Below are 54,420 nucleotides of genomic sequence, written 5' to 3'. Positions count from 1 at the left end.
CTCGCCCTTGGCCAGCACATGCCCCTTCATCGCCGCCAGCACCTGGTCGCGGTCGGCGCCGAATGGCACGTCGAGCATCGTGTCCAGTGCATAGACCTGGAAGTGGTAGCGGTGCGCCGCCTCGCCGGCCGGTGGCTTCGGGCCATAGTAGCCGGGCGCGCCGCGCGTGGTGCGGCCCTGCAGCACGCCGTCCGGGTCGGACAGGCGGGGCTGCTCCTGCACGCCTTCCGGCACGCTGGTGATGGTGGCCGGGATGTTCCACATCACCCAGTGCACGAAGGGCGTGACCGGCCTGGCGTCCGGGTCTTCCATGATGACCGCGTACGACTTCGCGCCGGCCACGGCTTTCCAGGACAAAGCCGGCGAAACGCCGTCCGCGTACTCGGTGTAGCGCTCGTGCATCATGGCGTTGGCGCCAAAGCTCGACGAGGTCACGCTCAGCTGGCCCTTTGCCTCGGTCTCGGGGCGCTGGTTCGCCAGCGGGACCTTGTTGCCTTTATTGACCTGCTGCTCCATGGGGCCGGCCGGCGCCTTCGGCGGCGTGGCGGCGGCTGCCTTGCCGCCGGTGTAGGCGACGCGGTAGATCACGCCATTGGCGTCGTCCGCCATCAGCAGCGAACCATCCTTGGCCAGCGCGAGGCCGACCGGGCGCGCGATATGGGTCTTGCCGCCATCCGTCAGGAAGCCGGTGACGAAAGGCTCGACCGAGGTCGCCTGGCCGTTTTGATAGCGTACGCGCACGATCTCGTAGCCCGACGCCGGCACCCGGTTCCACGAACCGCGCATGGTGACGAAAGCGTCGCCCTGGTATTCCGCCGGGAAGGCGCTGCCGGCGCCCCATACCCACTGCATCGGCGCCGCATGGGCGGTATAGCCCAGCACCATCGGTGTGCTGCGCGCCTTCCATTGTTCCTTGGTGATCTCGCCCTGCGGCGTGCTTTGCGGGTAGATATCGCCGGCGCCATACACATGCGGCCAGCCGTATTGCTTGCCCAGCTCGATCTTGTTGATCTCTTCGGGCTGGACGTCGTCGCCCAAAAAGTCGATGCCGTGGTCGAAGCCCCACAGCTCGCCCGTAGCCGGATGCCAGCCGAAGCCGATCAGGTTGCGCAGGCCGCTGGCGAAGATGGTGCGGCTCTTGCCGTCGGGGGACACGCGCAGCAGGGTGGCGTTCTCCACATTGCTCTCGTTGCAGGTATTGCAGGTGCTGCCGACGCTCAGGTACAGCATGCCGTCCGGGCCGAAGGCCATGGTGCGGTTGGGGTGCTGGCCCGAATCGGGCAGGTCGCCTATCAGCATCTTGAGTTCGCCCAGCCGACCGTCGGGCTTGATGTCGGCCACGAACAACTCCTTGACGGTGACCAGGTACAGCTTGTTGTCGCGGATCGCCAGGCCGTGGGCGCCGGCGCGGTTGGCCACCGTGACCGGCGCGCCGTCGGCGCGGCCGTCGCCGTCGGCGTCGCGCAGCAGCAGCACGTCGCCCTGGTCGCGCCGGCTGAGGTAGACGTCGCCGTTCGGCGCCACTGCGATGATGCGCGCATTCTTGAGTCCGGTCGCAAAGGCGCTGACGGTGAAGCCTTGCGGGGCCTTCAACGCCGCGATGCGCTCGGGGGTAGCCTCTACCTTATTGGGTTTCCAGACGTTGATCCTGGTGGAGAACATGGTGCCGTCGCCCTGCTGGGCGGTGGCCGAACCGAATATCATGCACAGCGCGGCTGCGAGGGATGCGCGTTTCATTGGGGGCTTGCCTTTCTTGGTCGTTGTTGGTGGGAGCCTTGCGCCGTTGATCCTGCCAGTGATTCCGAACGCGGTATGTTGGGCAACGTACGTTGTCTGATTGATGACCCGTTATGCGTGACGCTTAATTGCGTCCGATAAATGCTTTCGGTCTTGCAAGTGGGGAATCGTGCCCCGATGTTGGGCTGGCACCCGGCGCCGCCGGTTCTTCCTCCAGGACAAGCCTTGTCATTGCTCGACCGCATGCAAGACCTGTTGCGCAGCCTCGCGCTCGCCCCACCCGCTCCGCCGCCGCGCCATTTCTTCATCCCGGACGAAGTCGAGCGCCTGTACCGCCTCGATGGCATTGCCGGCATCGACGACCAGACCTGGAGCGACTTGCTGCTCGAATCGTATGAAGAGAAATTGGCGCCCCGGGCCAGCATCTTTGCGCGCCAGGTGCTGCACCGGCGCCTGCGGGCCGGCATCGACGACGCGGCATGCATCGCGCAGCGCGCGCGCCTTCAGGCGCTGATGGACGACCCGGCGCGGCTGGATGCGATCGACGCCAGCCTGTCTACCTTGCGCCATGCCGATGCCGAGGTGGCCGGCCTGCTGTTCCAGGATACGGCCCCGGCCATCCCGTGGTGGCCGCGCTGGCTGTGGCTGCTGCCGCTCGCGCTGCTGTTGTCGCTGGCCGCCCTGGCGACCCTGCCGCTGGGCTGGATGCTGACGCTGGCGGCGCTGGCTCCCCTGATGGCGCTGCAGATGCGTCTTCACCGTCCGCTCGAGCAATGGGCCGCCACCATCCGCGCGCTGCATGCGCTGCTGCGCGCGACCAGCCTGCTGGGTGGGCAGGGCGGGCCGCTGCTGGAGCCTTTCGTGGAGATGCGCTTCAAAGCCGAGCGCCTGCACCTGCGCCTGGCGCGCTCGCTGAGCCTGCGCATGATCCCGGGCGCGATCCAGTACGCCGACTGGTTCGCGGCGGCCAACGTGGCCTTCTACTTCAAGACGCTGCGCACCGTGCACGCCGAGCGTGACTTGCTGCGCGAGTGCTACCTCGCTTGCGCCAACCTCGAGGGCGACGTGGCGCTGGCGCGCCACCTGGCGTCGAGGGAGCGCTGGTGCTGGGCCGAGCGCGGCGATGCGCGCACGCTGGTGCTGGATGGCGGCATCCATCCCCTGATGACGCAGCCGGTCGCCCTGTCGGTGGCGCTGGAAGGAAAGGGCGCCTTCGTCTCGGGCCAGAACGCCTCGGGCAAGAGCACCTTCCTGCGCATGGTGGGCCTGAACGCGATCGCGGCGCGCGCGTTCGGCTTCTGCTACGCCACGCGGGCCTGCCTGCCGGCGCTGCCGGTGCGCGCCAGCATGCAGAACGAGGATTCCCTGCTGGGCGGCGAGAGCCTGTACATGGCGGAACTGCGGCGGGCGAAGGAATTGCTGGATGCCGCCGGCCAGCCGCCGGGCATCTGCCTGATCGATGAAGTCTTCCGCGGCACCAACCACCTGGAATCGGTGTCGGCCGCCTGCGCCGTGCTGGAACAGCTGGCCGGGCGCGACCTGGTGCTGGTGTCCTCGCACAACCTGGTGCTGGCGCCGCTGCTGCGCGAACGGTTCGCGTCATTCTTCATCGACACCGCCAGCGGCCAGCCGGTGCTGGCGCCGGGCGTGCTACGCAATCCGAACGGCATCGCGCTGCTGGCGAGCCAGGGGTTCGGATCGGAGATCGAAGAGCGGGCGGCCGAAGTGGCGCGCTGGTTGAGCAGCCACCTCGTGGAACCCGAACCGTCTCACTGTTCCAGCTTCAAGGCCTTGGAGACGTCGTCCCAGGCCACCGCCTTGTAGTTCTGGGCACCGTCCGGCATGCGCTTGAAGCCGTCGTGCACCACCAGCATGCCGCGCGCGTACGGGCCGCCGAAGTTGGCCGAGCTCACTTCCAGGCCGTCGGTCTCGGACGCGCCGTCGATGCCGGCCACCGGATCCATGCCGATCCGGAACGCGCCGCGCACCTTGAACGGCGGCGCCGCGTCGAACACCACGTAGCTGCTGTTGCCCTGGCTCGACACCACCAGGTAGCTCTGCTTTTTGCCGTGGTAGATGCCCATGCCTTCGATGTCGTCGTGCAGCCATTCGCCCACCGGCATCACCATCTTGAGCGTGGCCGGCTGGTCGGCCCTAGCCGACGTGACCCACAGCGCCTTGTCTTCCTCGCCCACGAACAAGAGGCCGCTGCGGTCGTCCGCCACGCAGCCTTCGGGTTGCGTGGCGAGCCTGAACTGGCGCGCCAGCTTCGCGCCGAACTTGCCGCCGCTGCGGGTGATCTGCCAGTGCTCGTAGCGGCCGTCCTTGTCGTTGACGAAGGCATCCAGGCCGCCCTCGGCGGTGCGGTAGGTGCAGGTGCCGTAGATGTCGTTCAATCCGGTCGGCAGGCGCGCCGCTTCCGCCAGCATGCCCCTGGCGTCGATCGTGAACAGCACCATCGCATTCTCGTCGCGCTGGGTGGCCAGGGCCAGGTCGAAGCGCTCGCCGCCGAAGCGCAGGTCCTGGCGCACGTCGACGTTGTTCAGACGGCCCGCCGGCAGGAACTGGGTTTCCTTGCCCTGCAGGTCGTACACCAGCATGCCCTGCTTCTTGTTGGTGCCGAGGATGCGCGACTGGCTCGCATCCTTCGGGTTGACCCAGATCGCCGGATCGTCGGCGGCGTCGCCCAGTTGCGCCACCGGCGCGGTCTGCATGCGCGGCATCACGATCGGCAGCGCGCGCGGCGGTGCGGTGCCGGCCTTCCACGCCAGCGCCGGCGCCTGCCAGCCCTTTTTCGTCTGCACCAGCAGCGAGGCGCCGCCCAGCGCCACCAGCTGCTTGCCGCCCAGCGCGCGTGCCGGCAGCGCGGTCCAGGCCGCGCCGGCGCGGCGCCAGCTCAGCAGGTCGCCTTTGTCGTCCAGGGCGGCGACGCCGCCCGGCAGCACGGCCAGGCCCTCGATCTCGCCGGCCAGCTTGCCGTAGGGCGCGCGCAGCGCCACCGGCACGCGCGCCGACGGACCTTCGGCATCGGCGCCATAGGCCCACAGGCCCATGCCTTCCTCGGCCACGAACAGCGTGGCGTGGGCATCGTCGACGCGGCAATGGGTGACCGCGGTCGGCAGCGCCAGGCGGCGCACCAGGCGATAGCCGCCTTGCCCTTCGCCGCCCAGCAGCCACTGCTGCGCCTGGCCGTCCGGTCCCACCATGAATACATGGTCCAGGCCTTGGGCGTCGCGGTACATGCAGGCCGCTTCCAGGCCGAAGCCGGCTTCCGGCATCGGCGGCAAGGCTTTCAGGGCGCCGGCCGCGAGGTCGACCCGCACCGGCTGCACGCGCTCGGTGTTGGAATCCATGACGATCGCCAGCACGCCGCCTTCGACCGGGCGCAGGTCGAGCTGCTCGGCGCGCACCGCCAGGCTGGCGCGTTCGCTGCCGTCGGCGCCGACCAGGCGCAGGGCCTTCTTGTCGAGCGCCAGCCAGGCGCCGCCCGGCAGCGCGGCCAGGGCTTCGGTCTTGGCCAGCGAAGCCGGCACTTGCGGCGCGGCGGCGGCCGCCGCGTGCAGGGTGGCGAGGAGAACCAGGGAAACGATTTTTTTCATTAGAAGATGCTCGCTTTCAGGCCGATCTTGAAGGTGCGGCCATATTGTTCATGTTGCGCGTTGCGGGACTTGTCGCCCATGTAGACGTAGTATTTTTCGTTGTTCAGGTTGCTGGCGTCGAAGGTCAGCTGCCAGCGCTTGTCGAGCTTGAGCGACATCGAGAGGTCCAGCTGCTTCTGGGTGTCGACGTAGCGGTCCTGGCGCGCGTCGAGCACGTCCTCGCCCAGTTCGAGCAGGTAGGGCGACTTGTAGTTCATCGCCAGGCGGGCGCTGAACGGACCGGACTCGTAGCCGACCATCAGGTTGCCGATGCGGTTTGACTGGCCCGGCATGCGGATCGCGCGCGCGCCGATCCCACCGTCGCCGTCGGCGCTGTCGATGTCGGCGCGCGAATGGGTGATGGCGCCGTTGATGCCGATCAGCAGGCCGTTGAACGGCGCCGGCAGCATGCGCAGCGGCTGCTGCCAGGCCAGTTCGATGCCGCGCACGCGGGCCTTTTCGCCGTTCTTGTACGAGATCGCGCTGGAGAAGTCGGCCCAGTCGCCGCGGCCGGCCAGGTCGGTGGCGTAGGTGAAGTCGCGGATAGCCTTGGTGAACACATAGGCCGACACCACGCCGTCGCCGCCGATGGTGCGCTCGATGCCGAGGTCCAGGTTGTGCGAGCGCAGCGGATCCAGGTCCGGATTGCCGATGGTGGCTTCGTCGTCGCCATCCAGGCTGACGCCCGGCGCCAGCTGGGCGAAGTTGGCGCGCACCACCGAGTTGCTCCATGCCGCGCGCAGGCTGGTGTGCTGGTCGAGGTCGTAGCGCAGGTGCATGCCCGGCAACCAGTTGGTATAGGAGCGCGAAGCGTTGCGCGGCGTGATCTCTTCTTCGTCCGTCACCTGCGAGCCGTCGGCCTTGAAGCGGGTGCGCTCGGCGCGCACGCCGGCCAGCAGCGTCCAGGCGCCGCTGCGCAGGCTGGCCTGCACGTAGGCGGCGTCGATGTCTTCCTGCAGCTTGAAGTCGTCCAGCGCCGAGTCGACGATGGCGCGGGCGCCATCGCGGTTCAGGCCGGCCAGGCGGGCACGGACCAGGTTCGGGTCGATCGCGTAACCGAGGTTGCCGAACGGGTAGTCGAGGCGCTTGCCATTGACGAAGGCCGTCATCGAGGTCGGGCCGGCGCCCCAGTAGTCGCCATCGCCGGGATCGTCGCTGCCGAATTCCCAGGCGTCGGTGTCGGTGCGCTTGTCGCGGCGGGTGGCCTTGGCGCCGAACTTGAACGCGCCGCTCCAGTCGCCGGCATCGAATTCGCGCTGCAGGTCGAGGCGCAGCTGGTGGCTGGTGTCCTTGGCATAGGCGCGCTCGATCGCGAACGAATCGAGTTCGTAGTTTGCCGCGTCGGCCACGCCGGCCGGGGCGATCAGGTGCGGGGCGCGGGTGTTGGTGAAGCCGACGCCCTCGAAGCTCTCGACGTTGGTGAAGCGCGCGTCGCTGATCGCGTTCGGGGTCTTGTCGGTGGCGCGGCTGGTGGCGGCCTCCAGCCGCATCTTCCAGGCGTCGCCGAAGCGGCGGTCCATCGAACCGGTGAGCGAGCGGATCTCTTGCGTGTACTTGCGCTGGCGCAGGCGGCGTTCGATGGTGGCGGGAGCGAGTTCGCCTTCGACCACGCTTTCGTCGTCGTTCTCGAAGTCGCCCACGGTCATGCGGTCGCGCGACTCTTCGTCCGAGAAGCGGCTGAGGAAGCCGCGCAGGGCATAGCTGGTGGCCGCGTCCGGGCGGTAGTCGAGGTTGAAGGCGCCGGCGCGGCGTTCGCGCGTGGGCAGGTAGTCGCGCAGCTCGAAGCCTTTCAGGCGATCGCCGTCCCAATCGCCGCCCGTTTCCACGTTGTCCGAGCCGAACTTGCGCTTCTCGCCCGACAGGCCGGCGGCGATGCCCAGCTTGCCGTCCATGAAGCGCTGGGCCCACAGCAGGCTGGCGCTCGGGCTGTTCTGGTCGGTATTGGTGTCGTGGCTGGCGGCCACGCCGACGCTGAGCAGCTTGCCCGGCAGGTCGAAGGCCGACAGGGTCTTGACCTCGACCGTGCCGCCCAGCGAACTGGCGTCCTGGTCGGGCGTGGCCGACTTGGTCACTTCCAGCGAGCGCACCAGGCCGGCCGGCAGCACGTCCAGCGCCACCGCGCGGCGCGTCGCTTCCGGCGAGGGCACCATGGCGCCATTGATGGTCACGCTGTTGTAGTCGGCGTCCAGGCCGCGCACCACCACGTAGCGGCCTTCGCCCTGGTCGCGCTGGACCGAGATCCCCGGCACGCGCGCCAGCGCCTCGGCGGCATTCTTGTCCGGCAGGTGGCCGATGTCGTCGCTGCTGATGACGCTGACGATGTTGTCGGCCTGTTCCTGGGCGGCGATGGCGCGCGCCAGGCTGGCGCGCTGGCCGGTGACGACCACGCTGGATTCGACGGCCGGCGCCGGAGCAGGGGCAGCGTGGACGCCGGCAGCGGCCAGCAGGCTGGCAGTGATGGCGGGGAGGGCGAGATAGCGCATGGGGGCAAGGAATAGTTGGAGTGGGGCGGATTCTGGTTCCCGAATGTGACGAAACGGTGACGACTTCCGGTCGATCAGGCGTCACGGACCCCTTGGCGGCGCAGGATGAGCCGAATTGACCCGGCGCCGGCCATGGGCGGCCTGCGGCGGGCACGGCTGCGCATGGGGCGTGGCCGGATCGGTTGAGCCGTTCGGACCCTGTGCCGCGACGCGACGGTTTGCCATCCTGTCATCCTGCGGTCATCTGGCTGCGCTATGTTCCGGCGATCCACCCTTGAATCCTGCCCGTATGTCCAACGTGATCCGCCATGCCTTGCTGATCGGCGCGCTGCTCGGCGCCTTCGCCTTCCTGTTCGTCGGCACCGGGACCACCATCCCGATGGCCGAATGGGACTGGGTCGACATCGCGAGCGAGGGAGGCACCTCGCTGCTGGCGGCGCTGTGGTGCCTGATCGTGCTGTCCAGCCGGCCGGACGGGCTGGTCACGCGGCTGCTGGCCGGCGGCCTGGCCTGCATCATGCTCGGCTCCTGGGCCGATTGCCTGGACGAGGTGGTCGACATCGACAAGGCGGCGCTGTGGGACAACGCGCTGGAGTCGCTCCTGCCGCTCGGGATGCTGATCCTTACCGTCGGCATGTATTACTGGAAGCTCGAGCAGGCCACGCTGTCCGATCACATGCGCAAGCGCGAGCGGCTGTTTCGCAACCATCGCCCGTTCGACCGCATTACCCAGCTGGCCGACGCCGCCTACCTGCGCGAGCAGCTGCGCCTGGAGAGCCGTCGTAATGAAGGCGATGGCGCCAGCGCGCTGGTGCTGTTCGACATCGACGAATTCCACCGCATCAACCGCGAACACGGCCAGCTGGAAGGCGACCGCGTGCTGCAGGCGGTCGCGCACATGCTGCTCCTGAACCTGCGCAATGAAGACCTGCTGTGCCGCTATGCCGGCGACCGCTTCGCGGTGCTGATGCCGGGACTGACGGAGCCTGACGCGCGCGACGCCGCCCAGCACCTGTGCCGCATGGTGTCCTCGATGCGCCACCATGCGCCCAAGGGACGGGTGCGGATCTCCCTGCGCCATGGCTGCGCGCCCACCCAGGGCGCACCGGATGCGCTGCTGGCCACCTTGTGCCGGCAGATGGACGCCGTGTGATCGCCTGGCAACCTGCCGGGGAACCGTCGATCCCGGCGCGGCAGCAGCCCGCGCTGGCGCTGGAATACGGCCGCTCGCGCGATGCGGACGACGCCGACCTGCTGTGTGACACGGGGCTGGTGGCCGGTCTGAGTCCCGATGGACTGGTCGCGCCGGCGCAATACCTGCAGCAGCTGTCGAACACCCTGCGCACCCTGGACGGCGCCGACACCAGCTTCATGCTGGGCCAGTTGCTGCTGCCCGGCCACGACGGCGCCGCGAGCCACGCGCTGGTGCAGGCGCCGAACCTGCGCGCGCTGCTGCAGACCCTGTGCCGTTTCCATGCGCGCCTGACGCCGCTGTTGCGGCCGCGCTTCGAGACCTGGGGCGACGTGGCGCTGCTGTACTGGATCGACGCCTATGGCGCGCCCGGCATCCGGCCGGCCCTGGTCGAGATGCACATGACGGCGGTGGTGGCGCTGTGCCGCTGGTTGGGCGGCGAGCGCCTGCCGTGGCGCTTCTGCTTCAACCGCGGCGCGCCGCGCCACGTCGAACAGCACCACGTCCACCTGGGCACCGAGTTGCGCTTCGGTTGCCAGCTCGACGCGATGCTGCTGCCCGCCGCCTGGCTCGACCGGCCGTGGCCGCGCGCCAGCGAGATGGCGGCGCGCCTGGCCCAGCAGGCGGCCGAGCAGGAAGAATCGCGCGCGCCGGGCATCCTGGCCGCGCTCTACGACTACCTTCTGGAAAATGTGCGCATGGCGCCGACGCTGGAGCGCACGGCGGCCGATTTCGGCGTCAGCCCGGCGACCTTCAAGCGCCAGCTGCTGCGCCACCACACCCATTTCCAGGGTGAGCTGGACGGGGTACGCACCCATGTGGCGCTGTGGCTGTTCCAGGTCGAGCGGGCCGACAACGAGGAAGTCGCTCGCTACCTGGGCTTTCATGACGCCGCCAATTTCCGGCGCTCGTTCAAGCGCTGGACCGGCCTCACGCCGGGACCGATCCGGGCCGCGCTGGACGGGGAACTGGGCTGGTTCACGGGTGCGCTGGAGCCAGGGATATAGAGGCTGGAGATAATTCGCGCATCTTCCATTCTTCGAGAAGTGGTATCTTTCACAACCAAGAGCGTTTTCGAAGAAGAGGAATGAGCGCCAGCCTGGTCCTGCATATCGTCTGTCCAACCCAGAAGCGTGGCTTTGCCGCGTGCATGTCCTTTTGCTTCGTCTGCCTGCTGGCCTATGGCCTGGCGAGCGGCGCGCGACGCGACCTGTCTGCCGGCGTGATCATGTTTACCGCCTGCGCGCTGGCCATCGTCAGCGTGGCCGCCTGGGCGCTGTATCGCAACTTCGTGTTCCGCGATGAGCTGTACATCGCCCAGGCGGGCGAGCTGCCGCCGATCGAGCTGGCCTTCCGGCCCGATGAGATCCGCGCGGTGCGGCTGCTGCCGGCGCCGGAAGCCTGGACGCCCGAGGCAAAATGGGACGCCCTCGGTTTCGGCCATGGCCGGATCGAGATCGAGACCGCGACCCATCGCTACCATTTCGGGGCGGGGCTGGACCAGCATGAAGCCGAGGCAGTGCTGGAACGGATCCAGGGCTTCTGCCTGGCGCAGCGCGGCCTGCCTGTCGCGGCGTGAATGATATTGAAAGAGGAATGCTATGTCCGAGCTTGAAAAGAAGTGGTGGTTTTCCCTGCCCGTGAGCATGCTCACGGTGATGTCGACGATCCTGTTGCTGCACGCGGCCGGGCTCCCGCCCTTCGAATACGGGGCCGCGCAGTGGGCCGTCTGGTTCCTGTGTTTCATGGGTTTGCAGCGCTGCTTTGCCTTCCTGGGCTGGCTGACGGTCCTGGTGGTGTCGCCCAAGACGATCACCGCGGGGCGCGCATGAAGTCCGCCACCGGCTTCATTGCCACCCTGCTGCTGTTCCTGGCCGCCGGCATCGCCTCGGCACAAACGAGCGAAGAACACATCAACCTCGACACGCCGACCGGCCGCATCGCCGGCACCCTGCAATTGCCGGCCGCCCTCGAGGGCAAGCCCCGTGTCGCCTTGATCATCGCCGGTTCCGGCCCGACCGACCGCGATGGCAACAATCCCCTGATACCGGGCCGCAACGACAGCCTCAGGATGCTGGCCGTGGCGCTGGCCGGGGAGGGCATCGCCTCGCTGCGCTACGATAAGCGCGGCGTGGCAGCCAGCCTGCCGGCCGGGCCGACCGAATCCGAGCTGCGCTTCGAGAACTATGTGGAAGACGCCGCGGCCTGGATCGCCAGGCTGAAGGCCGACCCGCGCTTCGGTTCGGTGGCCGTGATCGGCCACAGCGAAGGCTCCCTGATCGGCATGCTGGCGGCGCAGCAGGGCGGCGCCGCGGCCTTCGTCTCGATCGCCGGGATCGCCGATGGTCCGTCCACCGTCCTGCGCAAGCAGCTGGCCGGCAAGCTGCCGCCGGAATTGAACAAGGAAAGCGAACGCATCCTGACGGCGCTCGAAAGTGGGACCACCGTCGACGACGTGCCGCCGGCCCTGAACACCCTCTACCGCCCGAGCGTCCAGCCCTACATGATCTCGTGGTTCAAGTACGTGCCCGCGCAGCGCATCGCCGCCTTGACCATGCCGGTGCTGATCGTCCAGGGCAATACCGACATCCAGGTGGAAGTCGCCCAGGCCAACGCCCTGTACCGCGCCAAGCCGGATGCGACCCTGGCAATCATCCCGGGCATGAACCATATCTTCAAGCACGTGCGGGCCGACCCGGCGCTGCAGGCCGCGGCCTACAGCGACCCGTCGCTGCCGGTGTCGCCGCTGCTGGTGAAGGCGGTCGGCGACTTCCTGAAAAAGGCCGATTAAGCGGGTCAGGCGGCGCGCAAGGTGTGCGCCGCCGCCACCATATTGCGCAGCGCCGGCAGCACTTCTTCCCAGTTGCGGGTCTTGAGGCCGCAGTCCGGATTGATCCACAGGCGCTCGGCCGGGATGCGGGTGGCGGCCTTGCGCATCAGGTCCACGATGTGGTCCTGGCTCGGGATGTTCGGCGAATGGATGTCGTAGACGCCCGGCCCGATCTCGTTCGGATACTGGAAGTCGTCGAAGGCGTCCAGCAGTTCCATATCCGAGCGCGAGGTCTCGATCGTGATCACGTCGGCATCCATGGCGGCGATCGCGGCGATGATGTCGTTGAACTCCGAATAGCACATATGGGTGTGGATCTGGGTCTCGTCCGCCACGCCGTTGGCCGTGATGCGGAACGATTCGACCGCCCAGTCCAAATAGTCCTTCCACTCCGCACGGCGCAGCGGCAAGCCTTCGCGCAGGGCTGCCTCGTCGATCTGGATCACGCGCACGCCGGCGCGCTCCAGGTCCAGCACCTCCTCGCGGATGGCCAGCGCCAGCTGGCGGCAGCTCACTGACCTCGGCTGGTCGTCGCGCACGAACGACCAGTTCAGGATCGTCACCGGGCCGGTCAGCATGCCCTTCATCGGTTTGTCGGTCAGCGATTGCGCATAGGTGGTCCACTTGACCGTCATCGCCTGCGGCCGGCGCACGTCGCCGAACAGGATCGGCGGCTTCACGCAGCGCGAACCATAGGATTGCACCCAGCCGTTCTGACTGAAGGCATAGCCGTCGAGTTGTTCGCCGAAGTATTCGACCATGTCGTTGCGTTCGGCCTCGCCGTGCACGAACACGTCCAGCCCCAGCGCTTCCTGCTCGCGCACGCAGCGCGCGATCTCGCCGCGCATCGCTTCTTCGTATGCCGCCGCATCCAGTTCGCCCTTTTTATGGGCATTGCGCGCCTGGCGGATCGCCGCCGTCTGCGGGAAGGAGCCGATGGTGGTAGTCGGGAAGCTCGGCAGCTGGAGCAGGGCGGCCTGCTTCAGGCTGCGTTCGGCGTGGCTGCTGGCGCGCTGGCCCAGCTCGGGCGTGATCGCGGCCAGGGCCTGCGCCACTTCCGGGTTCGACACGCGTTTCGAGGCGCGCCGGCGGTCGATCGCGGCGGCGTTTTCCACCAGTTCGAGCTGCACCTGCGAGCGGCCATGGTCGAGCGCATGGGCCAGGATGCGCAATTCTTCCAGCTTCTGCACGGCGAACGCCAGCCAGGAGCGGATCTCGGGGTCAAACGCGGTCTCGTTCTGCAGGTCGACCGGCACGTGCAGCAGCGAGCACGATGGCGCGATCCACAGGCGCTGGCCCAACTGGCGCTGCACCGGCTCGAGCCATTCCAACGTGGCGTGCAGGTCGGTCTTCCAGATGTTGCGGCCGTCGATCACGCCCAGCGACAGCACCTTGTCCTGGCCCAGGGCGTCGATGACCGGCGCGATCTCGGCGCGGGCATTGATCGCATCCAGGTGCAGGCCGTCGACCGGCAGCGCGCAGGCCAGCGCCAGGTTGTCCTCCAGGCGGCCGAAATAGGTCGCCAGCAGCAGTTTCACGCCGCCGTGTTGCAGCGTGTCGTAGGCGCTCGCATAGGCGGCCTGCCAGCGCGCATCGAGTTCGGTGACCAGCGCCGGCTCGTCGACCTGCACCCATTCGATGCCCTGCGTGACGAACCAGGCCAGCAGCTCGGCATACACCGGCAGCAGGCGGGGCAGCAGGTCGAGCCGGTCGCTGCCGTCCTTGGCCTTGCCCAGCCAGAGATAGGTGAGCGGCCCGATGATGACCGGCTTGGCCTTCACCCCCAGCGTGCGCGCCTGGGCCAGTTGTTCGTCGAGGCGCGCGGTGTCGAGCCTGAAACTGGTGTCGGCGCCGAATTCAGGGACGATGTAGTGGTAGTTGGTGTCGAACCACTTGGTCATCTCGCCGGCATGGACGCCGCCGCAGGCATGGTCGTGGTCGCCCTGGCTGCGGCCGCGCGCGACGCGGAAATAAGCATCGAGCGCATCGCCATGGTGGCTATGAGCGCGTTCCGGCACGTTCCCGAGGGTGAAGCTCATGTCCAGCACCTGGTCATAGAGTGAAAAATCGCCGACCGGGGCGAAGTCGAGCCTGGCCTGCTGTTGCCAGTGGCGCTGGCGCAGCCCCGCGGCCTGGGCGCCGAGCTCCTGGGCCGTGGCTTCGCCCTTCCAGAAGCGTTCGAGGGCGAATTTCAGTTCGCGGCGCGCGCCGATGCGCGGAAAGCCGAGGGTGTGGGTAGTCGTCATGATGAAGTCAGCCTGATAAGAATGGATGAGTTCATCATAGGCCGCTCCATCCATGAATAAAATTGGTATGATTTCATCCATCCATTAATTCTGTTCATGTGACATGATCGAACGCATCCACCTGTCCCTGATCCGCGAGGTCGACCGGCGCGGCTCGCTGACCGCCGCCGCCGACGTGCTGTGCCTGACGCAGTCGGCCCTGAGCCACACGGTGAAGAAGCTCGAGCAGCAGCTCGGCACGCCGGTCTGGACGCGCGAGGGCCGCTCGTTGCGCCTGACCCAGGCCGGGCGCTCTCTATTGGCGCTCGCCGAAAGGGTGCTGCCGCAGCTCGAGCATGCCGAGCGCCTGATGCATGAATACGCGCGCGGCGAGCGCGGCACCCTGCGCATCGGGATGGAGTGCCATCCCTGCTACCAGTGGCTGTTGAAAGTGGTGGATCCTTACCTGGCCGCGTGGCCCGAGGTCGACGTCGACGTCAAGCAGCGCTTCCAGTTCGGCGGCCTGAAGGCCCTGCACGGCTACGAGATCGACCTGCTGGTCACGCCCGACCCGCTGTTCAAGCCGGGGCTGCGCTTCGTGCCGGTGTTCGACTACGAGCAGGTGCTGGTGGTGGGCAGCAGCCATCCGCTGGCCGGGCGTACCCACGCCGAGCCGGCCGCTTTGCCCGACGACGTGTTGATCACCTATCCGGTCGACCTCGAGCGGCTCGACATCTATAACCAGTTCTTCCTGCCGGCGGGTTGCGCGCCGCGCCAGCGCAAGACGATCGAGACCACCGACATCATGCTGCAGATGGTGGCCAGCGGCCGCGGCGTGGCGGCGCTGCCGCGCTGGCTGGTGGAGGAATACGCGGGGAGGATGGCGGTGACGCCGGTGCGGCTGGGAGAAGAGGGCGTGTTCAAGCAGATCTTCCTGGGCACGCGCGAAGTCGATGCGGGAACGGCCTACCTGGAAGCCTTCGTCGAGATCGCGCGCAACACCTAAGCCGCAAGCGCCGCTTCGCGCGCATACCTGGCCGGCGGCATGCCGACGTGGCGGGCAAAAGCGACGCTGAAGGTGCTCGCCGAGCTGTATCCGACCTGTTCCGCCACCTCGGCGATGCTGGAGGTGCCGCGCCGCAGCGCGTCGCTCGCCAGCGCCATGCGCCAGCCCAGCAGGTATTCCATCGGCGCCTTGCCCACCGCGCGGCTGAAGCGCTCGAAGAAGGCGGAGCGCGACAGCGCCGCCTCCTGCGCCAGCTCGGCCATGGTCCAGGCGCGCGCCGGCGATTCGTGCATCCGGCGCAGCGCCGCGGCCAGGCGCGCATCCGCCATCCCGCGCACCAGTCCAGTCGAGGCCGCGCTGTCGCCAGTCGAACGCAGCGCCTCGATCAGCAGCACCTCGAGCAGGCGCGTCATCACGCTCGCGCGCGCCGGGCGCTGCTCGCGCGACTCGTCGCCCACCAGCTGCGCCAGCATGGCCAGGCGCGGCTCGCCGCGCACGTGCACATAGCGCGGCAACAATGACACCAGCAGCGCCGCATCGGGCGAAGCGAATACGCAGTGGCCGATGATGTAGCGGCCGTCCGGCGGGCCATCGGGGTCGCCGAGCCGGAATTCTCCCGGTCGCAGCATCACCGGCATCCGGTCGAAGGCCTGCGGATCGGGCGCCTGCATGCTCGACATCGTGAAATTCCAGGTCGCGGGGATGAGCACGAAGTCGCCCGGCACGAGCAGCAGCTCGGGGCTGTCTTCGATGGCCAGCCGGCAGCGGCCTTCGAGCACGATGCAGTACGACGGCTGGCCGGTCTCGGCGCGCCGCACGCCCCAGCGTCCGGCGCCGCCGACCACCTTGGTCATGCGCACGCCGGGCTGCAGCAGGTCGACCACCTCGGCCAATGGATCGGTCATCTCCGGACTCTCGCAAATGAATTGTGGACTGTCGATTGTAGCGCGTCCTGGCGGGCGCGCATATCGTACTGCCACCGCAACCATTCACAGGAGTTCACCATGAAAACCGTCCTGATCACCGGCTGCTCGTCCGGCTTCGGCCTCGAGATCGCCCGCCATTTCCTCGAGCGCGACTGGAACGTCGTGGCCACCATGCGCAACCCCGGCGCCAGCGTCCTGCCGCCGTCCGAACGGCTGCGCGTGCTGGCGCTCGACGTCACGGACGACGCCAGCATCCGGGCCGCGCTCGACGCCGCCGGTCCCATCGATGCGCTGGTCAACAACGCCGGCATCGGCGTGCTGTACCCGCTGGAAGGCATCCCGGTCGCCACCGCGCGCAGCGTGTTCGAGACCAATACGCTCGGCACGATCGCGCTGACGCACGCCGTGCTGCCGGCGTTGCGCGCCAGGGGCGAGGGCGTGATCGTCAACGTCACCTCGTCGGTCACGCTCAAGTCGCTGCCGCTGCTGTCGGTCTATACCGCCAGCAAGGCGGCCGTGAACGCCTTCACCGAATCGCTGGCGCTCGAGCTCGAACCGCTCGGGATCCGCCTGCGCCTGGTGCTGCCGGGGCGCTCGCCGGAAACGCAGTTCGGCGCCAACGCACGCGAGCGCATGGGCGGCGCGATGCCGGACGCCTACGCGCCCTTGCTGGACGCCGTGGTGGCCAATGCGCGCGTGCCGGGGCCGGTCACCCATGCCCAGGATGTCGCGCAAGCCGTGTGGCGCGCGGTGACCGATCCGGCCACGCCGATGCGGATGCCGGCAGGCCTTGATGCCGAGGCACTGGCGGCGGCGTAGGTATACATGGGGTATGCCCCGGCTGGTTGTCGCGGTGATGCCACATTCACCACGGTTTACCGGCCCATGAGCCCTTCTGGCCTTGACGAGGCGGCAAACTGGTTGACCCACCGTCACATTCAGCGTATATTCGCGAGTTCTCGTTTTTATTCTGCACATCGTATACGCATTCGCAGCCGCTCCTTTTGTCGAGTGGCTATCGTCGCCTCCGCTGTCAGTTCTTACGGGACTAGGTTTTAGTCCCCGGGCCAGCCTGTTTGCCGTCCCGGGTCGTCAACGTAGCAGCAATTTAGTTGGATTAGGAACGATGCCAACCATCAATCAATTGATTCGCAAGCCGCGTGAAGCCGCGGTTGTGAAGAGCAAGTCGCCGGCACTGGAAAACTGCCCGCAAAAACGTGGCGTGTGCACCCGTGTGTACACCACCACCCCGAAGAAGCCAAACTCGGCACTTCGTAAAGTCGCCAAAGTGCGTCTGACCAACGGTTTCGAAGTCATTTCGTACATCGGCGGTGAAGGCCACAACCTGCAAGAACACAGTGTCGTGCTGCTGCGCGGCGGTCGTGTGAAAGACTTGCCAGGTGTGCGTTACCACATGGTTCGCGGTGCACTGGATACCCAGGGCGTCAAAGACCGTAAGCAAGCGCGCTCGAAGTACGGCGCCAAGCGTGCCAAGGCTGCGAAGAAGTAATCTTCGAGGTGCGTGTCACAGACACGTCACATTAATTAGATAAGTTGAGCCGGCCGCGAGGCCGAGTAAGTGAAGGGTCATGAGGGCCTTTCGCGAGTGTGGTCACCACACTCAACTGAAGACAGGAAGGAATTGAAATGCCACGTCGTCGTGAAGTACCCAAGCGCGAAATCCTGCCGGATCCAAAATTCGGCAACACCGATGTCGCCAAATTCGTCAACGTTCTGATGCTGTCCGGCAAGAAGTCGGTTGCAGAAAACATCATCTACGGTGCATTCGAACACATTCAATCCAAGTCGGGCAAAGACCCGCTGGAAGTGTTCACGACCGCGATCAACAACGCCAAGCCGCTGGTGGAAGTCAAATCCCGCCGTGTCGGTGGCGCCAACTACCAGGTGCCAGTGGAAGTTCGTCCGGTTCGTCGTATGGCGCTGTCCATGCGTTGGTTGCGCGAAGCCGCAAACAAGCGCAGCGAAAAATCCATGCCGCAACGTCTGGGTGGTGAACTGATGGAAGCGGCTGAAGGCCGCGGCGGCGCGATGAAGCGTCGTGACGAAGTGCACCGCATGGCAGAAGCGAACAAGGCGTTCTCGCACTTCCGCTTCTAAGCATCAGGACTTGGCTTGGGGCTTTTTGCCCCAATCTAGTGTCGCTGCAGTATCTGTTGTTCAGGCCGAGCTCATTTTGATCGTCAAGATGTTGCTCGGTTTTGTCCATTCAAAGATTTAGGAAAAATTATGGCACGCAAGACCCCCATCGAGCGCTACCGCAATATCGGTATTTCGGCTCACATCGATGCTGGTAAAACCACCACCACCGAACGCGTCCTGTTCTACACGGGCGTCAACCACAAGATCGGCGAAGTGCACGATGGCGCAGCGACGATGGACTGGATGGAGCAGGAGCAAGAGCGCGGCATTACCATTACCTCGGCAGCGACGACCTGCTTCTGGAAAGGTATGGCCGGTAACTTCGAGCCTCACCACATCAACATCATCGACACCCCGGGCCACGTTGACTTCACCATTGAAGTCGAACGCTCGATGCGCGTGCTCGACGGCGCCTGCATGGTTTACTGCGCAGTCGGCGGCGTGCAGCCACAGTCGGAAACCGTGTGGCGTCAGGCTAACAAGTACAAAGTTCCACGTCTGGCTTTCGTCAACAAGATGGACCGTACCGGCGCGAACTTCTTCAAGGTCTACGAGCAGATGCGCGCTCGCCTGAAGGCGAACCCGATCCCTCTGCAGATCCCGATCGGCGCGGAAGAGAACTTCCTGGGCGTGGTCGACCTGGTCAAGATGAAAGCAATCATCTGGGACGACGCTTCGCAAGGCATGAAGTTCGACTACCGCGACATCCCTGCGGAACTGGTCGATCAAGCCAACGAATGGCGCGAGAAGCTGGTCGAGACCGCTGCTGAAGCCAGCGAAGAGCTGATGAACAAGTACCTGGAAGAAGGCGATCTGTCGGAAGCCGAGATCAAGGCTGCCCTGCGCCAGCGCACCATCGCTTCGGAAATCGTTCCGATGATGTGCGGTACCGCGTTCAAGAACAAGGGTGTGCAGGCAATGCTGGACGCCGTCATCGAATACCTGCCGTCGCCAGTGGACATCCCACCAGTCGCCGGTACCGATGAAGACGACCAGCCGGTCACCCGTAAGGCTGACGACAACGAGAAGTTCTCGGCGCTGGCATTCAAGATCATGACCGACCCGTTCGTGGGCCAGCTGATCTTCTTCCGCGTCTACTCGGGCATGGTCAATTCGGGCGACACCGTCTACAACCCGGTCAAGGGCAAGAAAGAACGCCTGGGTCGTATTCTGCAGATGCACGCCAACCAGCGCGAAGAAATCAAGGAAGTGCGCGCCGGCGACATCGCCGCTGCGGTCGGCCTGAAAGAAGCGACCACGGGCGAAACCCTGTGCGATCCTTCGGCTGTCATCACCCTGGAAAAGATGGTCTTCCCTGAGCCTGTGATTCAACAGGCAGTCGAGCCGAAAACCAAGGCCGACCAGGAAAAAATGGGCCTGGCGCTGAACCGCCTGGCACAAGAAGATCCATCGTTCCGCGTGCGTACCGACGAAGAATCGGGCCAGACCATCATCGGTGGTATGGGCGAGCTGCACCTGGAAATTATCGTTGACCGCATGAAGCGTGAGTTCAACGTGGAAGCAACCGTCGGCAAGCCACAGGTTGCATACCGCGAAACCATCCGCAAGGCAGTCACCGACGTCGAAGGCAAGTTCGTCAAGCAGTCGGGCGGTCGTGGTCAGTACGGTCACGCAGTCCTGTCGATCGAGCCGCAAGAGCCAGGTAAAGGCTTCGAGTTCGTCGACGCGATCAAGGGCGGTGTGGTTCCACGCGAATACATCCCTGCAGTCGAAAAAGGTGTGCGCGAAACCCTGACCACCGGCGTGCTGGCTGGTTACCCAGTGGTCGACGTCAAAGTCACCCTGACCTTCGGTTCGTACCACGACGTCGACTCGAACGAAAACGCGTTCCGCATGGCGGGCTCGATGGCGTTCAAGGACGGCTGCCGTAAAGCGAATCCGGTCATCCTCGAGCCGATGATGGCCGTGGAAGTGGAAACGCCTGAAGACTACGCTGGCTCGGTGATGGGTGACCTGTCGTCGCGTCGCGGTATGGTCCAGGGCATGGACGAAATCCCGGGCGGCGGCGGCAAGATCATCAAGGCCGAAGTTCCGCTGTCGGAAATGTTCGGTTACTCGACCTCGCTGCGTTCGGCGACCCAGGGCCGCGCGACCTACACGATGGAATTCAAGCACTATTCGGAAGCTCCGAAGCACGTGATTGACGCCATCGTCACCGCGAAGTCCAAGTAATAGATAATGGAGGGATGGGACGTCCCATCCCTCCAGTTAAACAAATATATCGTTTCTCTTAAAGGAATTAGGAAATGGCAAAAGGTAAATTCGAACGGACCAAGCCGCACGTCAACGTCGGCACCATCGGTCACGTTGACCACGGCAAAACCACCCTGACGGCTGCAATCGCTACCGTCCTGTCGAAGAAATTCGGCGGCGAAGCCAAGGCCTACGACCAGATCGACGCGGCTCCGGAAGAAAAAGCACGCGGCATTACCATCAACACCGCGCACGTCGAGTACGAAACCGAAAACCGTCACTACGCTCACGTTGACTGCCCAGGCCACGCCGACTACATCAAGAACATGATTACCGGTGCTGCGCAGATGGACGGCGCGATCCTGGTGTGCTCGGCCGCCGACGGCCCAATGCCACAGACCCGCGAGCACATCCTGCTGGCGCGTCAGGTTGGCGTTCCATACATCATCGTGTTCCTGAACAAGTGCGACCTGGTCGACGACGCAGAACTGCTGGAACTGGTCGAAATGGAAGTCCGCGAACTCCTGTCGAAGTACGAGTTCCCAGGCGACGACCTGCCAATCATCAAGGGTTCGGCACGTATGGCGCTGGAAGGCCAGCCAGGCGAAATGGGCGAAGAGTGCATCACCCGCCTGGCAGAAGCCCTGGACACCTACATCCCAACCCCGGAACGTGCCGTTGACGGCGCCTTCCTGATGCCAGTCGAAGACGTGTTCTCGATCTCGGGCCGCGGCACCGTCGTGACCGGTCGTGTCGAGCGCGGCGTGATCAAAGTCGGCGAAGAAATCGAAATCGTCGGCATCATCGACACCGTCAAGACCACCTGCACCGGCGTGGAAATGTTCCGCAAGCTGCTGGACCAGGGTCAAGCTGGCGACAACGTCGGCCTGCTGCTGCGCGGCACCAAGCGTGAAGACGTGCAACGTGGTCAAGTTCTGGCGAAGCCAGGCTCGATCAAGCCGCACAGCAACTTCACCGGTGAGATCTACGTCCTGTCGAAAGACGAAGGCGGCCGTCACACCCCGTTCTTCAACAACTATCGTCCTCAGTTCTACTTCCGTACGACTGACGTGACCGGTTCGATCGAACTGCCAGCAGACAAAGAAATGGTCATGCCAGGCGACAACGTCTCGATCACCGTCAAGCTGATCGCTCCGATCGCGATGGAAGAAGGTCTGCGCTTCGCAATCCGCGAAGGCGGCCGTACCGTCGGCGCCGGCGTGGTTGCCAAGATCATCGCCTAATTCATCAGGCCATTGATCGCAGGTAGGACGCCTTCGGGCGTCTTGCCGGCACAACGATGGGGACAGACTTTTTGGTCTGTCCCCATCTGTTTGAGCGGGAACGATGATATACTCCCGCCTCTTGAGCAGTACCGAAGTACCTTTACCACATTGCCGGCAGCAAGCCGGAACGTTCTTTTAAAGGAATTAGCATGTCCGCTCCAAACCAGAAAATCCGTATCCGCCTGAAAGCGTTCGACTACAAGCTGATCGACCAGTCCGCACTGGAAATCGTCGACACCGCCAAGCGCACCGGCGCCGTCGTCAAGGGCCCAGTCCCGCTGCCGACCCGCATCCAGCGTTTCGACGTGCTGCGTTCCCCGCACGTGAACAAGACCTCGCGCGACCAGTTCGAAATCCGTACGCACCAGCGTCTGATGGACATCGTGGACCCGACCGACAAGACCGTTGACGCACTGATGAAGCTGGACCTGCCAGCTGGCGTCGACGTCGAAATCAAGCTGCAGTAATATTTTTTCATCTGGCGGAGTCTTCCGCCGATGGACATGGGGCCGGTATCGCTTAGCGAACCGGCCTTGTTTTTTGATGCGAAGAACACGCATCGCCGGATGCATTCGTTTTTCACTTATGGCATAGTCAAGACATGAAAGCCCTGAAAAGTCAGCTCGCGTCTGAACTCCTTGCTGATCCGCAAGCTCGGGAACAGTTGCGCCAGTTCATGACCAGCAAACGAAGCCTCCCACAAACGGCACGTCAGGCTGCTGCAGGCGAGTTCAAGATTCGCCGTGACGATGGTCAGTCAGTTCGCGTTACTATCGTACCCAAGGCCGCATAAAGCCACGTTCTCTTGAACGTCGCGTTGCCTGCGCTGATCGTTTTTTTCCTGCTCCTCCCAGGCTTCGTCTTCCGCACCAATCTCAAGCGCGCAGAGCGCACATCCCTGGATTTCTCACCTTTCGGGCAAGTCGTTGCCGAAGGGATTCTGTGGGCATCGCTTCTGCATCTCTTCTGGTTGAGCCTGTCGCATATCGTATTCCAGCGTGACTTCGACCCCGTAACACTGATGCAGCTGCTCTCTTCGGCGCCATTACCACAGGCCCAAGCGAGCGAAGCTGTTGGCAGTCAATTCAACTGGATTGCGACATATTTCGTAACGCTCATCGTCGCCTCATTCGCTGTCCCGCAGATCATTCGTTTCATCATCTCGCGCTGCCGCCTCGACCGCGCTGATGCATTTCTCAGCCCGATATTCAGATTTCATCAGGCACCCTGGTACTACCTGCTTACGGGGGCGGATTTCAAGTCCGGAGAGGAACCGGACCTGATCTTTGTATCGGCGATCGTCGAGGTAGGGAAGGACGCTGTACTGTACGTAGGTGTCCTCGACGAGTTTGATGTCGATGCGGAAGGGCAGCTCGACCGTCTCGTCCTCCAGAATGTCGCCCGGCGACCGATCGAAGCCGACAAGTCGCGCCCGGCAAATGACACACCTACTGTTGAAAATCGCTTCTATGACGTCGATGGCGATTCTTTTGTGCTCCGCTACAGCGAGGCGATCACACTTAACATCCAATATGCACGATTAGGGCCAGAAGAATCCGACCAGTAGAGTTCCTCGTGCGGTCCCGAACCGGCGCCGGCCGACTACATCGAGCTCGCCTTCATCGCGGCGCCAAGGATGCCAATGCCTGCCACCGTTGCCGCCGAACCACCACCGGCCGTCGCGCCACGCTCGCCAGCACGATGTCCAGCGGCAACGGTACCCGTCGAATCGGCGCTCGTCACCGTGCCGGTCCTGACCACTGAGGAAACTCGCGCAGCCGAGGCGCCGGCAGCGAGGGCGCAGCCGGGAAAGATCGCTATGGAGTCGTTGCGCGCGGTCGCGCGCCAGGTGGATAGCGAGTATGGGCCGGTCGGGCTGGCGCCGCTGCGCTCCCGCGACGACAGCGACCTGTCGCGCGCGGTGCAAAGGGCGAAACGCCCCGATTGCCAGACCAAGTATGCCGGCGGCACGGAAGCCAACATACTGCTGTTGATCCCGCTCGCCATCGAGACGATCACCGACCAGGGCTGCAAATGGTAGCAGCCCTGGTCCGAGCAAGCGCTTATTTGCTGCCCGTCTTCCAGCGCATGCCGAAGCCGTAGTGCCGGTCCATCAGCTCGTGCGCGCTGGTCATGCCCTGCTGCTGGAAGTATTCGGCCAGCTTGGTGATCACGAGGTTGCCGCCGCGGTTCTCGATCAGCGCGATCGCGCACATGATCTGGCGGTCGCCGCCGTCGAGTCTCACCTCGACCGGCGCCTGGCCCGGCGCCGTCACCGTCACCACGCCATTGGTCACGCCCCAGTTGGCCGCGCCTTCGTAGATGAAGGAGAAGATCACGGCGCGCTTGATCTTGTCGAAGCGTTCGCCGTTAATGAACAGGTTCTCGCCATTGGCGGCGGCGCCGGTGCGGTCGTCGGCATCCAGCTGGATGAAGGGTTCGCGCTCGTAGTCGCCGAAGGTGTTGCCCAGCGCCTGCACCAGGCCGCGGCGGCCGTCGGCCAGCTCGTACATGCAGCCCAGGTCGAGGTCGATGCCGCTGCGGCCCTTGCGCGCCGCGCCGGCCTTGTTGGCCATCTCGCCGGCCTTGTTCGCGAGGTCGCCCGCCATGCTGGTGAGGCGGTCCAGGAAACCGCCGCCGCGCGCGGCCGAGGAGGGCGGCGGCGGCGAGGCCGGCGGCGGTGCGATGGCGGCCTGGTTCCAGTTCAGGTTGACGTGGATGCGGCCGTAGCCTCCGCCGGGGCGCTTGTCGAGCGAGACCTTGTCGCCGCGCTTGTCGAGCGTGACCTTGGACAGCGACACCGCCGGCTTGGGTGCCGGTGCCGGTGCCGGCGCGGCCGGCGCCGGCGAACCCGCCTCGGTCCCGCCGAAGTTGGCCAGCAGCGCCGACAGGCCGCCATTGAAACCCTGGCCGACGGCGCCGAAGCGCCACAGACCGTCGCGGCGGTAGAGTTCGGCCACGATCAGGGCCTTCTCGTCGCCGAAATCGGCGCCCGACCACGGGAAGCGCACGGCGCTGCCCAGCGACAGGGAGCTGGCGCCCAGGGTGCGCATGGTGGCCGCGCCGTCGATCGCGGCCACGAACACGAGCTTCGCGATCGAGGCCGGCAACTGATCGAGGTTGACGGCGAAGCGCGCGCGTCCCCCGCCCAGGTCGAGGCGCACCGCGCCTTCGGGGCTGGCGAGCTGGTTGTAGAACACCATGTAGCGGTCGTCCGACAGCTTGTCGTTGGCGTCCAGGCCGAAGCAGGAGACATCGACCGACGCGCCGTTGGCGGCGATCTCGACGTCGACATCGAAGGCGTGGCCGGCGCCGAGATCGGTCAGCTTGCCCTTCTGTCCGCGTCCAAACTGAGTAGTCATGAGGGTTCTCCTTCCAGGAATGGTTTGTGGTCCAGTCCGGCCGCGTGCGAGCCGAACAGGCGCGATTGTTCGAGGGTGCGCTCGGCCCAGGCGCGGTGGGTGGCGACTTCCTGCATCGCGTCGTCCATGCGGAACACCGCCGGGCTCGAGGCGTCGAGGATGGCGCGCGCCACCGCCAGGTCTTGCGGCGTCACCTTGAAGTGCTGCTCGATCGGCGCGATCTGGGTCGGGTGGATCGCGGTCTTGCCGACCATGCCGTGGGCCAGGTCTTCGATCACTTCCTGGTCCAGCAGTTCGGGCAGGTCGAGGTATTCGAACACCGGCGCGGTCAGCATGAAGCCGTAGGGACGGAAGGTCGTCACCAGGCGCGAGATCACCGGGCCGAGCGGCGTGCGGTACAGGGTCATGCCGCGCGGGCGGCGCAGGCCGAGCAGGGCCAGCAGGTCGTTGCCGCCGATGCGCAGCGCCAGGATGCGGTGGCGCACGCCGGGCGCTTCCAGCGCGGCGCGCAGGCCCTGCATCTCGCCGTCGTCGAAAGCCTCGGCCGTCTCCAGCGTCGGCATCAGGACGTGTTCGGTGTGGCGCACCAGCTTGAAATAGCTGTCGAAGTTGTGGCGCGTGATCTTGGGCAGCACGAAGCCGGTCAGCTTCTCGGCGCCCGGCATGGCCAGCACGCGCGCCAGCACTTCGGGATTGCGCACACGCACGAAGCGGTCGGCCGCCACGTCCAGGCGCATGTTCGCCAGCACCACCGACAGGTTGAACAGCGACCAGGACAGTTCCCGGTCGGCGATCGCATCCTCGGTGCAGAAGATCAGCGAGCGCGCGTGCGGCAGGCGGTCGCCGTTGGCGATCGCGGTCAGGTTCTTGTGATTGGCCGGCACGTACAACGACGCGCCCAGTGATTTAGCCATCCGATGCACTCCTGATCAGGGATGCTGCATGATAGGGCAGGTGCGGGTCGATCTCGACCGGCACCCGTTTTTCTTCGGCCAGCACGGCCAGGTGCGCCACTTCGGTGGCGCCAGGGTCGCGCAGCACGACCAGGCGCGGCACGCGGCGCAGCAGCACGCGCGTGGCTTCGCCGATGCCGGGCTTGACCAGGTTGACGTCGGCGATGCCGTAGCGCCGCATCGCCGCGCCGATATAGGTCTGCGAGCGTTCGCGCGCCGCCGCGGCGTCGATCGGTTCCGCGCGCGGCAGTGTGCCGGATTGCGCCAGCGCCAGCGCCACCAGTTCGTCGGCGAACGCTTGCGAGCGGTCCACGTCCGCGAACTGCTCATAGAATACGCAGCCGTGGAAGTCGTCGGCGCGCATGTCGTCGCCCATCACGGTGCGGCTTACCAGGCCCGACACCGTGGCGTTGAGGATGCTCGACGGGATCAGGTAGTCGTCGCAGGAGGCCGCGCAGGCGCTAGCGCCGGCCAGGTCGGACAGCACGTGCAGACCGGCGTCGATATGGGTGCCGTGGCGCACGTTGAAGGTCTCGATCGAGCCGGCCAATTCGCGCGCGATCACGCCCTTGCCGGTCCAGCCGTCGAGGAAGACGATGCCGTCGGCCTGGTGTCCGTGCGCCAGGATGTGGCGCAGGGCGGCGGCGTCGATGCCGCGGTCGCGCACGATCGACACCGAGTAGTGCACGGCGTCGCGTCCGAACAGCTCGCGCAGCAGGCGGGCCACCACCACGCCGACCGGGGTGCCGGCGCGCGCCAGCGACACCAGCGCCAGCCGGTGCAGCGGACGCGCGGCAATCAATTGGGCCAGGCGCAGGCAATCGCGCGCCATGCGCGCATTGTTGGCGCGGCAGGCCTCGTCGAACAATGCCATGTAACGCGCCGACGGCTTCGACTCGGGCGACAGCATCTGGCTGTAGTGGCGCCGGCCGCTCTGGATCAGCGCTTCCTTCTCGGCCACGTCGACGAAGCCTTCCTGCGGCAGGCGGCGCAGCAGGAAGCTGACCTCGCCCTTGCGGTAGCTGCCGGAGAAGTCTTCCCAGCCGCTCACAGCGCCCCCACGGTGATGCCGGCGAGCTGGGTGCCGCGCGGGATGATGGCGTAGTCGCAGGCGGCCATGAAGCGCGCGTCCGAGCGGCTGTCGCCCATGCCGAAGGTGACGATCTCGCCGAATTCGCGCGTCAGGCGTTCGGTGATGTGGGCCACCGCGTTGGCCTTGTTCAGCGCCTTCGGCAGGATGGCGAGATTGTTGCCGTTGCGATGGATGAAATAGTCGCGGTCGCCGTCGGCGATCCAGGGCCGTACCACGTCTTCCTCGAGCGGCGCCAGGCGCTCGGCCTGCTTGTCCGGATCCTTCACCACCAAGAAGAACGGGGTGGCGAAATCCTCGATCATGCGCGCGCGGCCGCCATAGCCGGTGCGCACGCCGTAATCGTCGATGTGGTCGGCCAGCGCCAAGAGGCCGGGCAGGGCGGCGTGCATCGCCGTGCGCATGCCGTCCAGCCAGGGCTGGTCGACCGCGCCGCCCGGCTCGAGCACCACGCCGCCGTAGTTGATGACGGCGTAGCTGTCGAACGGCAGGGACACGCGGCGCAGGCCGTCGAGATCGCGCGCGGTGGTCGGGATCATCGTCATCCCGTCCTGCAGCAGGGCCAGGAAGGAACGCTGGGCCGGCGTCGTGTACGAGCAGATGCTGCCGTCCTTGTAATAGGCGGCCGGCTCAAGGGCGCCCGGATTGTCCCGGTGCGCGCCGCATTTGCCGAAGGTCTGGAACAGCGTATCGTCCAGGTCAGCGAACAGGAACTTCTTCAACGTGGTCCTCGGACTGGAAGTGGAATAGCCGCGCGTTCAGCTGGCCGGCGAGCTGGAACAGCGCCGGGCCGGGCGCGGTCTCGTGGCAGACCAGCACGTGGTCGTAATGGCCGGGCGCGACGTTGTACAGGTAGTTGGCAATGCCTTCGCCGTAGTTGTCGGGGAAGGTCAAGGCATGGTCCACCGCGCCCCAGGTGAGGATCGGCGAGCGCGTGGTCGACTGCACCGCCACGTCGACGCCATGGCGCTGCAGGGCGGCGCCGAACAGGGTCGAGACGTGCATGAATTCGCCGGTGCCCAGCACCAGCACCCGGCTGCCGGGCGCGAATTCGCCGGCCAGGCGCGCCGCCAGTTGCTCCGGCGCCCGCAATGCCCGCCCCGCGCCGAGGCGGCCGAAGGCGGCGCTGGCGCCGCGGTCGGCATCTTCTTCATAGCGCTGCGCCACGCCCTGGTCGGGCGGCAAGGGGCCTTGCGCGAAGCTGAACTCTCCCTCGACCAGCGCGCCGCAGGTAGTCGGCATGCCGAAGCGGGTGTCCAGCAGCCCGGTCGCCGCGCGGCCCATGAAATTGGTGATGGTGGCCAGGTGCACCCGCTCCAGGCCCGGATTCAGGCGGCGGCAGGCGGCGGCCAGGTTGACGAAGGTATTGCCGGTGCTGGCCTCGTCGTCGACCAGCACCAGGGTGCGCGCGGCCAGCAGCAGATCTCGAAGCGCCGGCTCCAGCGGCGCGTGCAGGAACTGGCGCGGCGCGTGGCTGTGCGCTTCCTCGAATTCGATCAGCGGGCCAGCGCCGACTCGGTAGCGGGTGGTGTGCAGGAACAGCGCCTCTTGGTGCGGATGGGCGCGCAGCCAGGCCTCGAACACGCCCTGGCCCAGCCCGATCGCGGTCTCCGCCATGGCGATGAACACCACCGGGCCTTGCACCGCGCCCTTGAGCTGCGGCACGGTCGCGGCCAGGCGCTCGTGCACCGTCAGCATGTCGCTTGGCCGCGCCGGCCAGTGCTTGCCCAGTACCTTGCTGAGGAACAGGAAGCCGCGCTTGGCGTTGGCGCGCGCGGCAAAGCCGAGCAGGGCGTCGAGTTCGGACGCGCCGCTGTCGATGCGCAAGTCGAGCGTGCCCGTTGGTAGCTCAAGCTGTAGCGCGATACGTTGAACGGGAATCGGGTGCGGGGCGTTCATGCCAGCTCCGTCGCGACGCTGACTTCGGCCACGCGCATGCCGTGGCGCGGCGCGGGAATCGCGAGACCCTCATAGCCTTCGGCGAAGCCGCGCAACGCGATGTAGGGCAGGTTGGGGCCGGCCAGGCAGGCCATGCCGATCCCGCCCGACATGCGCGGATTGATCTCGAGCAGGCGCGGTCGTCCGCCGCCTTCGCGAAACTGGGCGTTGAACACGCCATTGAGCTGGTAATCAGTGCACAGGCGCGCGGTGGCGTCCAGGATGTCCTGGCGCATGTCGATCAGCTGGCCGCTGCCGGCTTGCGGCAGCTTGCGGCGCACCACGGCCGCCACCAGGCGGCCATGGTCGCCCACGCAGTCGACGCTGTATTCGGGGCCGTCCAGGAATTCCATCAGCAGCATGGTCTTGAAGGATTCCAGTTCGCCCAGCCCGCGGCGCAGGTCCTGGTAGCCGATGTGGTACTCCACGCCGCCAAGCAGCAGCGCGGCGCTGCTGCGCTCTTCGTCGACGATGGCGAAGCCCAGGCCATAGATACCGTGCGCCGGCTTGACGCACAGCTTCGCATGCCGCGGGCGCAGTTCGGCATAGGCGGCGTCGAACTGTTCCAGCGTCTCGAAGGGGCGGAAGGCCGCCACCGGCGCGTCCGGCAGCACCGTCGCGGCATAGAAATCGGCCTTGTCGTGGATGCGTTTGAGCTGCGCCGGCGGGGCGGCGCTGAGCACCCGCGTCTTGATGTCGGCGAAGCGCGCATGTTCGGCGGCCAGCACGGTGGCTTCGCGGCCCGGCACGAAGATGTCGATTTTCTGGTCGCGGCAGAACGCGAGGCACCAGTCGACATAGGCGTCGCCCTTCAGGCCAGTGGGCTCGACGTGGAATTCATGGGCCAGGCGCGCGGCTGGCGCATGGCGGTTGGCGTTGCTGTGGATGATGGTGAAACGGCCTTCGGTATCGGCCTCGCGGATCAGCTTGATCGCCGCATTCACGGACGAAAACGTCCTGTTGTACCAGACGCGCATGTGGGCTCTCTTGATGGATGATCGGCCACTGGCGTGGCGTTGCAGGCCCACGCCGGACGGCGCGGACCCTCAGGGGATGGAAGCTCCCTGTGAAACTCTTAGACGTTGACGCCGAACGAGCGTGCCAGCGGACCGAGGCCGCCCTTGAAGCCCTGGCCGACGGCGCGGAACTTCCATTCGCTGCCGGCGCGGTACAGCTCACCGAAGATCATCGCGGTTTCGGTAGAGCTGTCCTCGGACAGGTCGTAGCGCGCGATCTCGGCTTCGCCGGCGGCGTTCAGGCAGCGGATATAGGCCTTGCCCACCTGGCCGAAGTTCTGGCGGCGCGCATCGGCATCGTGGATGGTGACGCAGAACGAGACCTTGTCGATGTCGGCCGGCACGCGCGCCAGGTCGACCGTCAGCTTTTCGTCGTCGCCATCGCCCTGGCCGGTGGTGTTGTCGCCGGCGTGGGTCACCGAGCCGTCGCTCGATTTCAGGTTGTTGTAGAAGATGAAGTCGGTGTCGCCGCGGACTTTGGCGTCGGCCTTCAGCAGGAAGGCGCTGCCGTCCAGGTCGAAGGCGGAACCGTCGGTCGAGCGGGGATCCCAGCCCAGGCCGATGATGACCTTGGACAGGCCCGGTGCTTCCTTGCTCAGGTTGACGTTGCCACCTTTTTGCAGACTGATTGCCATGCGAACTCCTTTTCCGTTGAGGGATGACATGGACGGCGATATACCTGCCGCCATCGGGATTGCATCCGCCAATATAGGCGGTAATTGATTAATTGTACATGGGGCCGGGCCGCGCGGATTTCAACATTTTTCATAGAGGCATGTACGTACTTACGCCCTGCGGAAGCTCCGCGAATGTCACATTTGAGAATTTGGAGGATCAGGCAAAAACGAACCAGCTTCCGGCAACGGGAGAGCATGCGCCAACCCGATACTGGTTGCTCTTCCACCCCATCTGAAGGAGCACAGCATGAACAAGATCGCACTCGTCACCGGCGCCAGCCGCGGCCTGGGCCGCAACACCGCGCTGCACATCGCGAAGAAGGGCGGCGACGTCGTCATCACTTATCAAAGCCGCGCGCAGGAAGCCGAGGCCGTGGTCGGGCAGATCCGCGCCATGGGCCGCCAGGCGCTGGCGCTGCGGCTCGACGTGGGCAATATGGACGGTTTCGCGGACTTCGCGGACCTGCTCCGCGCAAGCCTGCGCGACACCTGGGGCCGCGACAGCTTCGACCACCTGGTCAACAATGCCGGTCACGGCGACATGGCGGCCATCGCCGACACCACGCGGGCGCAGTTCGACCGCCTGGTCGACGTCCACTTCAAGGGCGTGTTCTTCCTGACCCAGGCCCTGCTGCCGCTGCTGGCCGACGGCGGGCGCATCGTCAACATGTCGAGCGGACTGACCCGGGTTTCCTTCCCCGGCTTCGGCGCCTATGCGGCGGTGAAGGGGGCGGTCGAGGTATTGAGCGTCTACCTGGCGAAGGAACTGGGCAGCCGCGGCATCGCCGTCAACACGGTGGCGCCGGGCGCGATCGAGACCGATTTCCTGGGCGGCGCGGTGCGCGACACGCCGGACCTGAACGGCGTCTTCGCCGGCATGACGGCGCTCGGGCGGGTCGGCGTGCCGGACGATATCGGCCCGATGATCGCCAGCCTGCTGGGCGAAGAGAACCGCTGGATCAATGGCCAGCGCATCGAGGTGTCGGGCGGCCAGGTGATTTAAGCGGTCTGCAACCGCCCCTGGGCGGCGTTGACCGCGCGCATCGGCGGCAGCCCGAACATGCGCCCATACTCGCGCGTGAACTGCTGCACGCTCTCATAGCCGACGGTATGCGCGGCGTGGCTGGCGCTGGCGCCCTCGGCCAGCATCAGGCGGCGCGCCTCGATCAGGCGCAGCTGCTTCTGGAACTGGCGCGGCGTCAGCGAGGTCACCGCGCGGAAGTGGTGGTGGAAGGACGAGGGACTCATGCCGGCCAGGGCCGCCAGTTCCTCGACCGGCAGCCGCCGCGCATAGTCGCGGCGCAGGACGGCGACCGCGCGCGCCACGCGCCGCACATGGCTGTCGGGCAGGCCGAGGCGGCGGATCGCGGCGCCGTGGCGCCCCAGCAGCAGCCAGTAGTGGAATTCGCGGACCAGGGCGTCCTGCAGCACCGGGATCGAGGCCGGCCGCTCGACCAGGCGCATCAGCCGCAGGGCGGCGTCGCGCACGTGGTTGTCGGTGGCTTCGCCGCGCACCGGCCGGTCGTCGGCTTCTTCCAACGTCGCCATCTCGGTCGCCAGTCCGGCGATCACCGCGGGATCGAGGTCCAGCACCAGCGAGTAATAGGGCGCCGCGGCGCTGGCCCGGGTTACCTGGCTGGAGGTCGGCACGTCGGCCATGACCAGCAGCGAATCGCCGGCCCCGAAGGTGAATGACTGCGCGCCGATGGCGACATGCTTGCTTCCCTGCAGGACCAGGCAGGCCAGGGGGCGCTGGATCTGGTAGCTCAGTTCCGTCCGCCCGGCCTGGCGGATCGCCACCAGGCCGGGAATGGGCGTGCGCGCCACGCCGCCGGCATCGGCATGGTCGTCGGCGAAGCGGCGTACCGCATCGAGAAGCGTGGTGTCCATGCCGCCATGGTAGCCCGCCTGCGCGGGCTTGGGAACTAGGCGGCCCGGGCCGCGTCAGCGCTATCGCGCATGACGCCGTCGCGCATGACGCCGACCTGCGCCGGCGCCGCTTCCGCCTGGGCCGCCCCGGCCTGCGCCGGCTCGCGCGCCAGCCGCACCAGCTGGACCGGCAGGGCCAGCGACACGCCGCGCTCCTCCAGGCCGGCGAGGATGCTCAGGTAGATCTCCTGCTGCACGTTCATGTAGACGGTGTAGTCGGTGTTGTCGACGTAGTACACCACCTCGTAGTTGAATACCGGCGCCGCGATGCCGGCCAGGTGGGCGCGGTCGAAGCGCACCTGCGGCTGGGCCGCGACGATCTCCTGGACCATCTCCGGCAGGCCGCGCAGCAGGCTCGCCGGCGTCAGGTGCGATACCCCGAACTGGAACACGACGCGGCGCGATTCCATGCGGCGCAGGTTCTGGATGCGGCTCTTGAGCAGGTCGTTATTGGAGAACACGATCTGCTCGCCGGACAGGCTGCGCACGCGGGTGGTCTTCAGGCCGATCTTCTCGACGGTGCCGAGCATCTTGTCGACGATGATGAAGTCGCCCACCACGAAGGGCTTGTCGAGCACGATGGAGAGCGAGGCGAACAGGTCGCCCAGGATGCTCTGCACCGCCAGCGCGATGGCGATACCGCCGATCCCCAGGCTGGCGACCAGGGTGGTGATGTTGACGCCCAGGTTGTCCAGCACCATCAGGGCCACCACCGCCCACAGCAGCACCCGCACCAGGAAGGTGATGGCGGCCGACGAGGTGATGCGGTCCGGATCGGTGGTGCCCTCGGCGCGCTTGGCCTTGAGCCAGGTGCGCAGCGCGTGGTCGCCCCAGATCGCGACCTGGAACAGCACCGCCGTGATGGCGATGCGGCCAATGAACAGATGCGCCTTGTCCGGCAGCGCCAGGAAGCTGGCGCCGGCGTAGATGCCGACGATGACCAGCACCAGCAGCTTGGTCGAGCGCAGCGCGGCGACCGCGATGTCGTCCCATTTGGCGTCGGTGCGCGACGCCAGCGCCGCCAGGCGCCGCGCCAGGATCGATTTGACGGCGTCGAGGCCCGCCGCCACGGCCGCGACCACGACCAGCGCGACCAGCCAGTCGGCGACCGGATTCTTGAGGATGACGTATTCCATCACGGTTTCATTTCCCTTTCATTTCAACGGTGAAGCTTCAGGCGGCGGAACGCTCTTCCTGCCCGTCCTCCGGGCCGGATGACGGCAGGGCCGACAGCGCGGCCAGGAAGTCGTCGCCCCAGCGCGCCACGTCGCGGTCGTTCACGATCGCCGCCATGCGTCCGGAGCGGTAGGCCACTTCGTCGGCGCCCATGGTCAGTGCGTTGTAGAGGGTCGCGCTCATCGCGTTCCTGTCATACGGGTTCACCAGCAGCGCGCCATGCAGCTCGACGGCGGCGCCGGCGAATTCGGACAGCACCAGCGTGCCCGGCCGGCCGGCGGCGTGGCGGGTGGCCACGTACTCCTTCGCCACCAGGTTCAGGCCGTCGCGCAGCGGCGTGATCCAGGCGACGTCGCAGGCGGCGTAGTGGGCCACGACTTCCTCGAACGGCAGCGAGCGGTAGAAGTAGCGCACCGGTACCCAGTCCAGGGTCGAGAAGCGGCCGTTGATGCGGCCCACGGTGCGGTCCAGTTCCTCGCGCAGGCTGTCGTAGATCTCCATGCCCGATGCCGCCGGCGTGATGATATTGATGAGCATGACCTTGCCCAGCAGCTCGGGATGCTGTTCGAGCATGCGCTCGTAGGCTTGCAGCTTTTCCAGCGATCCCTTCACGTAGTCGAGGCGCTCGATCGAGATGATGCCGGTGCGGCCATCCAGGTATTCGTCCCATTCGACGATCTGGCGCTGGACGTCGTCGCTCCTGACCAGGTCTTCGATCAGGCCGGCGTTGGTGCCCACCGGATGGGCGCCCAGCGTGACCCGGCGTCCGCCCACCTCGAGCGCGGTGTGCATGCGGTCCACGCCCAGGGCGCAACCGAAGGTCAGGTAGCGCGGCGCGCACGGCACGGCGTCGAGCACCTCGACCGGCGCGCAGGAGCGCGCGGCATCGACGAAGTTCTCGACGTAGCGCGGGATGTGGAAGCCCACGTAGTCGCACTGCAGCAGGCTGCCGATGATGTCGTTGCGCCACGGAAGGATGTTGAACACGTCGCTGGAGGGGAAGGCGGTGTGATGGAAGAAGGCGATCGTCAGGTCGGGCCGCAGCGGGCGCAGGAAGGCCGGCACCATCCACAGGTTGTAGTCGTGGATCCAGGCGGTGGCGCCGGGCGCCGCCTCGCGCGCGGTCTGCTCGGCGAACAGGCGGTTCACTTCCAGGAAGCGTTCCCAGTGGTCCTGGCGGAATTCGGCTTTATCGGGGAAGGAAAAGATGATCGGCCAGAACGCCTCTTTCGAGAACTTCTTGTAGAACTGGTCGATGTCGTCCGCCGTCAGGGGAATCCGGGCCGCCTTGAGCTGCGGGTAGTGCTGCGCATCGAAGGCGACGTGCGGGATGAAGCCGCTGGGCGTGCGGCTGGCCTGCTGCGACCACGCGACCCACGAGCCCTTGCGCCCGCCGGCGAAAAAACTGAGCAGGGTCGGCATGATGCCGTTCGGGCTTTTCGGGCGGCGCTGGTGGGTGACGCCGCCTTCGACCACTTCGTCATAGGGCAGGCGGTGGTAGACCATGACGAGTTCGGCCTCGCCATACGAGATGGCCTCGAGCGCTTCGCTTCCGTCGTCCAGGCGCAGGCCATGGCGGCCGAAGGCCTGCAGGATGCCGCCGCAGCCGGCGGCGTCGGCCACCACCACGCGCGGCATCTTGCGCACCGCCTGCACCAGCGCCGGTTCGGCGGCGCCGACCACCACGCCGCGGAAACCCGCCTCGAACATCGACAGGTCGTTCAGGGTGTCGCCGGCCACCACGATATGGGCCGGATCGAAGCCGGCGACTTCCGCCAGGCGGCGCACCGCGACGCCCTTGCCGACGCCGCGCGGCAGCACGTCCAGGTAGCGGCCGGCCGAAAACAGCAGGTCGCAGCCGAGGTCGTCGACGGCATTCCGGAGCTCAGGCGTCAGGGCCTCCTCGGTGGCGTAGAAAGAGACGCGGCGCTCCTGCGGCACCGACTGGCGCACCAGGTCCGGGAAGCCGGCCAGCGCCTTCAGCACCGCCTGCGTGCCCGGCCAGCGCGCCGCGATCTCCTGCGCCAGCGGTTCGACCGGCCGCAGGTCGGCGTCGACGATGGTGGCGCCGACGTCGGCGATGATGTAGTGGGGCCGCGGCACCGTCGGGTCGGACAGTAGCGGGATGACGGTTTCGAGGCCGCGGCCGGTGACGAACACCAGTTTCGCCTCCGGCAGGGCGCCGGAAAACAGTTCGCGGATGCGGCGCCGCGCCTCGTGGGTGCCGGCCAGCAGTGTGCCGTCGAGGTCGGTAGCCAGGACCAGGCGTGAGGGATCGAGCTGGCGCGGCCAGTGGCGTGTTTCAATGACAGTCATTCTTCATCCTTTGCAGCGATGCGTCCGCCCATGAGCCATGAGTTGGGTGGCGGACCAGGTCTGGGCCCACGGTGCTCGCCGGGGAGGCGCGCGGGCCGGAGAAAGGCGGGACGCGGACCTGCGCTCTCTTGTAGTGGAATGCGCGATCGACACGTCGGGGAACCGCCAGGCGGAGGAGGGAGGGCAGCGCCGGCATGGATGCCGGAAATCACGTGCGCAGGTGCGCGCGACGCAGCCGCCCCTCGAAATACATTTGTACAATAGCATTTCGAGCCGACATCTTCAACCGGCGATTCCGTTGGAACGCAGGCGCGGGCCGTCGTCGGCGCCGCAGGAAATTGACGAGCACGCGAAAAAAGCTATTGCAAAACTTCAAGCCAGGCACTTATAATTCGGCTCCCCGGGCGGTTAGTTCAGCTGGTTAGAATACTTGGTCGACATCCAAGGGGTCGCAGGTTCGAATCCTGCACCGCCCACCAGACTTCCAGATCGCAGGCTCCCAGCAATGGTCGTAGCCTGTAGAGAAAAGGCGCAGCGGTGTGCCTTTTCTGTGCCGCTCGGCTAGAGCGGATTCTTCTTTCTCCAGTGAATGCGAAAAGCGCAACAGGCCGGTCTCGACTCCGATTTTTCCTGTTGCGCCGAAGCCTTTTGCGCGCTATACTAGCCGGCTTCGGTATGGGTCTGTCTTTTTTGACCCGTATTTTTTAGTAGTTCAACTACCCCCGCCCAATCGTAGGTGGGAATGGAGAAAAAATGAGCCTGGGCCTCCTCGGTCGCAAGGTTGGCATGATGCGTATCTTTACGGATGACGGCGATTCGATCCCTGTCACCGTGCTGGACGTGTCGAACAACCGTGTCGCACAAGTCAAAACCCCTGAAACTGATGGCTACACCGCAGTTCAGGTCGTCTTCGGTCAACGTCGCGCTTCCCGCGTGACCAAGGCCGCCGCCGGTCACTACGCCAAAGCTGGCGTCGAAGCCGGTACGATGCTGAAAGAATTCCGCATCGATTCCACCAAAGCCGCTGAACTCAAAGCCGGCGACACCATTGATGCTTCGATGTTCGAAGTGGGCCAGAAAATCGACGTGCAAGGCACCTCGATCGGTAAGGGCTACGCCGGTACCATCAAGCGTTACAACTTCGCTTCGGGCCGTGCTACCCACGGTAACTCGCGTTCGCACAATGTTCCTGGCTCGATCGGTATGGCCCAGGATCCAGGCCGCGTGTTCCCAGGCAAGCGCATGACCGGTCACATGGGCGACGTTACCGTCACCACCCAGAACCTGGAAATCGCTCGCATCGACGCCGACCGCCAGCTGCTGCTGGTCAAAGGTGCCGTTCCTGGCGCGAAGAACGGCCAAGTGGTCGTCAAGCCAGCTGTCAAAACCAAAGCCAAGAAAGGAGCGTAAGCATGGAACTGAAGCTCCTGAATGAGCAAGGTCAAGCTGGCGCCAACGTTGCAGCAACCGACGAAGTGTTCGGTCGTGAATACAACGAAGCCCTGATCCACCAGATCGTCGTCGCCTACGCCGCCAACGCACGTAGCGGCAACCGCAAGCAGAAGGACCGTGAAGAAGTCCACCACACGACCAAGAAGCCATGGCGCCAGAAAGGCACCGGCCGCGCTCGTGCTGGTATGTCGTCGTCGCCACTGTGGCGCGGCGGTGGTCGTATCTTCCCGAACACCCCGGACGAGAACTTCTCGCACAAAGTTAACAAGAAGATGTTCCGTGCAGGTATCTGCTCGATCTTCTCGCAACTGGCTCGCGAAGGCCGCCTGAACGTGGTCGAGAACCTGTCGATCGAAGCTCCAAAGACCAAGCTGCTGTCGCAAAAACTGCAGACCATGGGCCTGGAATCGGTCCTGGTGATCACCGACACCATCGATGAGAACCTGGAACTGGCATCGCGCAACCTGCCGCACGTGCTGGTCGTCGAGCCGAAGCACGCTGATCCGATGTCGCTGGTGTTCTACAAAAAAGTCCTGGTCACGAAAGCTGCTCTGGCCAAGATCGAGGAGATGTACGCATGAGCGCCGCAATCAAATTCAGCGAAGAGCGCCTGATGAAGGTGCTGCTGGCTCCGATCATTTCCGAGAAGGCTACCTTCGTCGCGGAAAAGAACGAGCAGATCGTGTTCAAGGTCCTGCCTGACGCGACTAAGCCAGAAATCAAGGCTGCCGTCGAACTGCTGTTCAAGGTCGAAGTGGAATCGGTGCAAACCGTGAACCGCGAAGGCAAGCAAAAGCGTTCGGGTCGTTTCACCGGCCGTCGCAACCACACCAAGCGTGCTTTCGTGTGCCTGAAGCCAGGCCAGGAAATCAATTTTGTCGAGGAGGCTAAATAATGGCACTCGTTAAGATGAAGCCAACCTCCCCAGGCCGTCGCGGCATGGTGAAAGTTGTGACCGAAGGCCTGTACAAAGGCCGTCCGCTCGCAGCCCTGGTTGAAAAGAAATCGAAAACCGCCGGCCGTAACAACAACGGTCACATCACCACCCGTCACAAAGGCGGTGGTCACAAGCAGCACTACCGTCTGGTCGACTTCAAGCGCCAGAAGGACGGCATTCCTGCCAAGGTCGAGCGTATCGAATACGACCCGAACCGTACCGCGCACATCGCACTGCTGTGCTACGCGGACGGCGAGCGTCAGTACATCATCGCCACCAAGGGTCTGTCGGTCGGTGACACCGTCATGAACGGCTCGGAAGCGCCGATCAAGGCCGGTAACTGCCTGCCAATCCGCAACATCCCGGTCGGTACCGTGATGAACTGCGTCGAAATGCTGCCAGGTAAGGGTGCCCAGATGGCCCGTACCGCCGGCGCCGGCGTCGTGCTGATGGCCCGTGAAGGCACCTACGCCCAGGTTCGCCTGCGCTCGGGTGAAGTCCGTCGCGTGCACATCGAGTGCCGTGCAACCGTGGGTGAAGTCGGCAACGCCGAGCACAGCCTGCGCAAGATCGGCAAGGCTGGCGCGATGCGCTGGCGCGGTGTTCGTCCTACCGTCCGCGGTGTGGTCATGAACCCGATCGATCACCCGCACGGTGGTGGTGAAGGTCGTACGGCAGCTGGTCGTCATCCAGTGTCGCCATGGGGCCAGCAGACCAAGGGCAAGAAGACGCGTTCGAACAAGCGCACTTCGTCGATGATCGTCTCGCGCCGCGGCAAGAAATAAGGATAAATCATGACTCGTTCATTGAAAAAAGGGCCGTTCATTGACGCCCACCTGGTGAAAAAAGTCGAAGCCGCGCAAGCGAGCAAAGACAAGAAGCCAGTCAAAACCTGGTCGCGCCGCTCGACGATCACCCCCGACTTCATCGGTCTGACGATCGCCGTCCACAACGGCAAGGTGCACGTGCCTGTGTACGTGTCGGAGAACATGGTCGGCCACAAGCTCGGCGAATTCGCGCTGACCCGTACGTTCAAGGGCCACGCCGCTGACAAGAAGGCGAAACGATAATGGAAACTAAAGCAATCCTCAAAGGCGTGCGCCTGTCGGAACAAAAAGGCCGCCTGGTCGCCGACCTGATTCGTGGCAAGAAAGTTGACGCAGCACTCAACATTCTGCAGTTCAGCCCGAAAAAGGGCGCGACCATCATCAAGAAGGTTCTCGAGTCGGCGATCGCCAACGCGGAACACAACGATGGCGCGGACATCGACGAGCTGAAAGTCACCCAGATCTACGTCGAAAAGGGCCCGATCCTGAAGCGCTTTACTGCACGTGCAAAAGGCCGCGGCGATCGCATTTCGAAACAATCCTGTCACATCTACGTGACTGTCGGTAACTAAGGAGTCACACGATGGGTCAGAAAATCCACCCAACCGGCTTCCGCCTGGCGGTCACCCGTAACTGGGCATCGCGCTGGTACGCTGGTAACGGCAACTTCGCTGACATGCTGAAAGAAGACCTGGAAGCTCGCGCTTTCCTGAAAAAGAAGCTGAAGAACGCTTCGGTCGGCCGCATCGTCATCGAGCGTCCTGCCAAGAACGCACGCTTCACCATTTACTCGTCGCGTCCTGGCGTCGTGATCGGTAAAAAAGGCGAAGACATCGAAGTGCTGAAGACTTCGCTGGCGAAGATCATGGGCGTGCCTGTGCACGTCAATATCGAAGAGATCCGCAAGCCAGAGATCGATTCGCGGCTGATCGCCGATTCGATCTCGCAGCAGCTCGAAAAGCGCATCATGTTCCGCCGCGCCATGAAACGCGCAATGCAGAACGCAATGCGCCTGGGCGCCGTCGGCATCAAGATCATGTCGTCGGGCCGCCTGAACGGCATCGAAATCGCACGTACCGAATGGTACCGCGAAGGCCGTGTGCCTCTGCACACCCTGCGCGCCGATATCGACTACGGCACCAGCGAAGCATCGACCACCTACGGCATCATCGGCGTCAAGGTCTGGGTCTACAAGGGCGACCGCTCCCCAACGGGCGAAGCACCTGTGATCGACACCCCGCCGGACGAGAAGAAGCCACGCGGCCCACGTCGTGACGACGGCAAGCCAGGCAGCCGTCCACGTCCAGGCGCGAAGCCAGGTGCCGCTCCAGCGGGCCGCCGCGCCGCTGCCAAGCCGGCAGCTGAGAAAGCAGGAGAATAAGCATGCTGCAGCCATCGCGCAGGAAATATCGTAAAGAGCAGAAAGGCCGTAACACCGGCATTTCGCACACCCGCGGCACCGCTGTGTCGTTCGGCGAATTCGGCCTGAAGGCAGTTGCCCGCGGCCGTATCACCGCACGCCAGATCGAAGCGGCTCGTCGTGCCATGACCCGTCACATCAAGCGTGGCGGTCGTATCTGGATCCGTATCTTCCCGGACAAGCCGATCTCGAACAAGCCGGCCGAAGTCCGTATGGGTAACGGTAAGGGTAATCCGGAATACTACGTCGCTGAAATCCAGCCAGGCAAAGTCCTGTACGAGATGGACGGCGTCGCTGAAGAACTGGCGCGCGAAGCGTTCCGCCTGGCCGCTGCCAAACTGCCACTGGCTACCACCTTCGTGGTGCGCCAAGTTGGCCAATAACAGGAGTTGAATATGAAAGCATCGGAACTCCGCGGCAAAGACCAGGAAGCGCTGCAGAAGGAGCTGAACGAGCTGCTGAAGGCCCAGTTCGGTCTGCGCATGCAAGTCGCTACCCAGCAGCTCGGTAACACCGCGCAGCTCAAGAAAGTACGTCGCGATATCGCGCGTGTGAAGACTGTGATGAACACGAAGGAAGCCAAATGAACGACACCACTAAAACGGCGCTGAAGCGTACGCTGGTCGGCAAAGTCGTGTCCGACAAAATGGACAAGACGGTGACCGTGCTGATCGAACGTCACGTCAAGCACCCGCTGTACGGCAAGATCATCGTGCGCTCGAACAAGTATCACGCGCACGACGAAGCGAACGAAGCGAAAATCGGTGACACCGTCGAGATCGCAGAAGGTCGCCCGATCTCGAAGACGAAAGCGTGGACTGTGACCAAAGTGTTGCAAGTCGCACAGGTACTGTAAGTATCTAGAAAATTTGTCTTGCGTGGCCCGCTGGTATCTGAGATACTAGCGGGCTTCGTTCATGTGTTGCCGCAGTTTGTCCCCTCGGCAAGTGCGGCCTGTAACGAATGCGTTATTGGAAAGTCCAATCACCCAATCGTGGTGCTCCAGCAGGGGCGGCACGGCGGGACCAAGACTGACCGCAGGCCCATGGGTTTCCGTGGGGTTTTCTACGGCTTAAGTTGGGAAAGAAAATACTATGATTCAAACCGAAAGCCGGCTCGAAGTAGCCGACAACACCGGTGCCAAGGAAGTTCTGTGCATCAAGGTGTTGGGCGGCTCGAAGCGCCGTTACGCGAGCATTGGCGACATCATCAAGGTCACCGTGAAAGTCGCTGCCCCACGTGGCCGCGTCAAGAAAGGTGAAATTTACAATGCCGTGGTTGTGCGTACCGCCAAGGGTGTGCGCCGCCAGGATGGTTCCCTGGTCAAGTTCGACGGCAATGCCGCCGTCCTGCTGAACGCCAAGCTGGAGCCGATCGGTACCCGTATCTTCGGACCGGTGACGCGCGAGCTGCGTACCGAGAAGTTCATGAAGATCGTGTCCCTGGCACCTGAAGTTCTGTAAGGATACGCGACATGGATAAGATTCGTAAAAACGACGAAGTCATCGTTCTGACCGGTAAGGACAAGGGCAAGCGTGGCGTCGTTCAGAAGCGTGTAGACGCTGAACACGTCATCGTCGAAGGCGTCAACGTCGCTAAGAAAGCGACCAAGCCGAACCCGATGACCGGTGTTACTGGTGGTATCGTCGACAAGACTATGCCGATTCACGTGTCGAACGTCGCGCTGTTCAACGCCGCGACCGGCAAGGCAGATCGCGTTGGCTTCAAAGACCAGGACGGCAAGAAAGTCCGCGTCTTCAAGTCGAACGGCGAAGTAGTGAAAGGGTAATAAGAAATGGCCCGTCTCCAAGCAATTTACAAAGACAAAGTCGTCGCCGAACTGACCGAGAAATTCGGCTACAAGTCGGTGATGGAAGTGCCGCGCCTGACCAAGATCACCCTGAACATGGGTCTGTCGGAAGCAGTCGCCGACAAGAAGATCATCGAGCACGCTACCGGCGACCTGACCAAGATCGCTGGCCAGAAGCCAGTCGTGACCAAGGCTCGCAAGGCAATCGCAGGTTTCAAGATCCGCGAAGGCTACCCGATCGGCACGATGGTGACCCTGCGCGGCGCCCGCATGTACGAATTCCTGGACCGTTTCATCACCGTGGCCCTGCCGCGCGTGCGTGACTTCCGTGGCGTGAGCGGCAAATCGTTCGACGGCCGTGGCAACTACAACATCGGTGTCAAAGAGCAGATCATCTTCCCAGAGATCGACTACGACAAGATCGATGCGCTGCGTGGCATGAACATCTCGATCACCACGACTGCTAAGACCGACGAAGAAGCCAAAGCGCTGCTCGCCGCCTTCAAATTCCCGTTCAGGAACTAAGAGCATGGCAAAACTTGCACTGATTAACCGCGAACAGAAGCGTGCAGACCTGGTGGAGAAATTCGCCGCGAAGCGTGCCGCTCTGAAAGCAATCATCGACGACCAGTCGAAGTCGGAAGAAGAACGTTACGAAGCGCGCCTGAAGCTGCAGGCTCTGCCGCGCAACTCGGCCCCGACCCGCCAGCGTAACCGCTGCGCCATGACCGGCCGTCCACGTGGCACTTTCCGTAAATTCGGTCTGGCCCGTACCAAACTCCGCGAATTCGCCATGAAGGGCGAAATTCCGGGTATGACCAAAGCTAGCTGGTAATAGGAGAATAAGCAATGAGTATGAGCGATCCTATCGCCGATATGCTGACCCGCATTCGCAACGCACAAGTTGTTCAGAAAACCTCGGTCGCAATGCCGTCGTCGAAAGTCAAGGTTGCCATTGCCAACGTCCTGAAGGACGAGGGTTACATTGAAGATTTCGCAGTGTCGTCCGAAGGCGGCAAAGCGGAACTGAAAATCGGTTTGAAGTATTACACCGGCCGTCCGGTCATCGAGCGCCTCGAGCGCGTTTCCCGTCCAGGCCTGCGCATCTACAAGGGCAAGGACGAGATCCCAACCGTCATGAACGGCCTGGGCGTGGCTATCGTCTCGACCCCGCAAGGCGTCATGACTGACCGCAAAGCACGTGCTACCGGCGTCGGTGGCGAAGTGATTTGCTACGTGGCTTAAGGAGTAGACGATGTCTCGAGTAGCTAAGATGCCAATCGCCGTCCCTGCCGGTGCCGAAGTCGCGATCAACGCGTCGTCGATCACCGTCAAGGGCCCGCTGGGCACCCTGACCCAAGCCCTGAACGGCCTGGTCAAAGTGGAAAACAACAATGGCACGCTGACCTTCGACGTGATCGACGAGTCGCGTGAATCGAACGCCATGTCGGGCACCCTGCGCGCCCTGGTCAACAACATGGTCGTCGGCGTCACCAAGGGCTTCGAGAAGAAGCTGAACCTGGTCGGCGTGGGCTACAAGGCAGCAGTGCAGGGCAACGCCCTGAACCTGTCGCTGGGCTTCTCGCACCCGGTCCTGCACGCGATGCCGGAAGGCGTCACCGCTGTGACCCCGACCCCGACCGAAATCGTGATCAAGGGTATCGATCGCCAGAAGGTCGGCCAGGTTGCCGCCGAAGTTCGCGCTTACCGCGCTCCTGAGCCTTACAAGGGCAAGGGCGTCCGTTATTCGGACGAAGTGGTGAAGCTTAAAGAAACCAAGAAGAAATAATCGGAGCTGACGATGGACAAGAAAGAATCGCGTCTGCGTCGTGGACGTCAAACCCGCATCAAGATCGCCCAGCTGGGCGTGAACCGTCTGTCGGTTCACCGCACCAACCTGCACATCTATGCGAACCTGATCAGCCCGGACGCAAAAGTACTGGTGTCGGCTTCGACCCTGGAAGCGGAAGTGCGCGCCGAACTGGCTGGCAAGACCGGCGCCGGCGGCAACGCTGCTGCAGCCGCCCTGGTCGGCAAGCGCGTCGCAGAAAAAGCACTGAAAGCAGGAATCACCGAAGTTGCGTTCGATCGCTCGGGTTTCCGTTACCACGGCCGTGTGAAGGCGCTGGCGGAAGCCGCGCGTGAAGCCGGTCTGAAGTTCTAAGGAAGAATCGTCATGGCAAAAATGCAAGCGAAAATGGCAAGCGACAAGCCGGATGATGGCATGCGCGAAAAAATGATCGCGATCAACCGCGTGACCAAAGTGGTCAAGGGTGGTCGTATCATGGGTTTTGCAGCGCTGACCGTTGTCGGTGACGGCGATGGCCGCATCGGCATGGGCAAGGGCAAGTCGAAGGAAGTTCCTGTCGGCGTGCAAAAAGCGATGGAAGAAGCCCGCCGCAACCTGATCAAGGTCCCGCTCAAGAACGGTACCCTGCATCACACCGTGTCCGGTCGTCACGGCGCCTCGCGCGTCATGATGATGCCAGCGAAACCTGGTACCGGCGTGATCGCTGGTGGCGCAATGCGCGCTATCTTCGAAGTGATGGGCGTGACCGACGTGGTCGCCAAGTCGACCGGTTCGTCGAATCCTTACAACCTGGTGCGCGCAACCCTCGACGGCCTGTCGAAGATGAGCACCGCGGCTGACATCGCTGCCAAGCGCGGCAAGTCGGTCGAAGACATCGTCGGTTAAGGAGAACTCACATGGCAAACACCGTTAAAGTTCAGCTCGTCAAGGGCCTGATCGGTACCCGTCAAGACCACCGCGCTACCGTGCGTGGCCTGGGCCTGCGTCGCGTCAACTCGGTCTCCGAGCTGCAAGACACCCCAGCCGTGCGTGGCATGATCAACAAAGTCGCGTACCTCGTGAAAGTTGTTTCGTAAGCCCTCGGGCTTGCGAACGGAGAAATCAATGGAACTCAATACCATTCAACCAGCCGAAGGCGCCAAGCACGCCAAGCGTCGCGTCGGTCGCGGCATCGGCTCCGGCCTGGGCAAGACCGCCGGCCGTGGTCACAAGGGTCAGAAATCGCGTTCGGGCGGCTTCCACAAAGTCGGCTTCGAAGGCGGTCAGATGCCTCTGCAGCGCCGTCTGCCGAAGCGCGGCTTCAAATCGCTGAACGCGACCTTCAAGGCTGAAGTTCGTCTGTCCGACCTGAACAACCTGGCTGTCGGCGACGTCGACATCCTGGTGCTCAAGCAGGCAGGCATCCTGCCGGTCGTGGCACGCGACGTGCGCGTCATCCTGTCCGGCGAGATCACCAAAGCGGTGAACCTCAAGGGCCTGAAAGCGACCGCTGGCGCGAAAGCAGCGATCGAAGCAGCTGGCGGCTCGGTCGCGTAAAGCGGCCGCTGCCTGATCGGAGCAAAAATTGGCGACTAATTCACAACTTGGTAAAAGCGCCGCTTCCGGATTCCCCTGGGGCCGGCTGTGGTTTTTGCTTGGCGCATTGGTCGTGTACCGCATCGGTGCTCACATCCCGGTTCCCGGGATTGACCCGGTGCAGCTCGCTGCGCTGTTCAAGCAGAACGAGGGCGGCATCCTGGGCATGTTCAACATGTTCTCGGGTGGCGCCTTGTCCCGCTTTACCGTGTTCGCGCTCGGCATCATGCCTTACATTTCGGCTTCGATCATCATGCAGCTTGCATCGATCGTCTCGCCGCAACTCGAGGCGTTGAAGAAAGAGGGCGAGGCCGGCCGCCGCAAGATCACCCAGTACACCCGTTACTTCACGGTTGCGCTGGCTCTGTTCCAGGCGTTCGGCATCGCAGTCGCGCTCGAGGCGCAGCCTGGCCTGGTCATCGACCCTGGCCTCGGCTTCCGCTTCGTGACCGTCGTTACCCTCCTGACCGGCACCATGTTCCTCATGTGGCTGGGCGAGCAGATCACCGAGCGTGGTCTTGGCAACGGCATTTCGATCATCATCTTTGCCGGCATCGCAGCAGGTCTGCCTTCGGCCCTGGGCGGCTTGTTCACCCTGGTCTCGAACGGCTCGATCGGCAGCTTCTCGGCCATCCTGATCGTGGTCCTGGTGGCTGCGGTGACGTATGCGGTGGTGTTCGTGGAACGCGGACAGCGCAAGATCCTGGTCAATTACGCGAAACGTCAGGTCGGCAACAAGATCTACGGTGGCCAAACCAGCCACCTGCCCTTGAAGCTGAACATGGCAGGCGTGATCCCGCCGATCTTCGCATCGTCGATCATTCTGTTCCCGGCGACGATCGTCGACTGGTTCACGCGCGGCAAGGATTCGTCCGGCCCCGTGATCGGGTTCCTGAAGGATCTGGCGGCGTCGATGGCGCCAGGCGAGCCAATCCACGCGTTGCTGTATGCGGTGGCGATCGTGTTCTTCTGCTTCTTCTACACCGCGCTGGTATTCAACAGCAAGGAAACGGCGGACAACTTGAAGAAGAGCGGCGCGTTTGTTCCGGGCATCCGTCCGGGCGAGCAGACCGCGCGCTATATCGACAAGATCCTGATGCGCCTGACCCTGGCCGGTGCAGTCTATATCACCCTGGTGTGCCTGGTGCCGGAGTTCATGACCGCACAGTGGAAGGTTCCCTTCTACTTCGGTGGCACGTCGCTCCTGATCATCGTGGTGGTGACGATGGACTTCATGGCACAAGTGCAGAACTACGTCATGTCGCAGCAATATGATTCCCTGCTGCGTAAGGCTAACTTCAAGGGTGGAGTTCCTACGCGATAAGCGGGGGAGTGCATAGAGCGAATGGCAAAAGACGACGTCATCCAAATGCAGGGGGAGATCCTCGAGAATCTCCCAAACGCGACGTTCCGCGTAAAGCTGGAAAACGGCCATGTGGTCCTGGGGCATATCTCGGGTAAAATGCGGATGAACTATATCCGCATCCTCCCGGGTGACAAGGTGACGGTGGAGTTGACTCCGTATGACCTGTCCCGGGCCCGCATCGTGTTCCGCACCAAGTAAAAACATCATCAAGTAAACGAACCGAAGAGAGTGCAAAATGAAAGTTAACGCTTCAGTCAAGCGGATCTGCCGCAACTGCAAGATCATCAAGCGCAAAGGCGTGGTCCGTGTGATCTGCGTCGAGCCGCGTCACAAGCAGCGTCAAGGTTAATCGAGGAATAACGAATGGCACGTATTGCAGGGGTTAACATCCCAAATCATCAGCACACCGTTATCGGCCTGACGGCTATCTACGGTATTGGCCGTCCGCGTTCGCAGAAGATCTGCGACGCAACCGGTATCGCGACCAACAAGAAGGTCAAGGACCTGGACGATAACGAACTCGAGAAACTGCGCGACGAAGTCGGCAAGTTTGTCGTGGAAGGTGACCTGCGCCGCGAGCTGTCCATGAACATCAAGCGTCTGATGGACCTGGGTTGCTACCGCGGCATGCGTCACCGTAAGGGCCTGCCGGTCCGCGGTCAGCGTACCCGCACCAATGCTCGTACCCGTAAAGGTCCGCGCAAGGCAGCTCAATCGCTCAAGAAATAATCTAGGAACCGACTATGGCCAAGCAACAAAGCAGCGCAGCAGCAGCACGCGTGCGCAAGAAAGTGAAGAAGAACGTTGCCGAGGGCATCGCCCACGTGCACGCTTCGTTCAACAACACGATCATCACCATCACCGACCGCCAGGGCAACGCCCTGTCGTGGGCAACCTCCGGTGGCGCCGGCTTCAAGGGTTCGCGCAAATCGACCCCGTTCGCGGCTCAGGTCGCTGCCGAAGCTGCAGGCAAGGTCGCTCAGGAATCGGGCGTGAAAAACCTGGAAGTGCGCATCAAGGGCCCAGGCCCAGGCCGTGAATCGGCCGTGCGCGCCCTGAACAACCTCGGCATCAAGATCACCGAGATCCAGGACGTCACCCCAGTTCCACACAACGGCTGCCGTCCGCCGAAGCGTCGCCGTATCTGATGCGCCAGGGTAGGGCGGTCCGCCGCTCTCCCGCGCATCGATATCGACGCACGGGGCGCAAGCCCCGTTGTGTTTTACGAGATCGCCGGTGCAGTTGCCCAGAAATGGGTTATACTGCCCGGCTCTTGTCGCCTGCTGCTCTTGCGGCGGGCGATGTTGTAAGCCACGTCCGGCCTCATGCAGAGCCGGACTAGCGCCTGGGTGCATGGGATTTGCCGATGCATCGCTGGGGCGTGATCAAATATTAAAGGAAATCTAACGTGGCACGTTATATCGGACCAAAAGCAAAACTGTCGCGCCGTGAAGGCACCGACCTGTTCCTGAAGAGCGCACGTCGTTCGCTCGATTCGAAGTGCAAACTGGACGTCAAGCCAGGCCAGCACGGCGTCAAGTCGGGTGCCCGCACCTCGGACTACGGCAACCAGCTGCGCGAAAAGCAGAAGGTCAAGCGTATTTACGGCGTGCTGGAGCGTCAGTTCCGCCGCTACTTCGCTGAAGCGAACCGCCGCAAGGGCAACACCGGCGAAACCCTGCTGAAGCTGCTGGAATCGCGCCTGGACAACGTCGCTTACCGCATGGGCTTCGGCTCGACCCGCGCCGAAGCACGCCAGCTGGTGAGCCACAAGGCCTTCACCGTGAACGGCAACGTCGTGAACATCGCTTCGTACCAGGTCAAGACCGGCGACGTGATCGCTGTTCGTGAAAAAGCCAAGAAGCAAGTGCGTATCGCTGAAGCGCTGTCGCTGGCTGAACAAGTCGGCTTCCCGAGCTGGGTCTCGGTCGACGCGAAGAAGCTGGAAGGCACCTTCCGTTCGTTCCCAGAGCGTAACGAAATCGCTGCTGACGTCAACGAAGCGCTGATCGTCGAACTGTACTCGCGTTAATGACTGCGACAGAGCCGACTGCAAGTCGGCTCTTGGGCAGTCGCCCCCGCGCAGGCGGGGATCCAAGTCATGCATCCGGAGTCGCAAAGCTTGGATTCCCGCCTTCGCGGGAACGACGTGGTGGTAGGGCAAGCGCAGCGATCCCGGATCGGCCTTGCAGCGAACAGACAATCCCCGGATCGAAGTTTCCATCACCCTCGTCGCACAGGATTCGTTTTACCGCCTGCTCACGCAGGCGTTCTCTTTAAAGCCATCAGCCTTATCGGTGTAACGAGCCGAGGGTATTGAAAAGGACTCATTCATGCAAAATAGTTTGTTGAAGCCACGTATCATCGACGTCGAAGCACTGGGCGCCGGCCACGCGAAAGTCGTGATGGAGCCGTTCGAGCGTGGCTATGGCCACACCCTCGGCAACGCACTGCGTCGCGTCCTGCTGTCGTCGATGGTGGGCTATGCGCCGACCGAAGTGACGATCGCTGGTGTCGTGCATGAATACTCGTCGCTGGATGGCGTGCAGGAAGACGTGGTCGACCTGCTGCTGAACCTGAAAGGCGTGGTCTTCAAGGTCCACAACCGCGATTCCGTCACCCTGACCCTGAAGAAGGAAGGCGAAGGCGCCGTCCTGGCTTCGGACATCGACCTGCCGCACGACGTCGAACTGATCAACCCGGACCACGTCATCGCCCACCTGACCGCAGGCGGCAAGCTGGACATGCAGATCAAGGTCGAAAAAGGCCGCGGCTACGTGCCGGGCAACGTCCGCCGCCTGTCGGAAGACACCAACAAGACCATCGGCCGCATCATCCTGGACGCGTCGTTCTCGCCAGTGCGCCGCGTGTCGTATGCCGTGGAATCGGCCCGTGTCGAGCAGCGTACCGACCTGGACAAGCTGATCATCAACATCGAGACCAACGGCGTCATCACCCCGGAAGAAGCGATCCGCCAGTCGGCGCGCGTGCTGGTCGACCAGCTGAACGTGTTCGCCGCCCTGGAAGGCACCGAGGCCGCCGCCGAAGCGCCATCGCGCGCACCGCTGGTCGATCCGATCCTGCTGCGTCCGGTCGACGACCTGGAACTGACCGTCCGTTCGGCCAACTGCCTGAAAGCGGAAAACATCTACTACATCGGCGACCTGATCCAGCGTTCGGAAAACGAACTGCTCAAGACGCCGAACCTGGGCCGCAAGTCGCTCAACGAAATCAAGGAAGTCCTTGCTTCGCGCGGCCTGACCCTGGGCATGAAACTCGAGAACTGGCCACCAGCCGGCCTGGAAAAGTAATAGCATTCACCCGAAAGTACACCCCTACTTTCGGGTGGTAACAGCCAAAAAGGACCGGCAGAGCCGGATCCTTTTTGGATGATAAAACCGTAGTAAAAACCAACCGAACCGGTCCGCGGTCATGCGCAAGCCTGAACGATCGAAGAACTGGATTTGAAAACACCCGAAAGGAAATACCATGCGTCACCGTCACGGCCTTCGTAAACTGAACCGTACCTCGTCCCACCGTCTGGCAATGCTGCGCAACATGACTGTTTCGCTGCTGCGTCACGAAGCCATCAAGACCACCGTCCCGAAAGCCAAGGAACTGCGTCGCGTCATCGAACCGATCCTGACCCTGGGCAAGACCGACACCCTGGCCAACAAGCGCCTGGCCTTCGCTCGCCTGCGCGACCGCGAAATGGTCCAGAAGCTGTTCGCTGAGCTGGGTCCTCGCTACGCAAACCGCAACGGCGGCTACCTGCGTATCCTGAAGATGGGTTTCCGCGTTGGCGACAATGCTCCTATGGCCTACGTCGAACTGCTGGACCGTCCAGAAGTCACCTCGGCTGAAGAAGCACCGACCGCCGAGTAATCGGTAGTCCGACGACTGAAAGACCAGGCCTTTGGCCTGGTTTTTTTTTCGTCGATTCCAAATGAGTTCCGGCGTGAAACTAGGTCCGGGTGTACCATGCCGGTGCAGTAACAACTCAACGACCACCATGTACCGATCCTACGTTCGTGGCCTGCTCCAGGCCTGCCTGACGCTGTTCGCCGTCTTCTTCCTGTTCACCGCTACGCCAGCCCGCGCCCAGCAGGACTTCCTGGACCCCGCCGTCGCCTTCCGTTTTGACGCGCGCATGGCGGACCCGCAGACCGCCGAGATCACCTACGTCATCGCCCCCGCGTACTACATGTACCGCGAGCGCTTCGCCTTCCAGGCCAGCGGCGCCGGCGTCACGCTGGGCGAGCCGCGGATTCCGCAGGGCAAGGTGAAGTACGACCCGACCTTCGAAAAGGATCTCGAGACCCATACCGGCACCCTGGTCATCCGCATCCCGGTCGAGGGTACGGGCCCGTTCACCCTGACTGCGACCAGCCAGGGCTGCGCCGACGCCGGCCTGTGCTATCCGCCGCAGGAGCACAGCGTGAACCTTGGCGCCGGCGGCGCCCAACCCGCATCCGGATTGCCGATCGGGATCGGCGCGGGACAGGCCCCGCCATCCTCGCAGCCGATGGCCGACAGCGCGCCTGCCACGAGCGCGGTGGCGCCGGCATCGGACCTGTCGACCATCGCCGGCATCCTCGGCGGCGGCAGCCTGCTGGCCATCGTGCCGGCCTTTATCCTGCTCGGCCTGGGCCTGGCGTTCACTCCCTGCGTGCTGCCGATGGTGCCGATCCTGTCCTCGATCATCGTGGGCGAGGGCAGGCACGTGAGCCGTTCGCGCGGCTTCGTGCTGTCGCTGGCGTATTCGCTGGGCATGGCGATCGTCTACACCTTGCTGGGCATCGCCGCCGGCCTGGCCGGCGAAGGCCTGGCCGCCGCGCTGCAGAACCCCTGGGTGCTGGGCGCCTTCGCGACCCTGATCGTGGCCATGTCGCTGTCGATGTTCGGTTTCTATCAGTTACAACTGCCTAACACCTTGCAGACCCGTTTGACGCAGGCATCCAACAGCCAGCAGGGCGGCAAGCTGGCCGGCGTGTTCGTCATGGGCGCCATTTCGGCCCTGATCGTGGGTCCCTGCGTGGCGGCGCCGCTGGCCGGCGCCCTGGTCTACATCAGCCAGACGCGCGACGTCCTGATCGGCGGCGCGGCGCTGTTCTCGATGGCGGTGGGGATGAGCATCCCGCTGCTGCTGGTGGGCCTGTCGGCCGGTTCGCTGCTGCCGCGCGTGGGGCCGTGGATGGAATCGGTGAAGCGCCTGTTCGGCGTGCTGATGCTGGCGATGGCGATCTGGCTGGTGTCGCCGGTAATCCCGGGCCTGGCCCAGATGCTGCTGTGGGCGGCGCTGCTGCTGGGGTATGGTTTCTACCTGCTGCGCCATACCCGCCATTGGGCGGCGATGGCGTTCGGCGCGGCCTGTGCCGTGCTGGGGGCGACCCAGCTGGTGGGCGTGGCCAGCGGCGGGCGCGACGCCTGGGCGCCGCTGGCGCACCTGGGTGGCGCGCCGCAGAACCACGGGCTCGTCTTCAGCCGCATCAAGACCGTGGCCCAGCTGGACGCCGCGCTGGCGGCCAACGCCGGCAAGACCGTGATGCTCGATTTTTATGCCGACTGGTGCGTGTCGTGCAAGGAGATGGAGAAGTTCACCTTCGTCGACCCGGCCGTGCAGCAAAAGCTGGCCGATACCGTGCTGCTGCAGGTGGACGTGACGGCCAACGATGCCGACGACAAGGCCATGCTCAAGCGCTTCGGCCTGTTCGGGCCGCCGGGCATCATCCTGTTCGACGGGCAGGGGAAGGAAATCGCGGATAGCCGGGTGATCGGCTTCCAGAATGCGGAGAAGTTCCTGAATTCGTTGCAGCGCTTGGCGCGCTGACGCGGCGGCTGGCTGGACGCGTGGAGTCACCTGGTCCAGTGGACCAAGTGACAAGCCGTCCACGCTGCGATGTACGCGAAGCTTATGCGTTCGCGGGCTTGCCGTGATGGCCGTGATGGCGCGGGCCCTTGCGGTGCTTGGCCTGCTCGTCGAAGGTCTTGCGCTGCTCCGGCGTCAGCTGGGCATAGAAGCTGTTCAGGGCCCCAAGGCGCGTTTCCATGCGCGCGGTGCGCTCCTTCTGCATGGCGATCTGCTTTTCCATGCGCTGTGGGGCGCTCAGGCTGGCCCAGGCGGCGCGGTCGCCACGTCCGGCGCGCTCACCCTTCTTCGGCGGCGCCATGCTGGCGACGAAGGCGTCCCAGGCCGGCTGCTGCTGCGCATTGAGCTTGAGCGCATCGCGCAGCTTGGCCTGGCGTTCGGCGCGGTGCTGTTCCATTTTCGCGCGGCGCTCGCCGGCCTTGGCCTGCCACTCGGCCTTCTTGGCCAGGCGTTGCTCGGCCGTCAAGGCCGGACGGCCTTCGGCAGGAGCGGCGGTCTGGGCCTGGGCGCCGATGGTGGCGCCGAACAGGCCGGCAGCGGTAAGAGCGATCACGAGGTTCTTGCGGAGGGTGTTCATGGTTGATTCCTTTGTGAGAGTCTGGTTGACGTGCATCCGAAACGCTCGCTGCACGGTTCCCATCTTGCGCACAAACTGTAACCGCGGGGTTTCCCCTGCCGCATACATTGTATCAATATGTTTCGGGCCGATTGGCTTATACACAGCGATACAAAATGCTCCTCCGGGCTGGTCATAAACTCGGATAATTGCGGTTATGGATACTCCCTCTACGATTCTGATCGTCGACGATGACCGCGACATCCGGACGCTGCTGGCCGACTACCTCGAGTCGAACGGCTACCGGACGCTGGCCGCCGCCGACGGCACGGCGATGTGGAAGGCGCTCGACGAAACCCGGCCCGACCTCATCGTGCTCGACCTGAACATGCCCGGCGACGACGGCCTGACCCTGTGCCGCAAGCTGCGCGCCACCTCGACCCTGCCGGTCATCATGCTGACCGCCCGCAACGAGCCGCTGGACCGCATCCTCGGCCTCGAGATGGGCGCCGACGACTACCTGCCCAAGCCCTTCGAGCCGCGCGAGCTGCTGGCGCGCATCCGCAGCGTGCTGCGCCGCTCGCACGCCATGCCGTCCAACACGCCGTCCGAGAACGTGCAGCAGATGCGCTTCTCGGGCTGGA

At 64.4% G+C, this 54,420-nt stretch carries 63 protein-coding genes and 1 tRNA gene (2 of these 64 only partly in view); 48 read left to right on the top strand and 16 right to left on the bottom strand.

Annotated features, from left to right (window positions below):
* Positions 1-1,737: the 5' portion of a YbhB/YbcL family Raf kinase inhibitor-like protein gene (locus DIR46_RS12070; protein ID WP_109345431.1), read on the bottom strand. Its footprint begins 42 nt before the window's first position; the window shows 1,737 of its 1,779 coding nt (coding positions 1-1,737); its start codon is at positions 1,735-1,737; the stop codon falls past the left edge of the window.
* Between the two features lie 225 nt (positions 1,738-1,962).
* Here DIR46_RS12070 and DIR46_RS12065 point away from each other — a divergent pair, with 225 nt between their 5' ends.
* Positions 1,963-3,561: a MutS-related protein gene (locus DIR46_RS12065; protein WP_229446578.1), complete on the top strand. Its 1,599-nt coding sequence runs from the start codon at positions 1,963-1,965 to the stop codon at positions 3,559-3,561.
* Here DIR46_RS12065 and DIR46_RS12060 read toward each other — a convergent pair.
* On the bottom strand, positions 3,507-5,336 hold the full coding sequence (locus DIR46_RS12060) for a phytase (RefSeq protein ID WP_109345429.1): 1,830 nt from the start codon (positions 5,334-5,336) through the stop codon (positions 3,507-3,509). The genes DIR46_RS12065 and DIR46_RS12060 overlap by 55 nt on opposite strands.
* On the bottom strand, positions 5,336-7,858 hold the full coding sequence (locus DIR46_RS12055; RefSeq protein ID WP_109345428.1) for a TonB-dependent receptor: 2,523 nt from the start codon (positions 7,856-7,858) through the stop codon (positions 5,336-5,338). Before DIR46_RS12055 ends, DIR46_RS12060 begins: the two co-directional genes overlap by 1 nt.
* A 289-nt stretch (positions 7,859-8,147) precedes the next feature.
* On the opposite strand from DIR46_RS12055, the gene DIR46_RS12050 reads away from it, so the two are divergent.
* From DIR46_RS12050 to DIR46_RS12030, 5 genes are all read left to right on the top strand, one after another.
* On the top strand, positions 8,148-9,011 hold the full coding sequence (locus DIR46_RS12050) for a GGDEF domain-containing protein (protein ID WP_109345427.1): 864 nt from the start codon (positions 8,148-8,150) through the stop codon (positions 9,009-9,011).
* Positions 9,008-10,057 carry an AraC family transcriptional regulator gene (locus DIR46_RS12045; protein WP_109345426.1) on the top strand — a complete coding sequence of 350 codons (1,050 nt, stop codon included), beginning with the start codon at positions 9,008-9,010 and terminating at the stop codon, positions 10,055-10,057. Before DIR46_RS12050 ends, DIR46_RS12045 begins: the two co-directional genes overlap by 4 nt.
* 80 nt (positions 10,058-10,137) lie before the next feature.
* Positions 10,138-10,629: a hypothetical protein gene (locus DIR46_RS12040; protein ID WP_109345425.1), complete on the top strand. Its 492-nt coding sequence runs from the start codon at positions 10,138-10,140 to the stop codon at positions 10,627-10,629.
* Positions 10,630-10,651: 22 nt separating this feature from the next.
* Positions 10,652-10,882: a hypothetical protein gene (locus DIR46_RS12035; RefSeq protein ID WP_109345424.1), complete on the top strand. Its 231-nt coding sequence runs from the start codon at positions 10,652-10,654 to the stop codon at positions 10,880-10,882.
* Entirely contained in the window at positions 10,879-11,841 is a 963-nt protein-coding gene (locus tag DIR46_RS12030; RefSeq protein WP_109345423.1) for an alpha/beta hydrolase, read from the top strand. Before DIR46_RS12035 ends, DIR46_RS12030 begins: the two co-directional genes overlap by 4 nt.
* Before the next feature lie 5 nt (positions 11,842-11,846).
* On the opposite strand, the gene metE is transcribed toward DIR46_RS12030, so the two are convergent.
* Positions 11,847-14,126, bottom strand: a complete 2,280-nt coding sequence (gene metE / locus DIR46_RS12025; RefSeq protein WP_109348003.1) for a 5-methyltetrahydropteroyltriglutamate--homocysteine S-methyltransferase — start codon at positions 14,124-14,126, stop codon at positions 11,847-11,849.
* Between the two features lie 103 nt (positions 14,127-14,229).
* Here metE and DIR46_RS12020 point away from each other — a divergent pair, with 103 nt between their 5' ends.
* Positions 14,230-15,111: a LysR family transcriptional regulator gene (locus DIR46_RS12020; RefSeq protein WP_109345422.1), complete on the top strand. Its 882-nt coding sequence runs from the start codon at positions 14,230-14,232 to the stop codon at positions 15,109-15,111.
* Here the strand turns inward: DIR46_RS12020 and DIR46_RS12015 are convergent.
* Positions 15,108-16,016 (bottom strand): AraC family transcriptional regulator, encoded by a 909-nt coding sequence (locus tag DIR46_RS12015; RefSeq protein ID WP_109345421.1) that lies wholly within the window; start codon positions 16,014-16,016, stop codon positions 15,108-15,110. The two genes, DIR46_RS12020 and DIR46_RS12015, sit on opposite strands and share 4 nt — an antisense overlap.
* A gap of 99 nt (positions 16,017-16,115) precedes the next feature.
* Here DIR46_RS12015 and DIR46_RS12010 point away from each other — a divergent pair, with 99 nt between their 5' ends.
* From DIR46_RS12010 to DIR46_RS11975, 9 genes are all read left to right on the top strand, one after another.
* Positions 16,116-16,856 (top strand): SDR family oxidoreductase, encoded by a 741-nt coding sequence (locus tag DIR46_RS12010; protein WP_109345420.1) that lies wholly within the window; start codon positions 16,116-16,118, stop codon positions 16,854-16,856.
* 307 nt (positions 16,857-17,163) lie between these two features.
* Positions 17,164-17,547 carry a 30S ribosomal protein S12 gene (rpsL, locus tag DIR46_RS12005; RefSeq protein ID WP_005663517.1) on the top strand — a complete coding sequence of 128 codons (384 nt, stop codon included), beginning with the start codon at positions 17,164-17,166 and terminating at the stop codon, positions 17,545-17,547.
* A 137-nt stretch (positions 17,548-17,684) separates the two neighbouring features.
* Complete coding sequence (rpsG, locus tag DIR46_RS12000) at positions 17,685-18,155, top strand: 30S ribosomal protein S7 (protein ID WP_005663516.1); 471 nt, start codon at positions 17,685-17,687, stop codon at positions 18,153-18,155.
* Positions 18,156-18,284: 129 nt separating this feature from the next.
* Positions 18,285-20,390, top strand: coding sequence for an elongation factor G (gene fusA, locus DIR46_RS11995; protein ID WP_109345419.1), 2,106 nt, complete (start codon positions 18,285-18,287; stop codon positions 20,388-20,390).
* A gap of 74 nt (positions 20,391-20,464) precedes the next feature.
* Positions 20,465-21,655 (top strand): elongation factor Tu, encoded by a 1,191-nt coding sequence (gene tuf, locus DIR46_RS11990; protein WP_109345418.1) that lies wholly within the window; start codon positions 20,465-20,467, stop codon positions 21,653-21,655.
* A 191-nt stretch (positions 21,656-21,846) separates the two neighbouring features.
* Positions 21,847-22,164, top strand: a complete 318-nt coding sequence (gene rpsJ, locus DIR46_RS11985; RefSeq protein WP_005663509.1) for a 30S ribosomal protein S10 — start codon at positions 21,847-21,849, stop codon at positions 22,162-22,164.
* A gap of 134 nt (positions 22,165-22,298) precedes the next feature.
* Entirely contained in the window at positions 22,299-22,490 is a 192-nt protein-coding gene (locus DIR46_RS26580) for a hypothetical protein (protein WP_162819497.1), read from the top strand.
* A 12-nt stretch (positions 22,491-22,502) separates the two neighbouring features.
* Positions 22,503-23,264, top strand: coding sequence for a hypothetical protein (locus tag DIR46_RS11980; RefSeq protein WP_162819496.1), 762 nt, complete (start codon positions 22,503-22,505; stop codon positions 23,262-23,264).
* Between the two features lie 252 nt (positions 23,265-23,516).
* A complete protein-coding gene (locus tag DIR46_RS11975) occupies positions 23,517-23,738 on the top strand; it encodes a hypothetical protein (RefSeq protein ID WP_109345416.1) in 222 nt (73 codons plus the stop codon).
* A gap of 22 nt (positions 23,739-23,760) precedes the next feature.
* Here the strand turns inward: DIR46_RS11975 and DIR46_RS11970 are convergent, their stop codons facing one another.
* The 7 genes from DIR46_RS11970 to DIR46_RS11940 form a co-directional block, all read right to left on the bottom strand.
* Complete coding sequence (locus tag DIR46_RS11970) at positions 23,761-25,059, bottom strand: TerD family protein (RefSeq protein WP_109345415.1); 1,299 nt, start codon at positions 25,057-25,059, stop codon at positions 23,761-23,763.
* Positions 25,056-25,973, bottom strand: coding sequence for an HpcH/HpaI aldolase/citrate lyase family protein (locus DIR46_RS11965; RefSeq protein WP_109345414.1), 918 nt, complete (start codon positions 25,971-25,973; stop codon positions 25,056-25,058). The genes DIR46_RS11970 and DIR46_RS11965 overlap by 4 nt, the downstream gene beginning before the upstream one ends.
* A complete protein-coding gene (locus DIR46_RS11960) occupies positions 25,966-27,063 on the bottom strand; it encodes a cysteine protease StiP family protein (protein ID WP_109345413.1) in 1,098 nt (365 codons plus the stop codon). The genes DIR46_RS11965 and DIR46_RS11960 overlap by 8 nt, the downstream gene beginning before the upstream one ends.
* Positions 27,060-27,824: a hypothetical protein gene (locus DIR46_RS11955; RefSeq protein WP_109345412.1), complete on the bottom strand. Its 765-nt coding sequence runs from the start codon at positions 27,822-27,824 to the stop codon at positions 27,060-27,062. Before DIR46_RS11955 ends, DIR46_RS11960 begins: the two co-directional genes overlap by 4 nt.
* Positions 27,802-29,001, bottom strand: a complete 1,200-nt coding sequence (locus DIR46_RS11950) for a phosphoribosyltransferase domain-containing protein (protein WP_109345411.1) — start codon at positions 28,999-29,001, stop codon at positions 27,802-27,804. Before DIR46_RS11950 ends, DIR46_RS11955 begins: the two co-directional genes overlap by 23 nt.
* Positions 28,998-30,017 (bottom strand): ATP-grasp domain-containing protein, encoded by a 1,020-nt coding sequence (locus tag DIR46_RS11945; RefSeq protein ID WP_109345410.1) that lies wholly within the window; start codon positions 30,015-30,017, stop codon positions 28,998-29,000. Before DIR46_RS11945 ends, DIR46_RS11950 begins: the two co-directional genes overlap by 4 nt.
* Before the next feature lie 98 nt (positions 30,018-30,115).
* The gene (locus DIR46_RS11940) at positions 30,116-30,691 is read right to left on the bottom strand and encodes a TerD family protein (protein ID WP_109345409.1); all 576 of its coding nucleotides are present in this window, start codon (positions 30,689-30,691) and stop codon (positions 30,116-30,118) included.
* Between the two features lie 289 nt (positions 30,692-30,980).
* Between DIR46_RS11940 and DIR46_RS11935 the strand changes: the two genes are divergently transcribed.
* Positions 30,981-31,736 carry an SDR family oxidoreductase gene (locus tag DIR46_RS11935; RefSeq protein ID WP_109345408.1) on the top strand — a complete coding sequence of 252 codons (756 nt, stop codon included), beginning with the start codon at positions 30,981-30,983 and terminating at the stop codon, positions 31,734-31,736.
* On the opposite strand, the gene DIR46_RS11930 is transcribed toward DIR46_RS11935, so the two are convergent.
* From DIR46_RS11930 to ggpS, 3 genes are read right to left on the bottom strand one after another with little or no spacing between them, the layout of a single operon-like run.
* Positions 31,733-32,623 (bottom strand): AraC family transcriptional regulator, encoded by an 891-nt coding sequence (locus DIR46_RS11930; RefSeq protein WP_109345407.1) that lies wholly within the window; start codon positions 32,621-32,623, stop codon positions 31,733-31,735. The two genes, DIR46_RS11935 and DIR46_RS11930, sit on opposite strands and share 4 nt — an antisense overlap.
* A 35-nt stretch (positions 32,624-32,658) precedes the next feature.
* Complete coding sequence (locus DIR46_RS11925) at positions 32,659-33,798, bottom strand: mechanosensitive ion channel family protein (protein WP_229446577.1); 1,140 nt, start codon at positions 33,796-33,798, stop codon at positions 32,659-32,661.
* Positions 33,799-33,835: 37 nt separating this feature from the next.
* A complete protein-coding gene (gene ggpS / locus DIR46_RS11920; RefSeq protein WP_109345406.1) occupies positions 33,836-36,154 on the bottom strand; it encodes a glucosylglycerol-phosphate synthase in 2,319 nt (772 codons plus the stop codon).
* 402 nt (positions 36,155-36,556) lie between these two features.
* Between ggpS and DIR46_RS11915 the strand changes: the two genes are divergently transcribed.
* The 30 genes from DIR46_RS11915 (at position 36,557) to dsbD (ending at position 53,181) form a co-directional block, all read left to right on the top strand.
* A tRNA-Val gene (locus tag DIR46_RS11915) sits at positions 36,557-36,633 on the top strand.
* A gap of 274 nt (positions 36,634-36,907) precedes the next feature.
* Positions 36,908-37,564, top strand: coding sequence for a 50S ribosomal protein L3 (rplC, locus tag DIR46_RS11910; RefSeq protein WP_109345405.1), 657 nt, complete (start codon positions 36,908-36,910; stop codon positions 37,562-37,564).
* Between the two features lie 2 nt (positions 37,565-37,566).
* Positions 37,567-38,187, top strand: coding sequence for a 50S ribosomal protein L4 (rplD, locus tag DIR46_RS11905; RefSeq protein WP_005663467.1), 621 nt, complete (start codon positions 37,567-37,569; stop codon positions 38,185-38,187).
* A complete protein-coding gene (rplW, locus tag DIR46_RS11900; protein WP_005663466.1) occupies positions 38,184-38,501 on the top strand; it encodes a 50S ribosomal protein L23 in 318 nt (105 codons plus the stop codon). Before rplD ends, rplW begins: the two co-directional genes overlap by 4 nt.
* Positions 38,501-39,328, top strand: a complete 828-nt coding sequence (gene rplB, locus DIR46_RS11895; RefSeq protein WP_071360721.1) for a 50S ribosomal protein L2 — start codon at positions 38,501-38,503, stop codon at positions 39,326-39,328. The genes rplW and rplB overlap by 1 nt, the downstream gene beginning before the upstream one ends.
* 9 nt (positions 39,329-39,337) lie before the next feature.
* Positions 39,338-39,613: a 30S ribosomal protein S19 gene (gene rpsS, locus DIR46_RS11890; RefSeq protein ID WP_109345404.1), complete on the top strand. Its 276-nt coding sequence runs from the start codon at positions 39,338-39,340 to the stop codon at positions 39,611-39,613.
* A complete protein-coding gene (rplV, locus tag DIR46_RS11885) occupies positions 39,610-39,942 on the top strand; it encodes a 50S ribosomal protein L22 (protein ID WP_174348348.1) in 333 nt (110 codons plus the stop codon). The genes rpsS and rplV overlap by 4 nt, the downstream gene beginning before the upstream one ends.
* An 11-nt stretch (positions 39,943-39,953) precedes the next feature.
* Positions 39,954-40,751 (top strand): 30S ribosomal protein S3, encoded by a 798-nt coding sequence (gene rpsC / locus DIR46_RS11880; RefSeq protein ID WP_109345403.1) that lies wholly within the window; start codon positions 39,954-39,956, stop codon positions 40,749-40,751.
* 2 nt (positions 40,752-40,753) lie between these two features.
* Positions 40,754-41,173: a 50S ribosomal protein L16 gene (gene rplP / locus DIR46_RS11875; protein ID WP_005663456.1), complete on the top strand. Its 420-nt coding sequence runs from the start codon at positions 40,754-40,756 to the stop codon at positions 41,171-41,173.
* A gap of 12 nt (positions 41,174-41,185) precedes the next feature.
* Complete coding sequence (rpmC, locus tag DIR46_RS11870) at positions 41,186-41,377, top strand: 50S ribosomal protein L29 (RefSeq protein ID WP_109345402.1); 192 nt, start codon at positions 41,186-41,188, stop codon at positions 41,375-41,377.
* Positions 41,374-41,646 (top strand): 30S ribosomal protein S17, encoded by a 273-nt coding sequence (rpsQ, locus tag DIR46_RS11865; protein ID WP_005663453.1) that lies wholly within the window; start codon positions 41,374-41,376, stop codon positions 41,644-41,646. Before rpmC ends, rpsQ begins: the two co-directional genes overlap by 4 nt.
* A gap of 238 nt (positions 41,647-41,884) precedes the next feature.
* On the top strand, positions 41,885-42,253 hold the full coding sequence (gene rplN / locus DIR46_RS11860) for a 50S ribosomal protein L14 (RefSeq protein ID WP_005663451.1): 369 nt from the start codon (positions 41,885-41,887) through the stop codon (positions 42,251-42,253).
* 11 nt (positions 42,254-42,264) lie between these two features.
* A complete protein-coding gene (gene rplX / locus DIR46_RS11855) occupies positions 42,265-42,579 on the top strand; it encodes a 50S ribosomal protein L24 (protein ID WP_005663448.1) in 315 nt (104 codons plus the stop codon).
* A gap of 6 nt (positions 42,580-42,585) precedes the next feature.
* Positions 42,586-43,125 carry a 50S ribosomal protein L5 gene (gene rplE, locus DIR46_RS11850; RefSeq protein ID WP_005663447.1) on the top strand — a complete coding sequence of 180 codons (540 nt, stop codon included), beginning with the start codon at positions 42,586-42,588 and terminating at the stop codon, positions 43,123-43,125.
* Positions 43,126-43,129: 4 nt separating this feature from the next.
* Complete coding sequence (gene rpsN, locus DIR46_RS11845; protein WP_005663444.1) at positions 43,130-43,435, top strand: 30S ribosomal protein S14; 306 nt, start codon at positions 43,130-43,132, stop codon at positions 43,433-43,435.
* A 14-nt stretch (positions 43,436-43,449) separates the two neighbouring features.
* The gene (rpsH, locus tag DIR46_RS11840; protein ID WP_005663442.1) at positions 43,450-43,845 is read left to right on the top strand and encodes a 30S ribosomal protein S8; all 396 of its coding nucleotides are present in this window, start codon (positions 43,450-43,452) and stop codon (positions 43,843-43,845) included.
* A 10-nt stretch (positions 43,846-43,855) separates the two neighbouring features.
* The gene (gene rplF / locus DIR46_RS11835; RefSeq protein ID WP_109345401.1) at positions 43,856-44,389 is read left to right on the top strand and encodes a 50S ribosomal protein L6; all 534 of its coding nucleotides are present in this window, start codon (positions 43,856-43,858) and stop codon (positions 44,387-44,389) included.
* 12 nt (positions 44,390-44,401) lie between these two features.
* Entirely contained in the window at positions 44,402-44,764 is a 363-nt protein-coding gene (rplR, locus tag DIR46_RS11830; RefSeq protein ID WP_109345400.1) for a 50S ribosomal protein L18, read from the top strand.
* 12 nt (positions 44,765-44,776) lie between these two features.
* Positions 44,777-45,295: a 30S ribosomal protein S5 gene (rpsE, locus tag DIR46_RS11825; RefSeq protein WP_005663437.1), complete on the top strand. Its 519-nt coding sequence runs from the start codon at positions 44,777-44,779 to the stop codon at positions 45,293-45,295.
* An 11-nt stretch (positions 45,296-45,306) separates the two neighbouring features.
* Positions 45,307-45,486: a 50S ribosomal protein L30 gene (gene rpmD / locus DIR46_RS11820; protein ID WP_005663436.1), complete on the top strand. Its 180-nt coding sequence runs from the start codon at positions 45,307-45,309 to the stop codon at positions 45,484-45,486.
* 28 nt (positions 45,487-45,514) lie between these two features.
* Positions 45,515-45,946 carry a 50S ribosomal protein L15 gene (gene rplO / locus DIR46_RS11815; protein WP_005663434.1) on the top strand — a complete coding sequence of 144 codons (432 nt, stop codon included), beginning with the start codon at positions 45,515-45,517 and terminating at the stop codon, positions 45,944-45,946.
* Positions 45,947-45,974: 28 nt separating this feature from the next.
* Positions 45,975-47,309, top strand: a complete 1,335-nt coding sequence (gene secY, locus DIR46_RS11810; RefSeq protein ID WP_005663430.1) for a preprotein translocase subunit SecY — start codon at positions 45,975-45,977, stop codon at positions 47,307-47,309.
* A gap of 21 nt (positions 47,310-47,330) precedes the next feature.
* Entirely contained in the window at positions 47,331-47,549 is a 219-nt protein-coding gene (gene infA / locus DIR46_RS11805; RefSeq protein WP_005663428.1) for a translation initiation factor IF-1, read from the top strand.
* A gap of 37 nt (positions 47,550-47,586) precedes the next feature.
* Positions 47,587-47,700, top strand: a complete 114-nt coding sequence (rpmJ, locus tag DIR46_RS11800) for a 50S ribosomal protein L36 (RefSeq protein ID WP_005663407.1) — start codon at positions 47,587-47,589, stop codon at positions 47,698-47,700.
* A 14-nt stretch (positions 47,701-47,714) separates the two neighbouring features.
* The gene (rpsM, locus tag DIR46_RS11795) at positions 47,715-48,080 is read left to right on the top strand and encodes a 30S ribosomal protein S13 (protein WP_005663405.1); all 366 of its coding nucleotides are present in this window, start codon (positions 47,715-47,717) and stop codon (positions 48,078-48,080) included.
* 14 nt (positions 48,081-48,094) lie between these two features.
* Positions 48,095-48,499, top strand: a complete 405-nt coding sequence (gene rpsK, locus DIR46_RS11790) for a 30S ribosomal protein S11 (RefSeq protein WP_005663404.1) — start codon at positions 48,095-48,097, stop codon at positions 48,497-48,499.
* A gap of 260 nt (positions 48,500-48,759) precedes the next feature.
* The gene (gene rpsD / locus DIR46_RS11785; RefSeq protein WP_005663403.1) at positions 48,760-49,383 is read left to right on the top strand and encodes a 30S ribosomal protein S4; all 624 of its coding nucleotides are present in this window, start codon (positions 48,760-48,762) and stop codon (positions 49,381-49,383) included.
* Positions 49,384-49,684: 301 nt separating this feature from the next.
* Positions 49,685-50,662 (top strand): DNA-directed RNA polymerase subunit alpha, encoded by a 978-nt coding sequence (locus tag DIR46_RS11780; RefSeq protein WP_005663401.1) that lies wholly within the window; start codon positions 49,685-49,687, stop codon positions 50,660-50,662.
* A gap of 178 nt (positions 50,663-50,840) precedes the next feature.
* Positions 50,841-51,236: a 50S ribosomal protein L17 gene (gene rplQ, locus DIR46_RS11775; RefSeq protein WP_005663400.1), complete on the top strand. Its 396-nt coding sequence runs from the start codon at positions 50,841-50,843 to the stop codon at positions 51,234-51,236.
* A 127-nt stretch (positions 51,237-51,363) separates the two neighbouring features.
* Complete coding sequence (gene dsbD, locus DIR46_RS11770; protein WP_109345399.1) at positions 51,364-53,181, top strand: protein-disulfide reductase DsbD; 1,818 nt, start codon at positions 51,364-51,366, stop codon at positions 53,179-53,181.
* Between the two features lie 82 nt (positions 53,182-53,263).
* On the opposite strand, the gene DIR46_RS11765 is transcribed toward dsbD, so the two are convergent.
* Positions 53,264-53,797, bottom strand: a complete 534-nt coding sequence (locus DIR46_RS11765) for a Spy/CpxP family protein refolding chaperone (protein ID WP_109345398.1) — start codon at positions 53,795-53,797, stop codon at positions 53,264-53,266.
* Between the two features lie 196 nt (positions 53,798-53,993).
* Here DIR46_RS11765 and DIR46_RS11760 point away from each other — a divergent pair, with 196 nt between their 5' ends.
* Positions 53,994-54,420: the 5' portion of a response regulator gene (locus DIR46_RS11760; RefSeq protein ID WP_109345397.1), read on the top strand. The gene runs 302 nt beyond the window's last position; the window shows 427 of its 729 coding nt (coding positions 1-427); the start codon lies at positions 53,994-53,996; its stop codon lies beyond the right edge, outside the window.

Source organism: Massilia oculi (genome assembly GCF_003143515.1).
GTDB classification, from domain to species: domain Bacteria; phylum Pseudomonadota; class Gammaproteobacteria; order Burkholderiales; family Burkholderiaceae_D; genus Telluria; species Telluria oculi.
This window is presented reverse-complemented; position numbering and strand designations above follow the sequence as displayed.

Bases quoted from the DNA above. Each gene is read 5' to 3' on its own strand.
- DIR46_RS12060 (WP_109345429.1), bottom strand. From the start codon at position 5,336: ATGAAAAAAATCGTTTCCCTGGTTCTCCTCGCCACCCTGCACGCGGCG.
- DIR46_RS12055 (WP_109345428.1), bottom strand. From the start codon at position 7,858: ATGCGCTATCTCGCCCTCCCCGCCATCACTGCCAGCCTGCTGGCCGCT.
- DIR46_RS12050 (WP_109345427.1), top strand. From the start codon at position 8,148: ATGTCCAACGTGATCCGCCATGCCTTGCTGATCGGCGCGCTGCTCGGC.
- DIR46_RS12040 (WP_109345425.1), top strand. From the start codon at position 10,138: ATGAGCGCCAGCCTGGTCCTGCATATCGTCTGTCCAACCCAGAAGCGT.
- DIR46_RS12035 (WP_109345424.1), top strand. From the start codon at position 10,652: ATGTCCGAGCTTGAAAAGAAGTGGTGGTTTTCCCTGCCCGTGAGCATG.
- DIR46_RS12030 (WP_109345423.1), top strand. From the start codon at position 10,879: ATGAAGTCCGCCACCGGCTTCATTGCCACCCTGCTGCTGTTCCTGGCC.
- metE (WP_109348003.1), bottom strand. From the start codon at position 14,126: ATGACGACTACCCACACCCTCGGCTTTCCGCGCATCGGCGCGCGCCGC.
- DIR46_RS12020 (WP_109345422.1), top strand. From the start codon at position 14,230: ATGATCGAACGCATCCACCTGTCCCTGATCCGCGAGGTCGACCGGCGC.
- DIR46_RS12015 (WP_109345421.1), bottom strand. From the start codon at position 16,016: ATGACCGATCCATTGGCCGAGGTGGTCGACCTGCTGCAGCCCGGCGTG.
- DIR46_RS12010 (WP_109345420.1), top strand. From the start codon at position 16,116: ATGAAAACCGTCCTGATCACCGGCTGCTCGTCCGGCTTCGGCCTCGAG.
- rpsL (WP_005663517.1), top strand. From the start codon at position 17,164: ATGCCAACCATCAATCAATTGATTCGCAAGCCGCGTGAAGCCGCGGTT.
- rpsG (WP_005663516.1), top strand. From the start codon at position 17,685: ATGCCACGTCGTCGTGAAGTACCCAAGCGCGAAATCCTGCCGGATCCA.
- fusA (WP_109345419.1), top strand. From the start codon at position 18,285: ATGGCACGCAAGACCCCCATCGAGCGCTACCGCAATATCGGTATTTCG.
- tuf (WP_109345418.1), top strand. From the start codon at position 20,465: ATGGCAAAAGGTAAATTCGAACGGACCAAGCCGCACGTCAACGTCGGC.
- rpsJ (WP_005663509.1), top strand. From the start codon at position 21,847: ATGTCCGCTCCAAACCAGAAAATCCGTATCCGCCTGAAAGCGTTCGAC.
- DIR46_RS26580 (WP_162819497.1), top strand. From the start codon at position 22,299: ATGAAAGCCCTGAAAAGTCAGCTCGCGTCTGAACTCCTTGCTGATCCG.
- DIR46_RS11975 (WP_109345416.1), top strand. From the start codon at position 23,517: ATGGAGTCGTTGCGCGCGGTCGCGCGCCAGGTGGATAGCGAGTATGGG.
- DIR46_RS11970 (WP_109345415.1), bottom strand. From the start codon at position 25,059: ATGACTACTCAGTTTGGACGCGGACAGAAGGGCAAGCTGACCGATCTC.
- DIR46_RS11965 (WP_109345414.1), bottom strand. From the start codon at position 25,973: ATGGCTAAATCACTGGGCGCGTCGTTGTACGTGCCGGCCAATCACAAG.
- DIR46_RS11950 (WP_109345411.1), bottom strand. From the start codon at position 29,001: ATGAACGCCCCGCACCCGATTCCCGTTCAACGTATCGCGCTACAGCTT.
- DIR46_RS11945 (WP_109345410.1), bottom strand. From the start codon at position 30,017: ATGCGCGTCTGGTACAACAGGACGTTTTCGTCCGTGAATGCGGCGATC.
- DIR46_RS11940 (WP_109345409.1), bottom strand. From the start codon at position 30,691: ATGGCAATCAGTCTGCAAAAAGGTGGCAACGTCAACCTGAGCAAGGAA.
- DIR46_RS11935 (WP_109345408.1), top strand. From the start codon at position 30,981: ATGAACAAGATCGCACTCGTCACCGGCGCCAGCCGCGGCCTGGGCCGC.
- DIR46_RS11930 (WP_109345407.1), bottom strand. From the start codon at position 32,623: ATGGACACCACGCTTCTCGATGCGGTACGCCGCTTCGCCGACGACCAT.
- DIR46_RS11925 (WP_229446577.1), bottom strand. From the start codon at position 33,798: ATGGAATACGTCATCCTCAAGAATCCGGTCGCCGACTGGCTGGTCGCG.
- ggpS (WP_109345406.1), bottom strand. From the start codon at position 36,154: ATGACTGTCATTGAAACACGCCACTGGCCGCGCCAGCTCGATCCCTCA.
- rplC (WP_109345405.1), top strand. From the start codon at position 36,908: ATGAGCCTGGGCCTCCTCGGTCGCAAGGTTGGCATGATGCGTATCTTT.
- rplD (WP_005663467.1), top strand. From the start codon at position 37,567: ATGGAACTGAAGCTCCTGAATGAGCAAGGTCAAGCTGGCGCCAACGTT.
- rplW (WP_005663466.1), top strand. From the start codon at position 38,184: ATGAGCGCCGCAATCAAATTCAGCGAAGAGCGCCTGATGAAGGTGCTG.
- rplB (WP_071360721.1), top strand. From the start codon at position 38,501: ATGGCACTCGTTAAGATGAAGCCAACCTCCCCAGGCCGTCGCGGCATG.
- rpsS (WP_109345404.1), top strand. From the start codon at position 39,338: ATGACTCGTTCATTGAAAAAAGGGCCGTTCATTGACGCCCACCTGGTG.
- rpsC (WP_109345403.1), top strand. From the start codon at position 39,954: ATGGGTCAGAAAATCCACCCAACCGGCTTCCGCCTGGCGGTCACCCGT.
- rplP (WP_005663456.1), top strand. From the start codon at position 40,754: ATGCTGCAGCCATCGCGCAGGAAATATCGTAAAGAGCAGAAAGGCCGT.
- rpmC (WP_109345402.1), top strand. From the start codon at position 41,186: ATGAAAGCATCGGAACTCCGCGGCAAAGACCAGGAAGCGCTGCAGAAG.
- rpsQ (WP_005663453.1), top strand. From the start codon at position 41,374: ATGAACGACACCACTAAAACGGCGCTGAAGCGTACGCTGGTCGGCAAA.
- rplN (WP_005663451.1), top strand. From the start codon at position 41,885: ATGATTCAAACCGAAAGCCGGCTCGAAGTAGCCGACAACACCGGTGCC.
- rplX (WP_005663448.1), top strand. From the start codon at position 42,265: ATGGATAAGATTCGTAAAAACGACGAAGTCATCGTTCTGACCGGTAAG.
- rplE (WP_005663447.1), top strand. From the start codon at position 42,586: ATGGCCCGTCTCCAAGCAATTTACAAAGACAAAGTCGTCGCCGAACTG.
- rpsN (WP_005663444.1), top strand. From the start codon at position 43,130: ATGGCAAAACTTGCACTGATTAACCGCGAACAGAAGCGTGCAGACCTG.
- rpsH (WP_005663442.1), top strand. From the start codon at position 43,450: ATGAGTATGAGCGATCCTATCGCCGATATGCTGACCCGCATTCGCAAC.
- rplF (WP_109345401.1), top strand. From the start codon at position 43,856: ATGTCTCGAGTAGCTAAGATGCCAATCGCCGTCCCTGCCGGTGCCGAA.
- rplR (WP_109345400.1), top strand. From the start codon at position 44,402: ATGGACAAGAAAGAATCGCGTCTGCGTCGTGGACGTCAAACCCGCATC.
- rpsE (WP_005663437.1), top strand. From the start codon at position 44,777: ATGGCAAAAATGCAAGCGAAAATGGCAAGCGACAAGCCGGATGATGGC.
- rpmD (WP_005663436.1), top strand. From the start codon at position 45,307: ATGGCAAACACCGTTAAAGTTCAGCTCGTCAAGGGCCTGATCGGTACC.
- rplO (WP_005663434.1), top strand. From the start codon at position 45,515: ATGGAACTCAATACCATTCAACCAGCCGAAGGCGCCAAGCACGCCAAG.
- infA (WP_005663428.1), top strand. From the start codon at position 47,331: ATGGCAAAAGACGACGTCATCCAAATGCAGGGGGAGATCCTCGAGAAT.
- rpmJ (WP_005663407.1), top strand. From the start codon at position 47,587: ATGAAAGTTAACGCTTCAGTCAAGCGGATCTGCCGCAACTGCAAGATC.
- rpsM (WP_005663405.1), top strand. From the start codon at position 47,715: ATGGCACGTATTGCAGGGGTTAACATCCCAAATCATCAGCACACCGTT.
- rpsK (WP_005663404.1), top strand. From the start codon at position 48,095: ATGGCCAAGCAACAAAGCAGCGCAGCAGCAGCACGCGTGCGCAAGAAA.
- DIR46_RS11780 (WP_005663401.1), top strand. From the start codon at position 49,685: ATGCAAAATAGTTTGTTGAAGCCACGTATCATCGACGTCGAAGCACTG.
- rplQ (WP_005663400.1), top strand. From the start codon at position 50,841: ATGCGTCACCGTCACGGCCTTCGTAAACTGAACCGTACCTCGTCCCAC.
- dsbD (WP_109345399.1), top strand. From the start codon at position 51,364: ATGTACCGATCCTACGTTCGTGGCCTGCTCCAGGCCTGCCTGACGCTG.
- DIR46_RS11765 (WP_109345398.1), bottom strand. From the start codon at position 53,797: ATGAACACCCTCCGCAAGAACCTCGTGATCGCTCTTACCGCTGCCGGC.